This window comes from Accumulibacter sp., from assembly GCF_036625275.1.
In the GTDB taxonomy this organism is placed as follows: domain Bacteria; phylum Pseudomonadota; class Gammaproteobacteria; order Burkholderiales; family Rhodocyclaceae; genus Accumulibacter.
Window position 1 is genome coordinate 1 of the sequence record NZ_JAZKUD010000027.1, and the last position, 48,078, is coordinate 48,078.

Here is a 48,078-nt window from a genome sequence, read left to right on the forward strand (position 1 = left end):
CCCTGCGTGGTATGCAGTCGGACCATCGTGGATTGGGCCCACACCGTGGTCGCCAGGACAAGGCTGACGACGGCCAACAGGCCTGGACGCAGCAGACGCAGAAAGGTGTTCATGGACAGTCATTGAGCGAATGGATGGAAACGTGGATTATCCTGTCACCCGCCAGGAAACTCAACCTCGGTCTTACTCCTTGCGGTTGTGTATCGCGCCAAGCATGCTGCTGATCGCCGCGCAGGCCAGGGTGATCGCCAGGACCCACTCGCCGGTGGCCTTTTCAGGGCCGACGATCGAAGACCAGACGGCAGCGGCCAGGCCACCTGCCAGCAAGCCGAAAACGCCGCCGATGAATACACCACGCTTGATCGCGCCACGCCGACCGTCTTCGCCACAGCAGTACGGGCAATAGGACGAACCGGCAGGCACCAGACGCTCGCAACTGGGGCAAGGAATCCTTTCTTCGCCGACTTCGACCGGCGTTTGTTCTGCCGGACTCCTGGTGCTTTCCACAGGCGGCATCAGACCCTCCGTGCCAGTTCGGCCGCCATGCCAGTGTAATCCCATGGTGTCAGTTCGAGCAGGTCGGCCCTCGCCTTCGCCGGTATGTCCAGGGACTCGACGAAGCGCTGCATGTCCTCGCGCGAAACCCGCTTGCCGCGGGTCAGCTCCTTGAGCTTCTCGTAGGGGTTGGCAACCCCATAACGACGCATCACCGTCTGCACGGGTTCAGCCAACAGTTCCCAGTTGGCATCGAGATCGGCATGCAGACAGGCCGGATCGGCTTCAAGCTTGTTCAAGCCGCGTAACAGCGAATCGTAGGCGAGCAGCGTATAGCCGAGCGCGACCCCCATATTGCGCAGCACCGTCGAATCGGTCAGGTCGCGTTGCCAGCGCGAGACCGGCAGTTTCTCGGCGAGATGACGCAAGACGGCGTTGGCCAGACCAAGATTGCCCTCGGAGTTTTCGAAGTCGATTGGATTCACCTTGTGCGGCATCGTCGAAGAACCGATCTCGCCAGCCTTGAGTTTCTGCTTGAAGAAGCCCAGCGAGATGTAGCCCCAGACATCCCGGTTCAGGTCGATGAGGATCAGGTTGGCGCGCGCAAAGGCATCGAACAACTCCGCCAGCGCGTCGTGTGGCTCGATCTGAATCGTGTAAGGGTTGAATTCCAGTCCCAGTGATTCAACGAAGGTTCTGGCAAAGTTTTCCCAGTCAAAGTCCGGGTAAGCCGCAAGATGCGCATTGTAGTTGCCGACCGCCCCATTGATCTTGCCGAGCAGCGCTACCCTGGCGATCGCCGAACGGGCACGACCAAGGCGATAGGCCGCGTTTGCCATTTCCTTGCCGAGCGTCGTCGGCGTTGCCGGTTGGCCGTGCGTACGCGACATCATCGGCAAATCGGCCAACTCATGGGCGAGTTCCCTGAGACGGGCGATCGCCCTGTCAAGCATCGGCAGGAGTGTTTCGTCACGCGCCGACCGCAGCATCAGGGCGTGCGCAAGATTGTTGATATCCTCGGAGGTACACGCAAAGTGAATGAACTCTGCAACGCGCATGACTTCGGTGTTGTTCGCCAGACGTTTCCGGATCCAGTACTCCAGCGCCTTGACATCGTGATTGGTCACCGCCTCGATCTCTTTCACCTCTCCAGCCTGCCGCGGGCCGAAATCGGCCAACAACGAATCCAGCTCGGCGAGCGTTCCCGGTGAGAAAGCAGAAATCTCGGCAAAATGCGGCTCGGCAGCCAACGCCTTGAGCCATTCCAGTTCAACCTGCAAGCGGCGCCGAATCAGTCCATATTCGGAAAACTGCGGTCGCAGGGCATCCAGCCTGCCCGCATAGCGACCGTCCAGCGGTGAAAGAGCAGTCAGGGAAAACACAGGCATGCGGCCCTCCTCAAGGCGTACGCAGATAGCCTGCTATTCTACCTGTCAGTGAGATATGGCCGTAAACGGGATGCAGGCACGATGCTATAATCTTGTGCAAGCAATTACCATCAGGAAGCCAATGAAGCTTATCGGATCACTGACCAGTCCCTACGTCCGCAAAGCGCGCGTCGTGCTGGCCGAGAAGAAGATCGACTACGATTTCGAACTCGACTCTCCTTGGACACCGGAAAATCAGGTCGCCCACGTCAATCCGCTCGGCAAGATCCCGATACTCGTCCTCGACGACAATACGGTTCTGTTCGATTCACGGGTGATTGTCGAGTACCTGGACAACGTTGCGCCGAACAACAAGTTGATGCCGGGGCAAAATCGCGAGCGGACTGAAGTCAAACGCTGGGAAGCCTTGGCGGACGGCGTGTGCGATGCAGCCGCACTGGTTTTTCTCGAAAGGAAGCGGCCTGGCGCGCAGCAGAGCGGCGAATGGATGGCACGCCAGGAAGACAAGATCATCCGCAGCCTGGAGTTCATGTCAGGCGAACTGGCCGACAATACCTGGTGCATGGGAACCCATTTTTCGCTCGCTGACGTGGCTGCCGGATGTGCGCTCGGCTACTTGGCATTCCGCTTTCCCGACATCGACTGGCAGGAGAAGCACCCCAACCTCGCTCGTCTCTACGACAAGTTGATGCGGCGGCGTGCTTTCCTGGACACCGTCCCGCAAATCTGATCGGCGGCGGCTGATCAGCCGGATTTGCCGCCAGGGGTGACCGGTGGCGTCATCTTCTTGCTGTCGATTCCCTGCGCACCGACTTCGACCGCGTCGTTCTTGCCGTCCTCCTGCAACAGCGACTCTTCCGATCTTTTGTTCAGAACGACGATACTGATCCGGCGATTGACCGAACTGAGCGGATCGTTCTTGTCGAACAATACCGTGGACGCGAGTCCAACAACGCGCAATACCTTGTGTTCATCCATACCGCCGAGAATCATCTCGCGCCGGGACGCGTTCGCACGATTTGCCGAAAGCTCCCAGTTCGAGAAACCCTTTTCGCCACCGCCAAATTGCGCCGCGTCGGTATGGCCCGACAGACTCAGCTTGTTCGGTACGGCATTCAGCGCCTTGCCGATCTCGCGCAGAATCACCCGCGTATAGGGTTTCAGCTCGGCACTGCTGGTATCGAACATCGGACGATTCTGCTCATCGACGATCTGAATTCGCAAACCTTCACTGGTAATGTCGATCAGAAGCTGACTCTTGAACTGTTGGAGTGCCGGATTGCTCTCGATCAGTTTCTCGATACTCTGTTTGAGGTCGCTGAGCATCACCTTTTCGCGCTCTTCGAACTCCTTGCGCGCCAGTTCGGCATTGGTTTCCTTGAGGTTCACCGCCTTGCTCTTGGCCTCCACGTCGCCCCCCTTGACCTGCCCGGCGGTGCGCGACAAATCCTTGCCGCCACCCTTGAGCACACTCGAACTGTCACCCGTCCCTGAACCACCCGTCGAAGCGATCTTCAGCGGGTTCTGAAAATAATCGGCGATCCCTTTCAGATCACCACTGGCCGTCGACCCCAGCAGCCACATCAACAGGAAAAAAGCCATCATCGCCGTCACGAAATCGGCATAGGCGATCTTCCACGCCCCCCCGTGGTGACCGGCCGCGAATTTCTTGACGCGCTTGATGACTATCGGTCGGACATCGTCGCTCACTCAGTTCCTCCGGACGACTGCAACAGCATGGCTTACTTGCTCTTGCGGTTCTTGAGTTCTTCCTCGAGTTCGCTGAAAGTCGGACGAACCCCGGCCACCAGCGTCTTGCGCCCAAACTCCACGGCCACTTGCGGCGCATAACCGGACATCGACGCCAGCAGGACGACCTTGATCACCTGATAAATCTTCGCCCCGTCCTGCGCCTTCTGCTCAAGCAGGTTGGCCACCGGCGAAACGAAACCGTAGGCAATGAGAATGCCGAGGAAGGTCCCCACTAGCGCTCCGCCGATCATCTTGCCGAGCACGGCCGGTGGCTCACCCACCGACCCCATGACGTTGACCACCCCCATGACCGCCACGACGATACCAAAAGCCGGCACCGCGTCAGCGACCTTGGAGACCACATGCCCTGGGGTCTCGGCCTCGTGGTGGTGCGTCTCGATTTCAATATCCATCAGATTTTCGATCTCGATGGCATTGAGGTTGCCACCAACCATCATTCGCAAGTAATCAGTGATGAACTCCATCACATGATGGTCACTGACAAGCGACGGATATTTGCTGAATATTGGGCTGTTTTGCGGATTTTCGACATCGCTTTCGATCGACATCAGGCCTTCCTTGCGCACCTTGGCCAGCACCTCGAAGAGCATCGCCAGCAGGTCGACGTAGAGCACCTTGGTAAACTTCGACCCCTTGAAGATCCCCGGCAATGCACCCACGGTCGTCTTGATGACCTTGATGTCATTGGATGCGACAAAGCCACCGATCGTCAAACCAACGATCGCGACATATTCAAGTGGTACCCACAGGGCAGCCAGGCTGCCGTGAACCGAATAGGTTCCCAGTGCTGCCGCCAGAATGATCACATAGCCAACAATCAGAAACATCCGCCCTCCCCTCTCGCCCTTCTCGCTCTTCTCGTTATTGCACGTTCCGCGAACGTCGCTACTCCAAGCCCGTCATTGTCCCGCATTCTAGCCAGATTGCGAACCACGGACAGCAGGCAATTTCCGGGGCGTCGCTGCCTCATCTTCCGCATATGGCTGACAGTTCTTGCCGCACGAGCAATCTCGCGGGCGTCTTTGCTGCTCCCGCGCAATACCCCCGCGCACGTCTTCCTTCTCGGTACGAATCATATAAACTTGCCGAATGATCAAGCCATCGCCGAGGGGTTCCACCCATGAAATTCTGCAGTGAGTGCGGCCAAACGGTCAGCTTGATCATTCCCGAGGGCGACAACCTGCCACGCCACGTCTGCCAGCACTGCGGGACGATTCATTACCTCAACCCCAAGCTTGTCGTCGGCTGTATTGCCGAATGGCACGATCAAATCCTGCTCTGCCGGCGTTCAATTGCCCCGCGCTATGGCTTATGGACCCTGCCTGCCGGGTTCATGGAAAACGGCGAGACGACGACCCAGGCAGCCATCCGTGAAACGCTCGAGGAAGCCTGCGCCCGGGTCGATATCGGACAACTCTTTTCGCTGGTCAATGTGCCGCATATCAACCAGGTACACCTGTTCTACCGTGCCCGACTGCTCGATATCGGTTTCTCCGCTGGCCAGGAAACGCTTGAAACAACCCTTTTCTCGGAAGAGTCCATTCCCTGGCGGGACCTCGCGTTCCAGACCGTGACGCTATGCCTGAAGGCCTATTTTTCCGATCGCAGTACAGGCCGGTTCGTGTTCCACGAAGAAACACTGCAGCCCCGCCAGGCTTCGCACAGGGTTAGCGATCATCCTCCAGAGTGAATTCAATCGGTAGCAATACCCGGAAATCCTTCCCCCTGAGACTTTCTGGCAAGGTTGTGGTGGCCGAGGCCTGTTCGATCATCGACAGGGCCTGCTCATCGAGTGCAGCATGCCCACTGGATTGAACCAGCGAGAGTCGCGGGTTTGGCTGCCACGCGCTCAGGTTCACCGCGACCTCGACCCGACCTGCCCAGCCACGCTCCCGTGCCAGTAGCGGGTATCGCTTGAAACGGCGTGCAGCGATCGCCAGCGCGACCCGATACTGGCGCAGGTCGTCGGCACTGGCTCCTTCACTCGGTACATTGGACGTACCAGCGGGCGATGCTCCCCCCTCTGACACTGACGGCGACGGCGACGGTGACAAGCTCTCAGCTTTGCCAGGCGCCGGCAACGCCAGCGCTGCCGAGTCCACCGGGCGCCCCCCCGTTGCCTTGCGGACAGGTTGCACAGGAATCGACTGCGGCGCCGTTCTCAGGCGCGCTGACGAATCGCTGGAGGCAGGCAACGGCACGGCAATACCTGCCGGCAACGCCTGATTCGGTATCTTGAGCACCGCCAGAACGGGTTTGGTCGCCACGGCAAGGCGCACCGGAAAGGCTTCGACGACCATGGTCAACAGGCCCACATGTACCAAAGCGGACACCACCAAGGCAGACCACAAACGAGAATGGGCCGATTCCGGCATCGACCTGCGCTGACCCACCCAATCTAATCGGAATTTCCCTGGGTCGCTGCCGTTCCCGTTCCGACGGCAGCCACGGGCAGCCGCAGAACTGATTCTTTCCCGGCCATCCATTCGCCCACCAAGCGCCACTGCTGCCCATCGTCCTCGAGCGTAATGTGCCAGCGACCAGCAAACGGCTTCACGGTTCCGGTATAGGCCGCCCCTCCCCCGGCAGAACGTAGGACCACCTGCTGATCAAAACCCTGGCGCGTCGGGTGAGCGATGCGCAGCTTCAGCGTTTCCGGTAGGCGAACCCCGTCCTTGCCGCGTAGCAGGGCACGAATCCGATCTCCCTCGGTACCCATGAGCAACTCAGCCTCGATTCCCAGCTCGACAGCCCGATGGTCGCGTGCAGAGCGCTGATTGACCGTCAGGCCCTGCTTATAGTAGTCGTCTTCGACCAGACCATCACTGCTGACGACAGCCAGATAGGCGGTGAGAATACCTGCGACGATGACGATCAGAGGACCCAGCATCAACAGCCACGGCCACGGTTCGCGATACCACACCGGGGTGCCGACATTCAGTTTGGGGTTCATGGCAGGAAGAAACTCGTTTTCTCGCGCACGGCGATTTTTTCGTGCTGGTCGGCCCGGACTTCAAAGAAGATCGGGTTTGAACCCTTCTTGCCCGCCTCCGGTTCAACACGTGCGGACAGTGCCACCGTCATCGACGAAGCTGCCGGGATCTCCACACTGCGTTCGCCAACAATATCGATACCGTCAATACCGCTGACGCTGATCGAATAGCGATGTGGCGCTTCGTCAGTATTCGAAATGTGTAATCTGAACACGTTCTCGATGCGACCATCATCCGCCTCGCGTGACAACGTCGAACGGTCACGCAGGACATCCACCTTCAAGGGCACCCGGTGGGCGAGACTCCACGCTGCTGCCAGAATGATCGCCAGCAGGATGCTCGAGTACAGCAGCGTCCGCGGCCGCAGCAAGTGGGAAAACATCTCGCCGATGGTATAGTGCCTGGCCAAGGCATTCTCGGTCGAGTAGCGGATCAGGCCACGCGGGGAGCCCACCTTGTCCATCACCTGGTCGCAGGCATCGATGCAGGCCGCACAGGCAATACATTCGAGTTGCAGACCTTTGCGGATATCAATACCGGTTGGACAAACCTGAACACAAATGCTGCAGTCCACGCAGTCGCCGAGCGGCTTTGCTGTGGAGGCTGCGGCACCTTTCCGACGCCCCCCTCGTGGCTCGCCTCGTTCGGGGTCATAGCTGATGATCAGGGTATCCGGGTCGAACATCACCCCCTGGAAGCGCGCATACGGACACATGTATTTGCAGACCTGCTCGCGCAGGAAACCGGCCATCAGATAGAGGAAGGCCATGTAGAAAAATATCCAGAAGGCCTCCCATGGCCCCAGTTTGAACATTGCGATTTCGTTGAGCAATTCCTTGATCGGTGTGAAATAGCCGACGAAGGTGATTCCTGTCCACAGGGCCACCAGCAGCCACAGCGAATGTTTGATGAACTTGAGACGAAACTTGCGCGCAGACATCGGCTGCGCGTCGAGCTTCATTCGCGCCGGGCGTTCGCCCTCGATCTTGCGTTCGATCCACATCAGGATTTCGGTATAAACCGTCTGCGGACAGGCATAACCACAGAACAGACGACCACCCACGGCCGTCACCAGGAACAACCCGTACGCAGAAATCACCAGCAGTACGGCCAGGTAGATCACATCCTGCGGCCAGAAAACCAGGCCAAAAATGTAAAACTTGCGTTCGGTGATGTGGAAGAGCACCGCCTGCCGACCGCCCCATTCGAGCCAACACAGCCCATAGAACAAGGCCTGGGTCACGCAGACCATCACCCAACGCCAGCTGTTGAACAACCCGGTGACGCTACGGGCATAAACAGTATGATGTTTCTCATACAAACCATCGACTTGGATGGGAATTGCCTTGGCCTTGCCGCTGGCCATCTGGTTCATGATCTCAGCTCCGATCTATTTCAGAATTACATCGAACTCTGATATTACCTCTTTGGCGAGAGCATGGCGTTGATTTGAATCAGGGGAGCGCATTGCAGGTTCTGCAGCAAAGCAGCAGCGCAGCGCAAATATACGAAAGGAGCGGAGCAGCCCCAGCCGCTCCGCTCCGTTGATCCACCTTGACTACTTGCTGCCAGCGCTCAGACTCAACACGTAGGCGGCCAGGACGTGCACCTTTTCTTCGCCGAGGAAATCCTTCCAGGCCGGCATCTGGTTGGTGCGACCCTTGGTAATGGTCTCGATAATCGATCCTTCGGCACTACCGTAGAGCCAGATCTTGTCGGTCAGGTTGGGAGCACCCAGGGCATGCATGCCCTTCGCATCCGGACCATGACAGCCCGAACATCCGACGCTGTTGAAAGCCTCCTGCCCCTTGGCCACGCGCAGCGAATCCGCCGGCAAACCCGACAGGGATCGCACGTAATTGGCAAGATCCTTGATGGTTTCGGCTCCGATCTGGGCATGTGGCGGCATCATCCCGACCCGTCCGGCGCTGATCGTCTGGACGATCGCCTCCGGCTCGCCACCCCACTGCCAATCCTGGTCAGCCAGATTCGGGAAGCCTTTCGAGCCGCGTGCGTCGGCGCCATGACACTGCATGCAGTAGGTCAGATACAGACGCTTGCCGGTCTCGTTGCCTTCCTTATCGGCCGCCAGGGTCCGCAGGTCCATTTTCATGTATTTGTCGTAGAGCGGTTTGGTCTGTTCGTCGGCCTTGGCCACTTCCTTGGCCAGTTGTCCACTCGATGACCAGCCTAGCATGCCCTGGTAACTGCCAAGCGTCGGATAGAGCGCGCAATAGACGAGCGAAAAGATCACGGTAATGTAGAACAGCCACATCCACCACTTTGGCAGCGGGTTGTTGTATTCCTCCAGGGTCTCGTCCCAGACATGCCCAGTGGTATCGCCCTTGCCACCGGTGGGCACACTTTGCATCCACAACAGCACACCGCAGGCAATGATACTGACCAGCACGAAGAGAATAACGTACCAGTTCCAAAACTGATTCACAAAATCGTTCATGATGCTTTCCTTTGTCCGTTACGGTCCAGGCCCAATTCGGCCAGATCCGCCTCTTCATCGGCGAACGGCAGCATTGCCGCTTCTTCAAAGCGCTTCTTGTTGCCCTTCACGCCGTAGGCCCACCAGACTATCCCGAGGAAGGTCAGTAGGGAAACGACGGTCACGATGGCTCGCAGATTGTTGATGTCCATGCGCGTATTACTTGACGTTCTTCATTTCGATGCCCATCCCTTGCAAATAAGCGATGAGTACGTCCAGTTCGCTCTTGCCTTCAAGCTGCTTTCTGGCTCCGGCAATCTCGTCATCGGTATAGGGAACCCCAAGCTTTCGCAGGGCGCGCATCTTGGCCTCAATGCTGTTCGCATCAGCAGGCGCCTTCTCGAGAAAAGCGAAGGCAGGCATGTTGGACTCGGGAACCAGGTCACGCGGATTGATCAGGTGCGCACGGTGCCATTCATCCGAATAGCGGCCTCCGACCCGATGCAGGTCCGGGCCGGTACGCTTCGAACCCCACTGGAACGGATGATCGTAAACGAACTCACCAGCGACCGAATAATGCCCATAACGCTCGGTCTCTGCGCGGAACGGGCGAATCATCTGCGAATGACAAAGGAAGCAACCTTCGCGAATGTAAACATCGCGACCGGTCAGACGCACCGGATCGTAAGGCTTGAGCCCGGTCACTGGCTCGGTGGTGGACTTCTGGAAGTAAAGCGGCACGATTTCGGCCAGACCGCCAATGCTGACCACCAGCAGGGTGAGCACCACCATCAAGGTCACATTGCGTTCGATTGCATCATGCGTAAGTTTCATTTTTTTCTCCGGTCAGGCGTGATGAGCGGCTGGCACCAGGACGACGCGTGCATCATCGACCGAGCGGCCACCGGCGATCGTCTTGACCATGTTGTATGCCATGATCAGCATGCCGAACAGGAAGAGAAAACCGCCGAGAAAACGGATCGCCCAGAACGGATACGAAGCCTTGACCGATTCAACGAAGCTGTAGGTCAGCGTCCCGTCGAGATTGACCGCCCGCCACATCAGCCCCTGCATCACCCCGGCAATCCACATCGAGGCGATATAGAGAACGACGCCAATCGTCGATACCCAGAAGTGCACGGTAATCAGCTTGATGCTGAACATTTCGGACTTGCCGTACAGACGTGGCAACAAATAGTAGATCGAACCGATCGAGATCATCGCCACCCAGCCCAGCGCACCCGAGTGCACGTGACCAATCGTCCAGTCGGTGTAGTGCGACAGCGCATTGACCGTCTTGATGGCCATCATCGGACCCTCAAAGGTTGACATACCGTAGAACGACAGCGAGGTGATCAGAAACTTGAGGATCGGGTCGTCACGCAGTTTGTGCCAGACACCCGAGAGGGTCATCACGCCGTTGATCATGCCACCCCACGAAGGCGCCAGCAGAATCAGCGAGAAAAGCATGCCCACCGATTGGGCCCAGTCGGGCAGTGCCGTGTAGTGCAGATGGTGCGGGCCGGCCCACATGTAGGTGAAGATCAGCGCCCAGAAATGCACCACCGACAGGCGATACGAATAAACCGGGCGACCGGCCTGCTTCGGGACGAAGTAGTACATCATTCCCAGGAAGCCGGCCGTAAGGAAAAAACCGACCGCGTTGTGGCCGTACCACCACTGCACCATCGCGTCCTGCACACCGGCGTAGGCCGAATAGGATTTGGTCAGCGAGACCGGAATGGCGGCGCTGTTGACCACGTGCAGCAGCGCGACGGCGAGAATGAAGCCACCGTAGAACCAGTTTGCCACATAGATATGGGTGACCTTGCGCTTGGCGATGGTACCGAAGAACACGATCGCGTAAGCGACCCAGACCACCGTGATCAGAATGTCGATCGGCCATTCGAGTTCGGCGTATTCCTTGCCCGAGGTGAAACCCAGTGGTAGCGTGACCGCGGCCAGAACGATGATCAATTGCCAGCCCCAGAAGGTGAAGGCCGCCAGACCGTCCGAAAAGATCCTCGTATGACAGGTGCGCTGGACCACGTAGTAGGAGGTCGCGAACAAGGCGCTGCCACCAAAGGCGAAGATGACCGCATTGGTATGCAACGGGCGCAGGCGGCCGAAATGCAGATATGGCCCGAAGTTGAGATCAGGCCAGACCAGTTGGGCGGCAATGATCACCCCCACCAGCATTCCGACAATCCCCCAGATGACGGTCATCACGGCAAACTGCCGCACCACCTTGTAGTTGTATGTTGTCTGAGTTTCCGACATGGACTCACCTCGTTTTTGACTAGAAACCGGCTTTCACCGCCCTGAATGCCCTTATGCCGAGCATTGACTATGTAGATGCTATTCTAACCTTTCGGGCTCCAATTTGACACAGATCAAGCGCCACGGCCTTCGCCAGCGAATCATGCCGCACAAAAAAAGGGTGCGTTGCAACGCACCCCAACCCCAACAAAGAAACATCCCTAGCCCCCGCGCTGAATGCATCAGCAATCCCGCCATCGACGGGCAAATTATCCCAAGCCGCAGGGGAATTCTCTTGACTTGCGTCAAGAGTCGCGCAGATTGGCCGTCGGGTCTGGCCTGGAACTTTCCCGAGGAGGCGCGTCCGTGCCCCCCTCGGCAACCTTCTCTGACGCTTGCGACGATGGCGCTGACGAGTGATCGTCATCCATCAGAATGCGGTAGGCCGGTCCTTCGAGGTCGTCGAATTGACCGTTGCGCAGCGACCACCAAAAGGCGATGGCGATCAAAAAGACCAGCACCACGGAAATCGGAATCAGCAGGTACAGCGTCTCCATCATCGATCAGCCCTTGCAGCCTTTCTGCAGCCGCAACGAATTGGCGACCACCAGCAATGAACTCCCGGACATGCCGATGCCGGCCATCCACGGCGTAATGAAGCCGCTCATCGCCAGCGGCAGGGCAACCAGGTTATAGGCAAAGGACCATAACAGATTCTGCCGAATCACGTGCAAAGTACGCCGCGCAACGACCACGCCACGCCAGAGATGAGCCAGGTTTTCGGAAAGCAGCACCAGATCGGCCTGCGTGCGCGCCAATTGCGAACCGCCCCCCATGGCCACCGAAACCTGCGCCTGCGCCAACACCGGGGCATCATTGACGCCGTCGCCGACCATCGCCACCACCGCCCTGTTGGCCTGCAAGCGGCGCACATAGTCGTGCTTGGCCTGCGGTGACGCGTTCGCCAGAACCTCGTCGATACCCAGTGCCTGCGCAACACGGTGAGCAGCCGGTGCAGCGTCACCTGTCAACAGCGCCACCTGCCGCCCGCCGGCACGCAGTGCCGCGACCATCGCCGCCGCTTCCGGCCGTATTTTGTCGCCGAGGCGAAACAATGCAATCCAGTCCGACTCGTCGCCGAGCGCGATCACCGTATCGCCGCTCGCAGACAGGGACTGTGCGGCCTCCGGCAGAGGTTTGCCGTGTAGCGCCTGAACATAGTCCGGGCGGCCGAGACGCACCGCCCGTCCGGCATGTTGGGCGTTGATACCGGACCCCGGCTCGTTGCCCGGCTCGTCGACCGCCGGCAACAACTTGCCCCCGGTGGCCTGCCGCAAGGCTGCGGCGATCGGATGTTCCGACGCCTGCTCGAGAGCCGCCGCCAGCGCCAGACTGTCTTGCGGATCGAGTCTGCCAAGGGGCAGTATTTCAAGCACACACATCTCGCCAGTGGTCAAGGTCCCGGTCTTGTCGAAAACGAAATGACTGGCCTGCGCCAGGGATTCGACGGCATGGCTGTGCGTCACCAGCAGACCGATTCTGGCCATTGCTCCACTGGCCACCGTCAGTGCCACCGGGGTGGCCAGCGATAAGGCACAGGGACAGGTGACGACCAGCACCGAAACGGTGATCCACAGCATCTGCCGAGGGTCGATGAACCACCAGGCGAGAGCCACCACCGCAGCGAGCAACAGCAGCGTGACGATGAAGTGGCTGGCAATGCGATCCGCCAGTTCAACGATACGCGGCTTCTCGGTGGCCGCATGCTCCATCAGACGGACAATCGCCGACAGTCGGGTCGCATCGCCGACCTGCGTCACCTCGACCAGCAGCGGGCTCTCGATATTGACCGCCCCAGCCGTGACCGACACACCTGGGCGCTTCTGCACCGGCGCGCTCTCGCCCGTCAACAGCGCCTCGTTGGTACTACTCTCGCCTTCAATGACCTGCCCGTCCGCCGGAATCGTCTCGCCAGGTCTGACCAGAACGACATCGCCACGCCGCAGGTCGGCGGCCATCACCTGTTCGAAGTCGCGACTCGCCGGGTACGCCGATACTCGCGCCGCGACCGCCGGCATCAGCCTGGCCAGCGCCTCGGTGACGCTGACCGCGCGCTGGCGGGCCGTCATTTCCAGGAATCGGCCGCTCAACAGAAAGAATACGAACATCGTCACCGAGTCGAAATAGACCTCGCCACTGGCAGTCAGCGTCGCCCAGACGCTGGCTGCGAAGGCAGCGCCAATCCCCAGAGCCACCGGCACATCCATTCCCGCACGGCGCAGTCGGAGATCGCGCCAGGCATTGCGAAAGAAGGGCGCAGCCGAATAGCAGACCACCGGCACGGTCAGGACCAGACTGGCCCAGCGCAACAATTGTTCGACCGCCGGCGTCATCTCGCCAGTACCCGCGAAATATACCGGCACGGCGTACATCATCACCTGCATCATGCCGAAACCGGCGACGAACACCCGCCACAGCGCGCTGCGCCGTTCCTGGCGCGCCAGTTCCTCGCTTCTCGCGGTGTCGTAGGGATAAGCGCGATAGCCGATCGCCGAGATTGCCGCGAGGATGTCCGACAGCTTGATCCGCCGCCCGTCCCAGCGCACCCGCGCACGCCGCGTCGCGTAATTGATATCGACTGCAGTCACTCCGGCGAGACGGCAAAGCTGCTGCTCGTTGAGCCAGATGCACGCCGAACAGGTGATCCCCTCGAGAATTAGCGAGGCCTCCCGCTCGCTACCGTCAGGATCTTCGCCGAGGACCCGCACGAAACCCTTCTGGAAATCGGCGTGATCGTAGAATTGCAGGTCCTCGACGATCGCCGGCAGAGCTTCGTGTGGCGCATTCGGCAAGGCATCGCGGTGACGGTAGTAGTCGGCCAGCCCGTTGTCCACAATGGCCTGTGCCACCGCCCGGCATCCACCGCAGCACATGGCGCGCGGCTGCCCGTCGATGCTGACCGCCAGATCGACCGAAATGGGTATGGGCTGACCGCAATGGTAGCAATGGCTGATCTTCATCGCCGACCTAAGCAAGGAAAAGAAGACGAAACTGGTTATAATCGCATGTTTTGTCCGTCCCCACTCGCCCCCGATGCTCGTCTATCGCGGTTTTTCACAGACAGCGCCCAGTGCCACCGTCCTGACCGTTGGCAACTTCGACGGCGTGCACCTTGGCCATCGCGCACTGCTCGCTCGTCTGACGACGGCTGCGAGCAGCGCCGGCCTGCCGGCGGCAGTGCTTACCTTCGAACCGCATCCACGCGAATTCTTTGCCCCCGAATTGGCACCACCCAGGTTGTCCACACTGCGGGAAAAGCTCGAATTGCTCGCCGACGATGGCGTCAACCTGGCGCACGTCTGCCACTTCAATGCTCGTTTCGCCGCCTTGAGCGCCGAAGAATTCATCGAACGGGTGCTGGTTGACGCGCTGCGCGTCCGGCATCTGATCGTCGGCGACGATTTTCGCTTCGGTGCCCGGCGCGCCGGCGACTTTGCAACGCTGCGCGACGCCGGTGCCAGGCTCGGCTTTCAGGTCGAGGCCATGGAAAGCATCATGCTCGATGGCGAGCGCGCTTCGAGTTCGGCCGTTCGCGACGCCCTGCAATCCGGGCGACTCGAGCACGCGGCGCGTCTGCTCGGCCGTCCCTACTCGATCGACGGACGCGTCATGCGTGGCGATCAAATCGGGCGACAACTCGGTTTTCACACGGCGAACATTCGTATCAAACACGCACGGCCACCGCTGCAGGGAGTCTTTGCGGTCGAGGTCAAAGGCCTGCCAGGTGGCCCGCACCGAGGCGCCGCCAACCTCGGCTACCGGCCAAGTGCCCAGCAAGTGGTACGGCCGCTGCTCGAAGTGCATCTGCTCGATTTCTGCGCCGACATCTATGGCGCCCATCTGAACGTCCGCTTCCTGCACAAGTTGCGGGATGAAATGAAATTTCCTGACTATGGCGCTCTCAAGGCGCAGATCGCCAGCGATGTTGCCGCCGTGAAACAGTACTTTCAGTTGTGAGAACCGCCATGGCCGACTACAAGAAAACCCTCAATCTCACCGACACTCCCTTCCCGATGCGTGGCGACCTTGCACGCCGCGAACCGCAGTGGGTTGCCGACTGGCAACAGACCCGGCTCTACGAGCGCATCCGCGAAGCCTCGCAGGGGCGCCCGCGCTTCGTCCTGCACGATGGCCCCCCCTACGCCAACGGCGACATTCACATTGGCCATGCGGTCAACAAGATCCTCAAGGACATGATCGTCCGTGCCAGGACGCTGGCCGGCTTCGACGCGCCCTATGTCCCGGGCTGGGACTGCCACGGCCTGCCGATCGAACACCAGATCGAGAAACTGCACGGCAAGCATGTTCCGGCCGACCGCGTACGCGAGCTGTGCAGGGCCTTTGCCAGCGAACAGATCGAGCGTCAGAAAAAGGATTTCATCCGCCTGGGCATTCTTGGGGAATGGGACAAACCCTATCTGACGATGGACTTCAGGACCGAGGCCGACGAAATTCGCGCGCTCGGCCGGATTCTCGAAAAGGGCTACCTTTACCAGGGCCTCAAGCCGGTCAACTGGTGTCTCGATTGCGGTTCCGCACTGGCCGAAGCCGAGGTCGAATACGAAGACAAGACTTCGGCAGCGATCGATGTCGCCTTTGAAGTACATCCGAATCATTCCGACAAGGTAGCCAGGGCTTTCGGTCTGACGCACCTGCGCGGGCCGGCCTTCGCGGTAATCTGGACGACGACGCCGTGGACGCTGCCGGCCAACGAGGCCGTCTGCGCACACCCGGAATTCGACTACCAGTTGATCGACACCCCGAAAGGTGCGCTGATCCTTGTGCGTGAACTCGCCGAAATTTGCTTGCAGCGCTATGCGCTGACCGGCACGGTGATCGGCGCGGCAAAGGGCGTCGCACTCGAGCAGGTGCTGCTCAAACACCCGTTCCAGCCGCGCGACGTGGCGATCATCTGCGGCCGGCATGTCACCGTCGAGGCCGGTACCGGCCTGGTACACACCGCACCGGCGCACGGCACCGACGACTACCTGATCGGCAAGGTCTACGGTCTGCCGGTCAACAATCCGGTCGGCGATGACGGCCGCTTCGTTGCCGGCACGCCAGCGCTGACTGTCGGCGAACTGGCCGGCAGGACGGTCTGGGAAGCCAACCCGCTGGTCCTGCAGGAACTGGCCAGCAACGGCCGTCTGCTCAAGTCCGAAAAAATCCAGCACAGCTACCCACACTGCTGGCGCCACAAGACACCGATCATTTTCCGTGCCACCACGCAGTGGTTCGTCGGCATGGAGCACCGCCCCAACTCGCCCGGCGCCACGTCGGCACCGCCTGGCGACGAACAACCGACGCTGCGCTGGTGCGCCGAGCGCGCGGTCGACGAAACGCAGTTCTTCCCGTCCTGGGGTCGTGCGCGCCTCGAAGCGATGATGCGCACGCGCCCCGACTGGTGCGTTTCCCGGCAGCGCAACTGGGGGGTTCCCCTGCCCTTCTTCCTCCATCGCGAGACGGCGGCGCTGCATCCGCGCACCGGCGAACTCATCGAAGCCGTCGCGCAACGCGTTGAAAAAGCCGGCATCGAAGCCTGGTTTGCGCTCGACGCCAGCGAACTGCTCGGCGCCGAAACCAGCGAGTACCGCAAGATGAGCGATACCCTCGACGTCTGGTTCGACTCCGGGTCGACGCACTCGAGCGTCCTGCGCGGCTCGCATCGCAGCCAACTGGCCTATCCGGCCGACCTCTATCTGGAAGGCTCGGATCAGCATCGCGGCTGGTTCCAGAGCTCGCTGCTGATCGGCTGTGCGATGGACGGCCGCGCGCCCTACAAGGCCTTGCTGACGCACGGTTTCGTCGTGGACGGCAAGGGCCTGAAGATGTCGAAATCAAAAGGCAATGTCATTGCACCACAGAAGATTGCCGATACCCTCGGCGCCGAGATCCTTCGCCTGTGGGTCGCAGCTACCGACTACTCGGGCGAACTGTCGATCTCCGACGAAATTCTCAAGCGCGTCGTCGAAGCCTACCGCCGCATTCGCAACACCCTGCGCTTTCTGCTCGCCAACACCTCGGACTTCGACGCCAGCCGCGACGGACTGCCGATTGAGGAATGGCTGGAGATCGACCGCTACGCGCTGGCCATGACCAGGCAAATGCAGGCACAATGCGAGGCCGACTACGAACGCTTCGAGTTCCACCGCGTCGTGCAGTCGCTACAGACCTTCTGTTCCGAAAACCTCGGCGGCTTCTACCTCGACATCCTCAAGGACCGCCTATACACCACGGCCGCGACTTCCCCGGCGCGTCGCTCGGCGCAGAGCGCACTATGGCACATCCTGCAAAGCCTGACCAAAGCGATGGCGCCGATCCTCTGCTTCACTGCCGAAGAGATCTGGCAACTACAGACCGGCGACCGCGAACAGTCGGTGATGCTGCACACCTGGCAGGCGCTGCCGGCACCGGCGTCTGAAGGCGAACTGCTCGAGAAATGGGACAAAATCCGCAGTTATCGCGCCGAAGTCATGCGTGCCCTCGAAGAACTGCGCATCGCGGGCAGCATCGGTTCACCGTTGCAGGCCGAGGTGAGTCTCTACTGCGATGGCGAGAAGTACGAGATTCTCTCTTCGCTGGGGGACGACCTGCGCTTTGTCCTGATCTGCTCGCAGACCCAGGTCATCCGCGACGCCAACGACCGGCTACTCTGTGCGCCACTGGCCCATGCCAAATGCGAGCGCTGCTGGCACCTGCGCCCGGATGTCGGAGTTCACCCCGATCACCCCGGCCTCTGCGGTCGCTGCATCGAAAACCTGTATGGTGAGGGCGAAACTCGTGCCTTCGCGTAACATCGACCGCTGGCTGTGGCTGGCCGGCATCATCGTCGGCGTCGACCAGATCAGCAAGTGGCTGGTTCTCGCCTGGCTGCAACCTGGCGACTCGATCTACGTCGCACCTTTCTTCAACTGGGTACTGACCTTTAACCCCGGCGCCGCCTTCAGCTTCCTTTCCGACGCTGGCGGTTGGCAGCGCTGGTTTTTCACGGTCCTGGCGCTGTCCATCTCGGTCTGGATCGTCAGCATCCTGCCGCGCCACAGCGCTGAGTTCAGACTCTCGCTGGCCCTCACCCTGATCCTCGGTGGCGCACTGGGTAACGTCATCGACCGCCTGCGCTTCGGTGCCGTGATCGACTTCATTCAATGGCACGCTGCGGGTTTCTACTGGCCAGCCTTCAACATCGCCGACTCGGCCATCTGTATCGGCGCGCTGCTGATGGCCTGGGACCAGTTTGCCCGTAAACCGGGCACGCCCGACCCCATGCAGACCCGCTACCGGGAACCGTCTTGATCGACACGCCGAACGCCGACCTGCCGCCTGCCACTGTCGCCACAGTGAGGTCCGACAGCTTCCTGACGCTGCACTACCGCCTCTCTGCCGATGACGGCAGCGATTACGTCAGCACTTTCGACCTCTCGCCGGCGACCCTCCAGATGGGCAGTGGCCAGCTTGCCGACTCGCTCGAAAACTGCCTGCTCGGTCTGGCCGCCGGCAAGCGCCACGTTTTTTATCTTGCCGGTCTGGACGCCTTTGGACCCCACAACCCGCGCCTCGTCGAACGCATCGCCCGTAGTGCGTTGCCACCGGAAATCGAACTTCGGGTCAACTCACTGATCGAGTTCAGCTCCCCGGACGGAGCGACCAGCTTTGCCGGTTTTCTGCGCGAGCTGACCGACAGCGGTGCGCTCTTCGATTTCAACCATCCACTCGCCGGCAAACCGATCCGTTTCGAAGTCGAAATCGTCGCCATCATGTGAGGCCCCCCGCATGCAGGTCATTCTCGCCAATCCACGTGGTTTCTGCGCTGGTGTCGAGCGCGCCATCGCCATCGTCGAACGTGCCATCGAAACCCTCGGCGCACCGATCTACGTCCGCCATGAAGTGGTGCATAACCAGTTCGTCTGTGACGATCTGCGTGCCAAGGGCGCCATCTTCATCGACGAACTGGCTCAGGCACCCGCCGGCAGTACCGTCGTATTCAGTGCCCACGGCGTCTCAAGGGCAGTCCGTGAGGAGGCCGCAGCACTCGGCCTCAAGGTCTTCGATGCCACCTGCCCACTGGTCACCAAAGTACACGTCGAAGTTGCCAGGATGCGCAAGGAGGGCCGCGAGATCGTGATGATCGGCCACAAGGGGCATCCTGAAGTCGAAGGAACCATGGGACAGAGCCCTGATGGCATGTATCTCGTCGAGACCGTCGCCGACGCACGCCAGTTGCAGGTCAGCGCGCCGGCCCGCCTGGCGTACGTCACGCAGACCACCTTGTCGGTCGACGACGCCGCCCAGGTAGTCGCGGCCTTGAAAGCACGCTTTCCCGAGATCATCGGCCCGAAAAAGGACGACATCTGCTACGCGACGCAGAATCGGCAGGATTCGGTCAAGCAATTGGCCAGGACCACCGAAGTCATACTCGTCGTCGGCAGCCGGTCGAGTTCCAACTCCAACCGCCTGCGTGAAGTCGCCGAACTGATCGGCAGCCGCGCCTATCTCATCGACCAGGCCGAGCAGATCGACCCGGCCTGGCTCGCCGGCGCCAGCCGGATTGGCGTCACCGCCGGCGCCTCCGCCCCGGAGGTACTGGTCCAGGAGGTCGTCGATCGCCTGTCGGGTGGCGACCCGGCCAAGGTAGGCCAACTCGACGGTGCCGAAGAGAACGTGACCTTCGCCCTGCCGCGCGAACTGCAGTAGTCGTCACCCTGGGCGAACCACCACCCTGGATTTGCTCATTCGCCTGGCGGCTGCCGACTTGCTTGCCATTGCATACAGACGATCTCGAAAAGTGCCTGGCTTGACCACTGCCGGCCCTTCGCTCTCACCCGAGCGAATGTACCCTGCACCACTCATCTCCCACAAGCTGCCGTATATCGTGCCGAGCTTGCTCGCAGCCGACCCTCGACTATGATGAGCGGTGTCTGAGTACCGCCCGACTCGCTTGAGGCCATGCCCAACACTTCACCTCCCAGGCAAAATGATGATCAATCATCCAAGAGAACCCAACAGTTCCGGCTTTACGCTGATTGAATTAATGATGGTTGTGGCGATCATCAGCATTTTGCTGGCGATTGCCGTGCCGGCCTACAACGAGTATATCCGTCGCGCCCATCGTGCCGCCGCCCAGCAATTCTTGCTCGATGTTGCGCAGCGTCAGGAGCAGTATCTGCTTGACAATCGGCAGTACGCAACCGTGCTCGGTGTCGGCGCTGGCGGACTGGGCATGACCACTCCGGCAGACGTTGCCACGGACTACGCCGCCCCGGATTTTACGGGCGTGAATAACGCGGCCACGCCTCCTTCCTTCCTGCTGTTCATGGCCCCGAATGCCGGCGCCAGAATGGCAGGTGACGGGAATCTGGTGATCAACAACAGAACCCTGAAGTGGCGAGACACCGATGGCGATAATGTTTACACGGCAGGCACGGACAAGCCATGGTAGCGGCCAGCAAACCAAGGCGGAATCACGGCTTCAGCCTGATTGAACTGATCGTCGTCATTGTCATCCTCGGGATTCTGATGAGCATGGCCACGCTTCCCTTTCAGGAAATGATCGCCAATCAACGCCTCAGGACAGTGACTTCGGACCTCACGGCTGACCTGGCCCTGGCGCGCATCGAAGCAATCAAGCGCGGCACCCGCGTCGGCATCACGCGTACGACGACCCAGTGGATTGGTGGCTGGCAGGTCTTTGACGATGTCGACCGCGACGGGGTATGGGATGCCGGTGAAGGGGTTCTCATCTCCCGACCGGCCCTCGACAATACCGTCAGAGTCTGCAGCGTTGGTACGAACGTGGACAATTCGATCGACGTTCTGAGCTTTGGAGGAGACGGTCGGGTGCGCACCTATAATGCCGGGACCGAAAAAACGGGGATTCGGGGGATCACCGTCAGTTCCACGCTCACTTCCCCGAGCGTGCCGGCACGCCTGCTGGAGTTCAGCCCGACGGGTCGTATCACGACCGTCAGCGGCGTTGCCGGTTGCCCCTGAGGACGCGCCATGAAATTCTTTCACCAGGCCATGCGCGGATTCACCCTTCTTGAGGTGCTGATTTCCCTGCTCATCCTCATGATTGCTTTGCTCGGCATTGCCGCCCTCATGCTCAAGGGGCAGCGCGCCGGGTTCGAGGCCTACCAACGCCAGCAGGCGCTGGCCATGGCTCAGGAAATGGCCGAGAAAATCCGCGCCAATCAGGGCGGAGCCCCGTTTTACGTGACGGGGGTCACCGAAGGGACGGGCATGCCTGGACGAGGAGGCTTGTTCGCCACGTACAAGGCGCTCGCCAGCGACGCCAAGTGTTTGAGCGGTCCCAATTGCACCAGCCAGCAGATTGCGCAGAATCACCTCGCCACCTGGGATGGGGTGCTTGCTGGTGAATCGGAAATCAAGGATGCTGCGACCAACCGTGTCGGTGGCATCATCGGCGCCAGGGGATGCATCGAAAGACCCGACGCCACACAAGCGGTATTCCTGGTCAGCGTGGCGTGGCAGGGTGAGAGCGATACCGTCGCCCCGGATGCAGTAACAGCCTCGGCATGCGGCGCAGGACTTTACGGAACCGCTGCACGCCGCCGCCTGGTCACCCTCACGGTGGTCACCTGCCAGTTGAACGCCGCCGCACCCTGGGGATGTTCATGATCATCATGCGCAAGTTCATTCGGCCCGCAGCACGCGCCCGACAACGCGGTATGACCTTGGTCGAAGTCATGGTCGCCATGACGATCGGCATCATCCTGCTGCTCGCCCTGGGCGGTTTGTTCGCCAATTCCACCCGCGTGTTCAAGGTCAATGATGAATTCTCCCGCATGCAGGAGAACGGCGCCTATGCACTCAACACCCTTGGCGCCGACCTTCGTATGGCGGGCTTCTATGGCCACATGGCCACCAACGACCTGGCCATTCCGGTGGCCATTGCCATTACCAACGATTGTGGCACCAACTGGGCCATCAATTTCGCGCAAACGCTCGGTACGGACACGCTTGCCGGCATGTCCTGCATCAATGCCGCCAATTTCCTCAGTGGCAGCTTCCTTCTCGTGCTGCGCGGGGCCACTGGCACCGCGGTCCTGCCTGCCGCGCTGAGCGCCGGGACTCTGTATGTACAGTCAGATCCGAGCGGCGGGATCCTGTTCCGGGGCGACCAGTATGCCGGTTTGGGGACACCGCCCAAACGACTTTTTCTGGGTGGAACCGAGGCACCAATCTATCCCTATCAGGCCAGGGCCTACTATCTTCGCCCCTGCAGTCGCCCTACCGGTACGGGCGGAGCCTGTCTTGCCACCGATGACCACAACCAACCGATTCCCACCTTGGTACGGCAGGAACTTGCCGGCACGACCATGACCGAGGTCGCTATCGCGGAAGGCATCGAAGCGGTACGGATTCTCTACGGTCTTGGCACCGGCGGTACGGGTGCGCCGGTGACCTATACCGAGACCCCGACGGCCGCACAGTTTGCGGAGCGGGTGGTGACAGCGAGAATCTCCCTGCTGGTTCGCTCGCCCAAGCCGAGCAACGACTATGACGATCGCAGCCGCTCCTACGATCTGGATGGCGACGGGACCGCCGAATTGAACTGCCAGGAGGACGGTCTGCCCTGCAACTATCACCGACATGTCTTCACGCAATCCTTTCAGGTGCGCAACATCGCTCAACGACTTGCATTTTTACCCTCATCATGACCATCCCCATGAAAACAACCGCTCAATCGCAAGCCGGCGTGGTACTGATGTTCAGCCTGATCATGATGGTGATCATGACGCTGCTGGTCATCTCCATGCTGCGCACCGGCGTCATCGAACTGAGAATCGGGGGCGCCAGCCAGATTTCCGCCCAGAACCTGGCCAATGCAGAAGCCGCCATCTGGGATTTCATGAACAGGAACCGGGGAAATTTCTCCCATCGCGCCCTCATCCTGGACATCCTGGACGTCAATCTGAGCGATGACTACGATTTCACTTCCCGACAGTTCAGCCACCTGACGAATGTCACCCTGACCGCCACCGAAGTGGCGTGCACCGACTTTGCCGGGGTGGGCAGCGGCAACATGCTGGGTCCAAGCGCCCTGCAGGCCGTCTATTTCGACGTTCGGGCGGATGCCAGAGACCCGGTTTTTGCCGGCAGAACCATTGTCAATCAGGGGATTCGCGGCATCTTGCCGCCCGGTGGTTGCTCCTGATCATTCAACAGATGACGATAAGCGAGGCCCGATCATGCTAGCCCCCAACCCGACCCAGAATACCCTCAGGCCCTGGCAACGACGTGTTGCGTGGACCCTGATTGCGGCATTGTCCAACCCGTTGAGCGTGCTGCCACTGTCCCTGTACTCCGGCGCCGCCTCGGCACGAGATACCGACATCTATCTGTCGACGACTTACGCCGGCAGTACCGCGGAACCCGCGGTACTGCTGCTTCTCGACACATCCGACTCGATGAACACCCCGGAAGGATGGCGCGAGTATCCCGGCGCCTACGATTCGCATGTGGAGTATCTCTGGAACGACTCCAACATGATTGATACCCAAATATCGGATACCGTATTGGATCCCGGCAACGCGAACGCCAAATACGGATACTGGGCAGGGGATACGGCCGAGCGTCTGAGACAGAAGGATGCTGCCTCGGCTTACTCCAAAGCCACCGAAACAGGCGATCCTGGGGTGCGCAACGTCTATCGCAACTACAAAAACGCCAGATGGATCTACTGGCTGCCAGCCGACACCCCGGAGACGGACAAGCGGCTGTGGTCGAATTCCTTCAATCGTTGGCTGGGCGGTGTGGCGCAGAGCGGTTTTCCCGCAAACGTTCGTGCGGGGATCGACTATGGGCCGATCGCCGATGCACGTAGCTACAACCAATGTAACGACTCGCTGGAGAAGCTTCTCCCCTCCACGGTCTTTGCGCCAACCCCCTATCCGCGCAATACGGGGAAATACGCCAATCAGCCATGGCAACGCTGGGAACCCTATCTGGACCTGATTAACGGGCGTGTGATGAATGGCGACAGCACCTACCCCAATACCCTCGGTGGCACCCGGACGGCTACCGTGGAGATCGTGGCCGGCAGCGTGGTGGGCACGATCGGTAGCCGTATCCGCGCATACACTGAGTTTCTGGGCACTGCGGGGGGTGGACCCACCTACCCGGTACGCGACAGTTACCCGCGATCGGCTCCGTTTGGCGGTGTCGCCGATATCGGCGAGCAGGGGCAACCCATTCGCACCCAAGGCACCTCCTCGCGTTCAGGCTGGACTGATCTCAAGGCCGACATGGGGGGATTCAATTTCCAGAATTTCGCAGGCGAGTCGCCAACCAATTCGATCTTGTTCGAGTTGCTGAAACTTTATGATATCAGCGCCGATACGACGACGGCCCTGCACAAGGCCTGGAAAGGCAATCGCGACGCCTCGCCGTCACCGGCCTTCGGCCAGATGACCGGCACCCCTGCCTATTACGATCAGCCGGGAACCCTGCTCAGGCTAAGTGCGACTGGCGCAATTACCACCACGCTGTGCACGCGCGCCTGTGTGCTTGATGCCGATCCAGGAACGGATGGTAACCAGGGCGCTTACTCGGCGCATGATTCGGGCACCCCCCCGCTGGATGGCACCAACACCAACAAGTATTGGATCAAGAGTGGCGCCACCTGCCAAAGTACCGGCACCAGCGGTAGCGACTGCAGCACGGAGCCTGCCGCTTGCGGCCCCCCACAGAACCTGAACAATACCTACACGTCCGCCAACCCCGATGACTGCAAGTGGTCCGGTCGAAGCTCGATCCTGGTTGAAGGCACCGGCACCTATCATTATGGCGGCACCTGTAGCGGCACTTGCTATGGTCAGGGCTACCTCAAGGGTGCCAGCGACTGCGCATATGGCGAAAACAGCCCCAACTACTGCAACATGACCTTGGGTAGTATCACCATCGGCTCGACGGTCTATCCGAATGCCGCACTCAACAGCGGAAATGGCACCAGCGTCGGATGCACCAACAAATCTGATACCACCACCACCTGCGCAGTCCGCGAAGGCTCTCCCGGATGTCTCTACCTCTTTAATCCCGCCGGTGCCTGCCCCAATCAGACCATATCTTCCACTACCCCAGGCGATTCGGCCGATTACATCGTCTATCCGTTTGCTGCCGGTACAAACCATCTTGTGCACGACTGCAAGGCCGATAACGGCACGGCGGGCAATCCCGGCAACGGCTTCATGACTGCGGCCACCGACCGAACCTTTGGCCAGGACTGGAACGCCACCAACTCCGCCACCGGAACCACAGCGGCCTATACGCCAAGCGACCCGTCAGCCAGCTATCCCAATGCGGTCGACATGTACTCGGTCAATTACCTCAACTGGAAATTCGGAGCGAAAGGGGCAACAGGAGCTCCGATCGGGCGCAAGACACGTTTGCAGATCGCCCAGGATGCCTTGACTGATCTGGTCGCCAAAACGAACGGTATCCGCTTTGGACTGATGGTTTACAACAAACTGCCCAATGACATCAGCATTCGCAACACTCAAGGCAGCCAGGGAGGCAATGTCGTCTATTCGATCCGTCGCATGGGGTCCAGCGAAACCGATTCCGATTACGTCAATCGCGCGAGCATCTCGCGTGCAATCAACAGCGTAGTGGCCACCGGCACGACCCCGCTGACGGAAGTGATGTACGAAGCCTACCTGTACTTTCGCGGAGAGACCCCCCTGTTCGGAACCAACACCACCTCCGCCGTCGGCGGTGGCACAGTATCGGCCGGCAGCGACCCCGCAGCCATTGTCGCAGGAAAATACGATTCACCGATGATGAGCAACCCGAATCGCACGACCCCTGCGGTTTGCCAGAAGAACTATGTGGTTCTGATTTCGGATGGCGGCCCCGAGAACGACAATCAGGCGGATACCCTGGTTCAGGCACTTACCCAGGGACCTCCTTTCCGGGCGGACACCATCAGGACGCTGCAAGGCACCCCCTCGACGCAGTTCGAAAATGCCGGCCTACCGTATGGCCCGACGGACATCGCTTACCCCAGCAATTATGTCTGGCTGGATGAGCTGACTTATTTCATGGCCAACGGCGACATGTCTCCCGGCGGTGCCACAGCCACTGACTCGCTTACAGGCGTTCAGTCGGTGTCCACCTACACGGTGGGTTTTGCCGGTGGCTCCTCGCCGGTCCTTGAAAAAGCCGCCACAAGCGGCGGCGGCATGTTCTACGAGGCAAAAGACAGTGGCGCACTGTCGGCGGCACTGGCCAAAGCGATCGATACGATCCGCGACTGGAATCCGACGCTTGCTGCGCCGACCGTGCCGATCTCGGCCACCAACCGTTCCGAGAGTTCGGACGACATTTTTCTTGCCTTCTTCCGCCCCAGCCTGCAACAGTCCTGGGAGGGTACGGTCAAGAAATTCAAGCTCAGCAGCAATGCCACTGCCTGCGGGCGGGACGTCGACAACGTGCAAATCCCGCTGTGCCTGACCGGCCAGACGACCTTCGACGGCCTGAAAAACATCGAGGAATTCGACAGAATCTTGAAAATCGCCAGGGTGCGGGACAAGGCCGTGAGTTACTGGAGTGACCCGGCCGCTCCGGATGGCAGCAAACCCAATCAGGGAGGAACCGGACATGTCTTGAAGACGGCGTCCGGATCCACGCCGGCTTCGCGTAAGCTTTACACGCATCTCTCCAGCAGCAGCGAGCCACTCCTGACCCATACCGGCAACGCCATGTCGGAAGTCAATTCGACGATCACCAAGGACCTGCTGGGCGACGCCTCGATGACGGATGCCATGCGGGCAACGATCCTCAACCATGCCCGTGGGGGTGACCCTGCCAGCGCAGGATGCAAGGACTCCGATTCCACGACCGCTTGCACGACATGGCGAACCTGGCCACATGGAGACGTGCTGCATTCCAGTCCGGCCATCCTCACTTACGACGGCACGACCGATCCTCCGGTCTCCGATATGTTCTACATGTCGAATGATGGCCTGTTGCATGCCGTGGATACGGCGACGGGCAAGGAGCAATGGGCCTTCATGCCGGAAGAGTTCATCCCGAAACTCAAGTCGATATATGAAAACCCGGTCGGTGAGCATCTCATCACAGGCGACGGCAGCCCGAGGATTTACCTTGAGGATGTGAACGACGACGGCAAGATCACTTCGAGCGATAAAGCTTATCTGGTTTTCGGCATGCGCCGTGGTGGCCGTGCAGTTTACGCCCTCGACATTTCCGACCGTACGGCACCCAAGTTCATGTGGAAGATCGACCATAGTACGTCCGGGTTTAATGAACTGGGTGAAACCTGGTCCGCACCGGCCTTCACCAGAATGCGCGCAAGCACCGACCCAGTGGTGGTTTTTGGCGCCGGTTATGATCCGGTCGCCAATGACCAGATCTCGGTGACGATCACTCGATCGGGAACAACGGCAACAGCGACCACCCCCGTGGATCATGGTTTCAGCACGGGTGATTCGGTGCAGATCTCGGGCGCGACGCCAGATGGCTATAACGGCGCCAAAACCATCACGGTCACAGGTGCCCGAAGCTTTACCTATACGGTCAGTGATTCATTACACACGCCCCCGACGGGTACGCTCAAGGTTGAGAGTATTACGAGCACGAGCACGCCCATGGGCCGCGGGGTATTTTTTGTGAACGGCGAAACCGGCGACCTGATCAGGAGCTTCACGCCGGCGGCCAGTGCCGGAGCCAACACCCAGGTGTCCGGGATGCTGTTCAGCATTCCTTCGGATGCCGCGCCTCTCAACACCGACCTCGATTCAAACGGTTATACCGATCGTTTGTATCTGGGTGACCTGGGTGGAAACGTCTGGCGTTTGGATGTCGACAGTGACACGCCGTCAAGCTGGACCGCCACCAAGTTTGCTGATCTGACCAATGGGGCAACACCGCGGCGAAGAATTTTCTTCCCTCCCGCTGTAGTGAAACAGAAATATCAGGGGCAGCGCTTTGACGCAGTATATGTCGGGACTGGGGACAAGGAAAATCCCTTGCGCACCGATAACGATGATCTGATGTTCATGATCAAGGATTTCGATACGGGTTTGGCGACGACCGGGAGGTCGCTCATCCAATACTCCTCTGACCCAAGCACGAGTGACTTCTATGACCTGACTGACAATCTGATTCAGTTTGGCACCACAGAACAGCAGACGGCGGCACAAACTGCACTGGTCGGCAAACTGGGCTGGGTGATGAGACTTGAAACTGGCGGAGTGGATGGCGAAAAGGTGGTCAATGCCCCATCGGTGTTCTTCAACGTACTGCGTTTCGGAACCTATAGCCCGCTTGCTTCGGCGTCTGTCTGCCTGCCGCCCGGAAAAGGGACGACGTACGCCATGAACGCGCTCGATGGCAGCGTGGTGATGGATACCGACCACAGCGGTAGTATCACCAGCAGCGATTCGCGCGTTTCCTCCAATTTCGCGATACGGGGCTTTCCCTCGGATACCATCACCATCTTCCATGACAAGAAGATTTTTAGTGAATCCTGCAGTGACGGCAATTGCAAGGCCGATCTGCTCGGCACGCTCGGGGTGGGTCAGCGCACCTACTGGTTCCAGGAACCCGAGAGATGACCGGTAAGCTGCGCCAATCCCGGAGGCGCCTCTGCCGATGACACGGCAACTGGCAGGCTGGCTGCTGCTGTCAGCCTTGCTGCATGCCGAAATGCTATCCATCCTGGGGCCCGCAAGGGCCCCGACCCTGTCCACGGCACCCGCTCGTCTGGAGATCCGAATCGAGAATTCCCGGAAGACGGGAATCAGTGATCCCACGCTACCCGTTGAAACAGCCGCCCCGCCATTGGCCCGGTTCACCATCGCTGAGGCCAATGGTCAGTGGCTATCCGACCCACCCAGTGCGTTTCCGGAGACTCAGCTTCCATTTCCAGTGCCACTCACTGAAACAGAGGCAAACGACCCGCTCTCCACTCCGCAGGAAATCGCTCAAACCAACCTTCCGGATTCCTCCAGCTCACCCAACACTTCCCCAACGCTTCAGCTCCCAATCCAGGAATATTTCTTCAAATCATCCGAACTGGACGAACAACCGTATCCCCTGATCTCCGTGCTACCCGCCTATCCACCACACGCTCAGGTTCATAACCTGGAAGGTTGGGTTCGCTTATTGTTACTGATCGATGCGGGTGGTCGGTTGCGTCATCTGGAAGTGCTGGAGGCCAGCCCCCCCGGCATTTTCGAAGAATCGGCCCGGGCGGCCTTCCGCATCACGCCGTTTTCTCCGGGGCGACGTGGAGGAGAGGCCGTCAACTGTCGGATGATCATCAAGATCGACTTCACGCTCACGGGAATCGAAAGAGCGAGACTCGAATAGTCTTCGTCCATGCATGAATCATGTCCGCGGGCCGTGAACCAGGGTATTGGTCGCTGCAGCCTTTGCTAGCGGCAAGGTCAGGGTGAACCGGGCGCCCCCTTCCTCCCTGTTGGCCGCTTCGAGTCGACCGCCATGACGTTCGACAATGCCGTAGCTGATCGACAGGCCAAGCCCGGTTCCCTGCCCGATCGGCTTGGTCGTGAAGAAGGGGTCAAACAGACGCGACAGATTCTCAGGTGTAATTCCTGGCCCGTTGTCGGCGAAGTGTACCCTGATCATGCCGTCGCATTGCTCGGCGCTGATCTCAAGGCTGGGTGATTCGCTGCTGCTGCAGGCATCACGGGCGTTCTGCACGAGATTCATCAGCACCTGCTGCATCTGGCCGGAAGAACCCATGACCGTCAAGTCCTGCGGCAAATCGATCGTGACCCGAAAATTGCGCGGATCCGCGCGTGCCACCCAGCGTACCGCACGCGCAACGACTTCAGCGAGGTTGAAGGGCTCGGCAGCGCTGCGATCGATGGCCGTAAAGCGCTTCAGACCATCGACGATGTCGCGCGTACGCTCGGCCCCTTCGCTCATGCCGTCGAGCAGCGGCGGCAGATCGGCCATGATGCGGTCAATGCGCAGTTCCTGGCGCAGGTCTTCGAGTTCCGGCGAGCGCGTACAGAGGTCTGAGTGCATTGCTTGCAGGTAGGTTTGCAGACGCGCAGTGTAACGCCGGAGCGCCAGGACATTGCCGAGAACAAAGCTGATCGGATTGTTCAGCTCATGCGCGACACCAGCCACCAGACGTCCGAGTGACGCCATTTTCTCGGCCTGCAGAAGCTGTTGCTGGGTCCGCTTGAGATCGTCATGGGCCTGCCGCAGTGCGTGGTAGGCACGCCGCAACTCGCCCACTGGGCGACCGGTGAGCACCATGCCCACCAGCTTGCCGGTTCCCGAAAGGCGCGGCGTGCAATTCAGTGAGACCGGTAGCGGACTGCCATCGCGACCGCAGATCAGTAGCTCACAATCCTGGACGGTTGCCGGACGTACCGGCGAGAAAAAATCGCGGGCACGTTGCTGCGACGCGGTATCGGCGAAGAGATCGCAAAGGGGTTGCCCGCGCAAGACGGTCTCGTCCTGCCCGATAAAGCGGCACAGCGAATCGTTAACCTCCTGAATTGCGCCGTGCCGGTTACAAACGATCAGGATGTCCGACATCGACGCCAGAACGCTCTCGATGAACTGCTGCGAGTCCTCGAGCGCGGCATTCTTCTGCTCGAGGACCACCTCGTATTGCAGGAGATCGTTGTAAACCTCGTCCATCTTGCGGATCACCTCGACCCAGACCGTCTCGTCCACGCCCTCAATGGCGGAAGGCAACTCGGGCAGGGAGTCGGGGGGAAGCAAGGGACGCCGCAACGGTCGCTTGGCAGGTAACTCAGGGTTGGACATGGCGCGATCGTAGAGCCAATCGACGCATGCTGCAACGATCAACGAGGGCGACCACTGCCCCGAGCATGCGGCGACCGGGAACGAATAGAACGCATCGGGAAAGTCGGATCGAACCTGGCTTTACTTGCGCCATATCCGACAGATCTCCGCCGATGAGGCCGGAAAGAAAGTATCCATTTCGTCAGACAGATTGCAAAGACAAGTTTGATTGCAGTCCCATCGGAAGAGCCTACATCGATGTTTTTTATATTTATTCTTTCCTGGCACGTTTTTTGAGTGCATCACCTCCGGTTAATGTGAAAGTTGTGTATGCGACTCACGAATCTTCCTCGCCCTCGCGCCGCCGTAGCCGGCCCGCAATGCAGCGCGGACCGTGGGAGGAGTCGGGGCGTGAGATGGGGAATTCGCGGAGCATGCTCCGCACCCATCGAACAGTTCCGGCGTGCAAGCCGGAATGCGCCCTGCAAGGAAGGAAAACGGTCATGACTTTCATGATCGGGGGTATCTGGAAAAGTCATGACCGTTAGAGCAGCTGTAAACCTCCCGGCCAACAGTCGGACGACCAAATAGGGGGCAGTGAGATGGCAAATACCAGTCTGCTGAAGCTGGAAGGTAATTCACGTATTGCTGCGGCAAGTAAACGACTTGACCTGTCGCGACGGGAGTTTTTGCAGTTCTGCGCCACCATCGCTGCCAGCCTGGGCTTGCCGCAAGGTGCTGACGCAGCCATTGCCGAGGCGGTCGCCGACAAGAAGCGGCCGTCGGTGATCTGGCTACAATTCCAGGAATGTACCGGCTGCACGGAGTCCATGCTGCGCTCCGAGCACCCGACGCTGGAAAAGCTGATTCTCGATGTCATTTCCCTCGATTATCACGAAACGCTATTCGCTGCAGCCGGCCACCAGGCGGAACAGGCCCGCAAGACGGCCATGGCCGAGAACAAGGGCAGTTACCTGCTGGTGATCGAAGGAGCCATCCCGACGCGCGATGGCGGCATCTACTGCAAGGTCGGCGGCCAGACGGCGGTCGAACTGACCCAGGCATGCGCCGCCGATGCGGCCGCCGTGATCGCCATTGGTTCCTGTGCAAGCTGGGGCGGCATGCCATCGACCGACCCCAACCCGACAGGTTCTTCAGGCGTTGCCACGGTCCTCGGCAAACCGGTCGTGACGATTCCCGGTTGTCCACCCAACCCTTATAACTTCCTGTCCACGGTAGTGCACTTTCTGGCATTCGGCAGCTTGCCGCCGGTCGATGATCTGGGCCGACCCAAATTTGCGTATTCGCGCCTGATTCATGAAAATTGCGAGCGACGCGCCCACTTTGATGCTGGCCGTTTTGCCATCGAATTCGGTGATGAAGGCCACCGCAAGGGCTATTGCCTCTACAAGCTGGGTTGCAAGGGGCCGGAAACCTACGCCAACTGCCCGACCATCCTGTTCGGCGACGCCGGTGCCGGCACCTGGCCGGTCGGCTGTGGTTGCCCGTGCATTGGCTGTACCGAGCAGGGTGTCGGCTTCAGCAAGCCGATTCACATGCTGGCGAAAGTCAAGAACGTCGAACCTCCACAGCAGTACCCACGCATCGTCGAAGAGAAAGGAATGGGCGCAACGCTGGGTTCGGCCGCGGTGCTGGCCGCGGTAGCGGGTGCGGCGGCTGGCGGAGCGGCCATGGTGGCGCGCAATCTTGGGCTTTCCCATCAGGCCGAGAAGGCTGCCAAGGCCCAGGCCGCGAGTGAAAAAATGGAGGTATGAGATGCCTGCCGACATTCCCGATACCCGAACCGAGGTGAACTGCCGCCGAAAATTCCTTGAGAGCTGCATGGGTGCTGCCGGTACCGCACTGGTTGCGAGTGCCATCAGTGTCCGGGTTGAGGCACGCGATACCTACCAGCGCCCACCCGAAGCGCTCGGTCTGCTCTACGATGCAACCCTGTGCATCGGTTGCAAGGCCTGCGTCGCCGCCTGCAAGCAAGCCAACGACAATCCGGCCGAATTCTCGACGACCGACAAGCTGTGGGATACCCCGCTCGATACCAGCGGCTATACCTTCAACATCATCAAGATGTATCGCAGTGGAACGATGGCGACCAAGGACGATGAAACGAACGGTTACGCCTTCATGAAGACCTCGTGCATGCATTGCGCTGACCCATCCTGCGTTTCCGCCTGCCCAGTCACGGCGATGACCAAGGATCCGAAGACGGGTATCGTCGCCTACGACGCCGAAGCCTGTGTCGGCTGCCGGTATTGTGTCGTCGCCTGTCCGTTCGGCATTCCCAAATACCAATACGACTCGCCAACCGGCAAGATCGGCAAGTGCGAACTCTGCCGGCATCGCTACAAGGAGGGTCATTACTCGGCGTGCGCCGAAGTCTGCCCAACCGGCGCCACGCTCTATGGGCGGACCAGCGACCTTTTGTCCGAAGCCAAGCGACGTCTGGCGCTCAAACCGGGCAGCGTGACCACCTATCCACGCGGCAACCTGAGCGGCGGACCAGACCAGAGCTATGAAGGCTACGTCGGCAACTACAAACAGCATATCTATGGTGAAACCGAATACGGCGGCACCCAGGTGCTCAAGCTCTCGGCCGTCGATTTCGAGAAGGTCGGGATGCCCTATCTGTCACCCAATTCGTCGGCGTCGACCTCGGAAACGATTCAGCACACGCTCTACGGCGGACTGCTGGCACCGTTCGCCGTACTCGGCGTGATGACCTATGTCGCCAAGCGCAACGTTCATCATGAGGACGATGCGCCGGCGGACAAACCCGGGAAGGAGTGATCATGAGCACTCTGCAACACGCCAGACCGGCACCGGTCGGTGGCAGCATGTTCAATGCCACGACGCTGGTCTGCTGCATGCTGATTGCCGTTACCGCAACCATCATCCTCGTCCGCCTGTTTTTCGGACTGAGTTCGACGACCAACGTCAACGATGGCTACTCCTGGGGTATATGGGTGGTGGTCGACGTTTTCATCGGTTCGGCACTCGCCTGCGGCGGTTTCTCGATGGCGCTGCTGGTCTATATCTTCAACAAAGGCAAATACCATCCCCTGGTACGTCCAGCCTTGCTCGGCAGCCTCTTTGGTTACACCTTGGCCGGCGCGGCCATTACCTTTGATCTGGGCCGCTGGTGGAATTTCTGGCATATCTTCTGGCCGGGATACTTCAACGTCAACTCGGTGATGTTCGAGGTCGCGGCCTGCATCACCTTGTACATCATCGTCATGTGGATCGAGTTCTCGCCGGTTTTTCTCGAGCGCCTCGGCCTGCGCGATGCCCGCCGGAAACTCGAGAAGGTACTGTTCATCTTCATTGCCCTCGGCGTCGTCCTGCCGATGATGCACCAGGCTTCGCTAGGAACGATGCTGGTAGTCATGGGCGGTCAGGTCAACCCGCTCTGGCAGACACCGATTCAGCCGCTGATCTACCTGCTTTCGGCGATCATGCTCGGTTACGGAGTGATCCTCTTCGAATCCTGCGTAGCCGCTTCAGCGTACCGGCGCGAAATCGAGGTCTCCCTTCTCAACCCGATGGCGAGGGTCATGCTCGGCATCATGGCCCTGTTTCTGGTCGTGCGTTTTACTGATCTCGTCGTGCGCGGAGTCATCGGCCAGGCGTTTGCACCGACCTGCGTCGCGCTGACTTTCTGGGTCGAAAACGCGTGTTTGCTGGGCACATTCCTTCTCATCGGCACCACCGAAGCGCGCCGCAATCCGGCCCGCTTGTTCCTCGCCGGCATCGCGGTCATGCTCAGCGGTATCATGTTGCGACTCAACGGCTTCCTGATCGCTTTCGACACAGGACCGGGCTGGAACTATTTCCCGTCCGTACCGGAACTGCTGGTCACCATCGGGATCTTCGCCGCCGAAGTGTTCGGGTATATTTACATCACCCGCCGATTCCCGGTCCTGCCGCGTGAAGAAACGTACGCCCAGCCGGCACACCGCTAACGGTCATGACTTTTCCAGGCACCCTCGATCATGAAAGTCATGACCGTTTCCCTCTCCCCCGACCCCTCCCCCGCGAGTGGGGAGGGGAGATTCATGAGTCGCTGACGCGACTTTCACATTAACGCTCTTTTCAGGAGACAACAAGATGTCGCAAAGAGTCACCATTGATCCGGTCACTCGCATAGAGGGTCACCTGCGCGTTGATGTCGAAGTCGACGGCGGCAAGGTCAAGAAAGCGTGGGCATCGGGCCAGATGTGGCGCGGTGTGGAAAACATCCTGATCGGTCGCGACCCACGTGATGCCTGGGCGATCACCCAACGCATCTGTGGCGTGTGCACGACGGTACATGCGCTGGCTTCGGTCCGCGCAGTGGAAAATGCACTCCAGCTCGAACTGCCGGTCAACGCCCAATACATTCGCAACATGATCATTCTGGCGCATGCCGTGCACGATCACATCGTGCACTTCTACCACCTCTCGGCGCTCGACTGGGTGGACGTGACCAGTGCCCTCAAGGCTGACCCGGGCCAGGCAGCCAGCCTCGCTGAAAGCCTCTCGAACTGGTCCGGCAACAGCAAGGCCGAATTCACCAAGGTCAAGGAACGCCTGAGCGGCTTTGTCGGCACCGGACAACTCGGTATCTTCACCAACGGTTACTGGGGTCATCCGGCAATGAGGCTGTCACCGGAGGTCAATCTGATCGCGGTGGCACACTATCTGCAGGCGCTGGAAGTGCAGCGGCATGCCAACAAGGTGGTCAGCATTCTCGGCGGCAAGACCCCTCATATCCAGAACGTCGCCGTCGGTGGCGTCGCCAACGCACTGTCCATTGACTCGCAATCGGTGCTGACCGTCGAACGTCTGCTGGCAGTGAAGGACTGGATCGATCAGCTCAGTGACTTCGTGAAGAACGTCTACCTGATCGACGTCGCGGTGGTTGGTGGTTTCTATCCCGAGTGGACAACGATCGGACGCGGCATTGTCGATTACATCTCGGTGCCGGACATTCCGCTCGATGGCAGAAACACCCAGTTTGCCCTGCCTGGCGGCCATATCGCTGGTGGCGACCTGAGCAGCTTCAAGGAAATCAAGACGCATGACGACGCATACTTCAAGGAAGGGGTCGAAGAATCGGTCAAGCATTCCTGGTACGAAGGTGGCAAGGGTCCCCTGCATCCCTACAAGGGCGAAACTCGGCCGCAGTACACCGATTTCCAGGAAAACGGCAAATACTCGTGGCTGAAGTCACCGACTTTTTATGGCAAACCGATGCAGGTTGGTCCGCTGCCATCCGTGCTGGCCATGGTTGCCGCCAAACATCAGCCAGCCATCGACTACGCAACTCATACACTTGAACTGGTGTCGACGGTCGCCAAGACCAAGGTGGGTCTCGATGCGCTGCACTCGACGATTGGTCGACACGCGGCGCGTGCCGTAGGCTGTGCGGTACAGGTCGATGAACTGGCGCGTCAATGGGATCTACTGCTTGCCAACATGGCCAAGGGTGATCTGAAAACCTTTAACAAACCGGTATTTCCGAAGGGTGAAATCTCCGGTGTCGGCGTACACGAGGCACCGCGCGGCGTTCTCTCGCACTGGTTAGTGATCAACGACGGAAAAATCAGGAACTATCAGTGCGTTGTTCCCACCACCTGGAATGCCGCACCACGCAACGAGAAGGATGAACCTGGCGCCTATGAGGCCAGCCTCGCCGGAACACCGGTCGCGATTGCCGAGCAGCCGCTCGAAGTGTTACGCACGGTCCACTCCTTCGACCCCTGCATCGCCTGTGCGGTGCATGTCGTCGACGAGAAGAATCATCCGGTGGTCAAGGTCAAAGTGGCGTAGGCTCGCCAGCCTGGTCTCGCACTCCATTCGCCGAGAGGCCAGGATGCTGTCCTGGCCATTCTTCCCTTTCTCTCTGAAGTGGACCACCGATGCGCATCGTCGTGCTGGGTGTTGGCAATATTCTGTTGAGCGATGAAGGGCTGGGAGTGCGTGCAATCGAGCGCCTGCAGCGCGCCTATTCCTTCCCACCGGAAGTCGAATTGATCGACGGCGGCACCTGCGGCATGGAACTGCTCGAGGATATCGAGTATCTTGATGCGCTGATCATGGTGGACGCCATCCGTGCCGACAAGGTACCGGGAACGCCGATCCTGCTCACCGGCGGCGCCATACCGGTATTCTTCAAGACCAAGTTGTCACCACACCAGGTCGGGCTATGCGATGTGCTGGCAACACTCGAGTTCCTGGGCCGGGCACCCAAAGACACCACCATCATGGGCCTGCAACCGTACTCTTTGGCGCTGGGCATGGAACTCAGCAGCGAAATCGAGGCCAGCATGCCTGCACTGATGCAGATGCTTGTCGCGCAACTGGCGACGCTTGGAATCAGCGTCCAGCCACGTGCCCCCGAGGCCGCCTGATGTGCCTGTCGATTCCGATGCAAATCGTCTCCCTGGAAGGACCCGACCTGGCGATTGTCGAGCGCCGGCAAGGACCATCGCTGCTGCGGGAGCAGGTCAATCTGATGTTGATTGGTCCTCAGCCGCCAGGGACATGGATTCTGGTCGCCCTCGGCCTGGCCAGGGAAGTTCTTGACGATCAGGAGCGGGCGCTGATTGAAGATGCCCTGGCGGCGCTCGCCTCCTCACGGGCAGGAAGCTACGACCCATCGCAGCATTTTACCGACCTGGGCAGCCGATTCCACGCTCCGAGCGGCCGGCCATGAGCCCGCGTTCCCGCAATGCAGCCTTTCAGGTACCGCAACCGCCCTCTGCGATACCCCTCAGCGAGAACCCGGCAATGTGCCTGGAGTCGATGTTTCTGGAGATCTGGACAACCAGCATGCGTGATCTGCCTTTTGTCAATGCCGCCTTGTCGGTTGAGGCGGTCGGCTTCCGCCGCTGGAATTCTAGCAGAGCGTCCGTGCTCGATCCGCAGCCTCGGGCAGCCAGTACCAGCGAGGTGGGCTGTGCATTGGGTGACTGGGTAGGTGCAGTGATTACCCCTTGGTTCATCAATCTTTTTGTCCTGCCCGGCGGCGGCAACCTGTGGTCCGACCGACGTTCCGGCGAGCACTGCCAGATTAATTTTCCAATTGGTCCGCTGGAATTCATCGCAGATTACAGCCCATCAGCCGTCATCCCCTCCTACCAGTATTGCCCGTTATTCGCTCCTCCCAGCCAGATCGCCTCACAAGCCGCCGCGCGCGCCGCCGCCCTTGCTGCACTCGATGCCATGTTCAGAACGCCCGGCGAAGAAGCGGGTCCTGGTTTGAAGTCTGTCAGCACGACGACAGAGCCCGCAGATCCCCTTCGGCGCGCCTTCTTCCGTCGCGTCGTCCGACGCTGACCGCACACCTCGTCGCGACGAGTTTCTCCGAGTGGAAACTCTCGGCTACTGACGCCACAGCCTGCTGCGCAAGACCCCCCTTCGGGCCTGTGAACCTGTTTCCTCATGATGACTCGGGGGTTTACAATGGCCACTCCCCGGACTCAGTACCCCCTTCAACCCTTTTCTGCGTGTTCGGTTCGATGATGCATTTCCTAGCCGATGATAATGAAGTGATCCACCTGCAGGTGTCCGGCAAAGGCTCGCCGATCATCATGTTGCACGGCTGGACAGCCAGCCACCGCGAATGGTCGCCATTTCTTGACCAACTGACACCACATCATCGCGTCTTCCGCTGGGACGCCCGAGGACACGGTGGACATCGACTGACGCAAGAAACCGTTCCAACAGTACAGCGAATGGCGCAAGACCTGCGTAATCTGATCGAACACTATCATCTGGACGATTTGGTAGCCGTCGGCCACTCCATGGGCGCCCTCACCCTGTGGCAGTACATCAAGGAGCATGGCTGCGAAAAGCTGCGCAAGGTCTGCTTCCTGGACCAGTCACCAAAACTTCTCACCGATTCTGAATGGTTCAATGGCATCTATGGCGATTTCGACCACGACCGTTCAGCCACTTTCCTGAGCCAGCTCCAGACCGACTTCGCGGAATCCGTTCTCCTGTTGGGTGCAATGGGCCTCAACGCGAACGCCAGGGAGAAGTATCGCACGGGCTCGCGGGGCCTCGATAAGGCACGGCAATGGCTGAACGAACAGGATCCGGCCCCGCTGATTGCCTGCTGGGAAAGCCTGACCGAGGCCGATTACCGAGAAACCCTCGAGAGAATCAACATTCCTGCCCTGCTGGTCTATGGTGGTGCCAGCAATTACTACCGCAGCGAGACGGCACACTACGTTCAGAACAAAATCGCCAACGCGGTACTACACATCTACGAAGGCACCGATCACTCGCCACACCAATGGGATCGCGAGCGCTTCGTTCGTGATTTGCTCGACTTCATTGATGCGTCATCCCATGATAAATAACCGCTTGGCAAAAGGGCTGATGACCGTACCGATCGTTGCCAGCACGGTGGTGCCCCAGGCGGCGATCTGTGGTCCCCATGGTTGCAGCCAGCGGGTACCGGCATGGAGTTCGCAGTCCTTTTTGACCACGCCGTCTTGAGGCGGGATGACTTCCGGGGGCGGCGAAAACACCGCCGATCGTCCCCGTGCCACGATCACCGGCGTGAGTGCGCCATGGTTGGTACGAGGTCTTGCCGTTGCTTAGCGTCGGCGTCGAGCACCCCGGACAGTGGATCGACTCGGAGCCGTGATATTCGGTCCCGTCCAGCACGAACAATACGGGATTAAATTTGGAACTGCTGACCGTGCTGTGGGCTACTTGCGGAGGGAACGTTGATTCTCCTATCCTGGACGTTCCAGGCGGGCAGGTCTGGTCATCGTTACCCCCGTCCGGGCGAGTCGTCCGCCTGCCAGGAAGGCGAAGATGATAGTAAGGTAGGTGGGAAAGGAGTACACGAGATGGCACTGGCTCTGCGTGATGACCAAAGGCATACCTATGGGGAATACCTTGCCTGGCCGGAGGAAGCGCGTTACGAGTTGATCGATGGCATTGCCTATGCCATGGGCCCCGCACCCTTGCGGCAGCATCAGCGAGTTGTTCTGGAAATCGCCAGACAGATCGCCGCCGCAGTCGACGGCGGGCCTTGCGAGGTAAACGTCGCACCGTTCGATGTCCGGCTACCTCGTGGTAATGAAGGGGACGACCTCATCGACACGGTCGTTCAGCCGGACATTGTCGTGGTGTGCGATCGCTCGAAGCTGGACGACCGAGGCTGCCGGGGGGCCCCGGACTGGCTGGTTGAAGTGCTGTCGCCCAGCAGCGCGGGACACGACCAAGTACGCAAGTTGTTTCTTTACGAGCGTCATGGGGTGCTCGAGTACTGGTTGGTTCATCCCGCTGATCAGGTGGTCACTGTATACCGACTGGAAAACGGGTCTTACGGGCGACCACTTGTGCAGGAACTTCTTGGTACGCTCTCCTCCAGCGCTTGTCATCACGTGGAGATCGACTGGGACATCATCGTCCGCGGCCTGCGCTAGCTCTGCGCGGGCGCACGGCTTGCGAGGAAGGTTGCCGATCCCGAGGCGTCCGCCTCGAAGGCGCCTTTGATGACGAGGCAGTGGAAGTGCGCCTACGGATGGAGCAGTGCACCAAAGCGGAATAGATGAAGGCCACCGCGCCGATCCGGGAACCCGGAACCCACAGCCGGGCAGGCGGCGCGGCGCAAGGCTGGTTCCACGACGCTGAGGATCGCGAACGACGGTCCTCGCTCTTCCTCCCGGAGATGACGGTCACGCCAATCCAACCGGCTCCAAACCCGGCTTGCCGCTGGCGATCCAGCCGGTTTCCAGGTCCTGCCGGCCCGGAACCGTCGGCAGCATTCGGCGCCACGCCAGGTCACGGGCGTCGACAATCTGTCGTCAGCGCTTGCTGTAGGGAGTGACCAGTTCACCCTGCATCCGGTATCCGGAGGCACCCCAGGGCGAATCGGAACGGGCGATGGCCAGTGCCCCGCTGACCCATACCGCATCCATGCTCTGCAAGCCTTTCAGCGGTTTGGCAAGGATCACATGGATGATCTGGTTGGCGGGCGGTGGCGGCACGTGAATGCAGGCGCCGAAATAGGGGACGAGAAGGAACTCTGAGACCTCGTCGCCCTTCTTTTCCAGCGGCACCATGAAACCGGCGATGCGGATGCGCTGACCGCGCAGGGATTGTTCGACGGGGGCGTTGTCCCAGCTTTCCCGAAGCCGTTGCAGCGCCTCCATGGCGCGCGGGTCGGAGTCCTTGAGCGTGCGCAGGTCGAGCCCCTTGAACGCCTGCTGGGGGTCCCAGTCCTTGGGGACCAGTGCATCCCATGGCGTCTCCTTGTAAACGGCTTCGGGCGAGGTGACCGACTTCGACGGCGACAGGCGATCGCCGACGCGATAATCGCTGCGAGCATCGGCAGCGCAGGCGCTGCCGACAAGGCTCAAGGGCCAGACGGCGAACAGCGCGAGAGCGGCCACGGCCGCGATCGGGCGAGAGAAAAACGCAAGGATTCGCATACGAGGAGTCCTTTACAGGCGGGGAGTCAGGCCATCGGCCAGGGAGATTCGGTAAGCGCGGTAGCCCGGCAGCAGACTGGCGACCAGGCCGACGGCGATGACGGCGCCGAGGAGGGCCAGTTCGTCGGACGAAATCCAGCGGGCGCGGATCGCCAGCCCGTAATGCGCCTGCACGAGCGGACCCAGCAGCGCCGTCAGCAAGGCCAGCAGGGCCACGCCGAGCAGCGCGCCGAGGACGGTGACGAACAGCCCTTCCGCAGTCAGTAGCACAAAGATTTCGCTCGGGCGCGCACCCACCGAACGGAGGATGGCAAGTTCGCGCCGTCGTTCACTGAGGCCGGCGAGAACGACCGCCACCAGCCCGGCCAGGCCGACCGCCACGACCATCGCCGAGACGGCAAGCAAGGTTCGCTCGGCGATGCCGACCACCTGCCAGAGCTGATCGAGCGCGACGCCCGGCAGTACTGCCAGCAGGGGCTCGGCGGAACGGGTGTTGAGGTCGCGCTGGACCTTGAACACCGCCGCGCGGCTTTTCAGTCCCACCAGAACGGCGGTGATTTCCTTCGGCGTCAGATCGAACTTGCGCACGTACTCGGCAGGAATCGACAAGCCCGGCAAGGGCGCGCCGCCCTGCCAGTCGAGGTGGATGGCCTGTATCGCTTCGAGGCTGACATGGACGCTGCGGTCCACCGGCGTCCCGGTCGCAGCGAGGATGCCGACCACCGTGAACGGCTTGTCGGTGTGTTCGGCCAGGCTGACGTCGCCCATGCCGTGACTGAGGACGAGCTGATCGCCGGGACGGTAGCCCAGACGTGCAGCGACCTCGGCGCCGAGCACGGCATCGAAGATCTCGGCAAACGGCTTGCCTGCCGAAAACGCCAGGGCCTGCGCATCCCCGTACCGAAAATGTTCAAAGTAGGCCGACGAGGTGCCGATGACCGGGAAACCGTGATGCGAGTCGCCCAGCGACAGCGGGATCGACCAGGCGACGGCCGGATTCTCGGCGATCGCGCGGTAGCTTTGCCAGTGGATGTTGTGGGTGGCTTCGCCGATGCGAAAGACGGCGTAGAGCATCAACTGGACCGGGCTGCTGCGCGCACCGACGACCAGGTCGGTACCCGCAACCGATTGTGCAAAGCTGTTGCGCGCCTCATGGCGAACGCGCTCGACGCCGAGCAGCAGGGTGACGCTGAGGGCCACGGCAAGCAGCGTCATGCCTAGCGTCAGTCGACGGTTCCAGGCGCTGCGCACAGCCAGCAGAAGGAGCGGAGTCAGCGGAGTCACGCGGCTTTCCCTTCGCCGCAGGCCGGGCTGATCGACGCCAACGAGAGCTCGCGGTCGAAGCCTGCGGCAAGCCGCCGGTCATGACTGACGAAGAGCAGCGTACTGCCCGCCGCCAGGCACTCGCCAGCGAGGAGCGCGAGAAAGGCTTCCTGCCGCTCGGCGTCGAGGGCCGAGGTCGGTTCGTCGGCAATGACGATTTCCGGGCGTCCGATCAGCGCGCGCGCCGCCGCTACGCGCTGCTGCTGACCGACACTCAGGGACGTGACGCCCTGTCGGTACAGAGCCACCTCGAGATCGAGATGAGCCAGCAAGCGTGCGGCCTCGTCGTGCAGCGAGCCACCGGCCGCCATCGCACGCTCGCGGCGACGCGCCGAGAAACGGCACGACAGGAGCACGTTATCGACCACTGAAAGATAGGGAATGAGGTTGAACTGCTGAAAGACGAAACCGACATGGTCGGCGCGAAAGCGGTCGCGCGCCGAGGGTTTGAGGCGTGTCAACTCGCTGCCGAGCAGCCTGATCCGCCCAAGTTCGGGTACCAGCACGCCGCCCAACAGCCCGAGCAGCGTGCTCTTGCCGCTGCCGCTTGGTCCATAAAGGAAAATGCGCTCGCCTGCACGGACCTCGAAGGCCGGAATGTCGAGGCAGAACCCGTTTCCTTGCGACCAGCGAAAGCGCAGGTTCTCGATCTCGATGACGGTTTCCAACGGCATTCCGGACTACCAGGCGATGTTTCGTTGCTGTGGCGAGAGTCGGGCAGCCGATTGTCCGCGAGGCCCCGCCACCTGAACATCAAGTCGCTTCAACCTCGGGAAGGCCTGAAACAGCCCCACTTCGAGCGCACGCAGGGCTTCGGGATGCTCGCAGCGAAAAACGAACTCGCCATCGAGGTCGGCATGACCGTCGCCGGCGGATGGCTTCATCGGCTCCAGTACCGGCGATTCCAGTTTCACCGACAGCGGTGTGCAGGCGGCGGCCGGCGAGGCTATGAACAGGCCGGCCGGTTGATTGAGGCGTTCAGCCATTGCGCGCACGGCGGCTTGCTGCTTTTCGGTGCGGGGCGTGTGTTCGAAACCGACGAGGTTGTTGAGCGGGCTTTCGAGGTTCAGCGTCAGGTTCTTGCCGTCGACGGCCACCTGCAGGCTGGCGACACCATGCACGTGGGCGGCAGGTTCGCCGGCAGCGGTGGAAAGCGGCAACAGACAGACGGTGGCGATGAAGATGCAGGGTAAGCGGTTCATGGTACAGATTCCTTGATCAGTTGTGTGGAGACTGCGTATCCCCCCAGCGCGAGGGCTGCCATCACCCAGACGATGGTCGGACCGCTCGGCAGATCGAGCACCGTCGATACCAGCAGCCCCCCGGCGTAAGCGATGATGCCGAGCAGCCAGGCGGCAGCAAGCCGGCCCTGTAGCATGCGCCGGGTCGCCAGCGGTGGAACGATCAGCGTCGCGAATACAAGATAGAGACCGACGAGTTGCACGGATACCGTCACGGCAATGGCGAACAACCCATAAAATCCGGCACGTCCCAGGCGTTCACGCCAGCCGAACCAAAGCACGAGGATCGCCGCGTAGACCACAGCATGCCACGCCAGCCGGCCCGGCTGCACCCAGAGAATCTGTCCGATCAGCAGGTCGCGTAGATGCTCACTGCCGTGAACATTGCTTGCCAGCAGCAACACACCGCCGGTGGCCGCAAGAACGAAGACGACGCCGATGGTCGCCTCCTGCACCTCCGGCCAAAGGCGCTCGGTCCAGGTCAGAAGCAGGGCGCCGGCGAGTGCCGCCGCCAGCGCCGCTACCTGCACGGCAGTGCCTGTCGGCTCGAATCCGAGCTGATCGGCGATCAGCACGCCGCAACCGGCGATCTGCGCGATCGCCAGATCAATGAAGACAATGCCACGCGCGAGAACCTGCATGCCGAGCGGCACATGCGTTGCCGTCACCAGCACGCCGGCGACGAAGGCCGGCAGCAGGATCGACAGGTCAAATACGACCGGATTCATTGGCTACCTTTTTGCAGCCGCTGTATGGTGTCATCGAAGAGCCCGAAGAGATCCCTGGCCGAATCGTCTCCGCCAACGGTGAAGGGCAGGACCACGGGAGGGATCTTCGCACGTTCGGCGATCCACTGCGACGCCCGGTCGCTCTGGTACGCCGCGCGAACGACCATCCTGGCCGGCTGCCGTTGCAGCAGGGCGAGGACTGCCGAGAGGTGCTGGGTGGTCGGATCGATTCCCGGCTTGGGTTCGAGTGCGGCCACCTGCTGCAATCCCAGCCATGCATTGAGGTAGGCAAACGCGTTGTGGTGGACGACGATGGCGGTAGCACGCAGCGACGCGGCCTGCTTTTCCCATTGGGCGACCGCCTTGCTCCAGCGTTCCGAGAATGCCTTGTGGCGCGCCTGGTAATACGCGGCATTGGCCGGGTCGAGATCCGCCAGACGGGCGGCGAGCGGTGCAGCCACGCGCGCGATGTTGCGCGGGTCGAGCTGGATGTGCGGATTGCCGGCCGGATGCACGTCGCCGTCGGCACGGTCGAGCCGCAGCGGCTTCTCGAGCATGCTGACGAAGGCCGTCGCTTCCAGATAGCCGGGCTGGCCAGGTTGCACGCGGGGATTGCCAGCCTGCCGCAGGACCAGCGGCAACCAGCCCACTTCCAGCTCGGCGCCGGTGGCAATCACCAGGTCGGCGTTGCGCGCCCGTGCGATCAGGCTGGGTTTCGCCTCGACGTGATGCGGATCCTGCAAGGCGTTCGTCGCAGCGTAGACCTTGACCTGATCGCCGCCGAGTTCCTCGGCGAGGGCTGCCCATTCAGGAACGCTGGCAAAAACGTTGAGCGCCGCCAGCGCCGGCAGGGCGAGAAGCGTCAGCCCAAGGCCCAGGAAGGACCTGACATACCTTTTCATGGCCTCTCCTCGCTCAGTAACTGTGCGCACCGTGCGCGCCCAGCGTCAGAATGTACTGGACGAACAGGATGTTGTCGGTGAAGTCGGGTTGCAACCTGCTCTGCTGATACTGGATGCGAAAGCGGCTGAACTCGGACGGCGTGTAGTCGAACATCAGCGAGTAGCGCCTGGGATTGAACGACGAAGCGCTCAGGTAGTCGGCGTTGCCGCCGTAGTCGACACGTCCGGGATCGAGGGAGTCGTAACGGGCTCCCACTCGCCACTCGGGCATGAACTGGTAAACTCCCTGCACATAGAAACCACTCTGGCGTGAAGTATTCTTTGCCGTGTTGGTCAGACCAAGCGCACCGTCGCTGTCGTAGCGCAGGTCGCCGCGTTCCTTGCACCAGAAGTACTCGCCCTGCAGCTTGAGGTTGGTTTCCCTGGCGTTGCCCTTGGGCGCGTACTTCCAGACGAAATCGGCGATCGCGACCTGGCTGCGGCCGCTGAATTCCAGTTGGGCCGGATTGCCGTTACGGTCGATTTCCGTATGGGTCCGTTCGTTCGGCCGCAGCGTGAGCCACGACAGACCGGCGCGCCAACTGTTGCTGACGTTGATGTCGCCACCGACATGCGCGTGCAGCGCGCCACCGCCGATGCCGTTGCGGCCATTGCTGCGTTCGCTGCCGGGGAAACTCGATCCGTCGCCGATTTCGGCGCCGAACTGCAGATAGGTGTCGGTCGGCGCAAGCCATCTCACCTGCAGGCCGTCGTTCCTGAACTGGCCTCCGAAAAAGGCCTGATAGACCAGCGGCGCATCGTAGAAATCCCAGGCATGCTGATGCTGGTCGTTGAGGTAGCCGACGCTCGACAGGAAACGACCAAATTTCGGCGTCACGCCGCCGGGCAGCGCCGTGAACACGCCGTATGCTTCCTCGACCTCGACATTGTTGTCCGGTGTCAGGGCAAGGATCAGATTGCCGAAGAACTTGTGGTCGACGTTGGCGGAGAATCCCAGTTCCGATTCGGCGATGCTAAAACCGCGTTTGCCGGGGCCGATATCGCCACTCGGGACGAAACCGGCGATCGCGTACTTGTCCGGATCCTTCGACTGGTTGATGTAAGCGCCCTGCAGTACGGCAGAAATGGCGGGATTGAAGGCGCTGTTGCCGGCGCTGACGGCCGCCGGCGTTACCGCCGGAGCTGCCGCCACGGGGAGCGCCGCCGGCGAAGCGGCAGGCACCGCGGCCGAAGCCTTGGCGCTCCTCGCCTCGGCCTCCTGCAAGCGGCGATCGAGGGCCTCGATGCGGGCTTCGTAGCTTTGTTTCAGTTGCTGGATCTGCGCCTGGACCTCGGCAAGTTCGGCATCGCTGGCGGCAGCGATTGCGGGCACGCTGAGCAGTGCCAGCGCGAATGCGCTGGACATCTGAATGAATCTGGACATGCTTCTGCATCCTCTAAACGGGGTTGATTTTTGCCGACCGGAAGGGCGGCGAAAGCAAATGGTTCAGAGGTGTGCGGGCGGGGCGCGGCTGGAATAGCAGGCGGGAACGCAAGCCCGGCGGATGGCCACGCTGACGTCGACGAGAGCGAAGTCACCCAGCGCCTGGTCAAACGGCGGCGGCTTACCCGGTACGGCACTGGCCGCTGCTGCGAGCAACAGACACTCGATGCAGAGCCGATCGCTGTCCGGATCCTGCAGATCCTTCCCCTGCATGGCTTGCCGCCATTCGGCGAGATGTCCCAGGTCGTGCACCTGCACCTCGTGCTGCATGCCAAGCAGCAGGAAAGCCATGACCACCCCCAGAACATTGCGAAGCATCGCGGCTGCCCGCTGCCCGGACAGGGGGGAGAATGGTGGGAAATGCCGGGCCGACGGTTTCATACGCACCCGGCCAACGGCTTGGCGGCATGGTCGAAACGCGGCAGGTCAGCGATTTGCTGCCGGTGGCGAGCGTGCAAACACCAAGTGGCCATCGGCGCACCAGTGCCACAGGTAGCGCCATTGATTGCCGAGAAGACGTCAGCAGGAGAAGGTCTCACGACAGAATGGAAACACAAAACCCTTACCAACGCAACATTGTTGCGTTTACTTTGTAGAGAACAAGTAATCTGTCCGGGTTTGTAGCAGATGATCTGTCCGATTTATCGTAAGCGTTCAGCGCACCCACCTCTGGGTGCGCACAATCACTCTGGTTTTTTGAGAGGCAACAACTCGTCGATGCGGCTATACGGCCAAGAGGGGAGTTTCTCCAGGGTGTTGGTAAGCCAAGCCA

General features: G+C 60.6%; 45 protein-coding genes. 22 read left to right on the top strand and 23 right to left on the bottom strand.

Going from position 1 to position 48,078, the window contains the following annotated elements; translation table 11 throughout:
- Positions 1–183 precede the first annotated feature (183 nt).
- Both V5B39_RS10690 and purB read right to left on the bottom strand, forming a co-directional pair.
- Positions 184–516, bottom strand: coding sequence for a hypothetical protein (locus V5B39_RS10690; RefSeq protein WP_332342876.1), 333 nt, complete (start codon positions 514–516; stop codon positions 184–186).
- Positions 516–1,883 (bottom strand): adenylosuccinate lyase, encoded by a 1,368-nt coding sequence (purB, locus tag V5B39_RS10695; RefSeq protein WP_332342877.1) that lies wholly within the window; start codon positions 1,881–1,883, stop codon positions 516–518. The genes V5B39_RS10690 and purB overlap by 1 nt, the downstream gene beginning before the upstream one ends.
- Positions 1,884–2,004: 121 nt before the next feature.
- Here purB and V5B39_RS10700 point away from each other — a divergent pair, with 121 nt between their 5' ends.
- Entirely contained in the window at positions 2,005–2,613 is a 609-nt protein-coding gene (locus tag V5B39_RS10700) for a glutathione S-transferase (protein ID WP_332342878.1), read from the top strand.
- Positions 2,614–2,627: 14 nt separating this feature from the next.
- Here the strand turns inward: V5B39_RS10700 and motB are convergent, their stop codons facing one another.
- Both motB and motA read right to left on the bottom strand, forming a co-directional pair.
- Positions 2,628–3,593, bottom strand: coding sequence for a flagellar motor protein MotB (motB, locus tag V5B39_RS10705; protein WP_332342879.1), 966 nt, complete (start codon positions 3,591–3,593; stop codon positions 2,628–2,630).
- A gap of 32 nt (positions 3,594–3,625) precedes the next feature.
- Entirely contained in the window at positions 3,626–4,483 is an 858-nt protein-coding gene (motA, locus tag V5B39_RS10710; protein WP_332342880.1) for a flagellar motor stator protein MotA, read from the bottom strand.
- A gap of 293 nt (positions 4,484–4,776) precedes the next feature.
- Here motA and V5B39_RS10715 point away from each other — a divergent pair, with 293 nt between their 5' ends.
- On the top strand, positions 4,777–5,346 hold the full coding sequence (locus V5B39_RS10715; protein WP_332342881.1) for an NUDIX hydrolase: 570 nt from the start codon (positions 4,777–4,779) through the stop codon (positions 5,344–5,346).
- Here the strand turns inward: V5B39_RS10715 and V5B39_RS10720 are convergent.
- From V5B39_RS10720 to V5B39_RS10760, 9 genes are all read right to left on the bottom strand, one after another.
- The gene (locus V5B39_RS10720; RefSeq protein ID WP_332342882.1) at positions 5,324–5,989 is read right to left on the bottom strand and encodes a TonB family protein; all 666 of its coding nucleotides are present in this window, start codon (positions 5,987–5,989) and stop codon (positions 5,324–5,326) included. The two genes, V5B39_RS10715 and V5B39_RS10720, sit on opposite strands and share 23 nt — an antisense overlap.
- Before the next feature lie 65 nt (positions 5,990–6,054).
- Positions 6,055–6,609 (bottom strand): FixH family protein, encoded by a 555-nt coding sequence (locus V5B39_RS10725; protein WP_332342883.1) that lies wholly within the window; start codon positions 6,607–6,609, stop codon positions 6,055–6,057.
- Entirely contained in the window at positions 6,606–8,024 is a 1,419-nt protein-coding gene (ccoG, locus tag V5B39_RS10730) for a cytochrome c oxidase accessory protein CcoG (protein WP_332342884.1), read from the bottom strand. The genes V5B39_RS10725 and ccoG overlap by 4 nt, the downstream gene beginning before the upstream one ends.
- Positions 8,025–8,207: 183 nt before the next feature.
- Positions 8,208–9,107 (bottom strand): cytochrome-c oxidase, cbb3-type subunit III, encoded by a 900-nt coding sequence (gene ccoP / locus V5B39_RS10735; protein WP_332342885.1) that lies wholly within the window; start codon positions 9,105–9,107, stop codon positions 8,208–8,210.
- Positions 9,104–9,298: a cbb3-type cytochrome oxidase subunit 3 gene (locus tag V5B39_RS10740; protein WP_332342886.1), complete on the bottom strand. Its 195-nt coding sequence runs from the start codon at positions 9,296–9,298 to the stop codon at positions 9,104–9,106. The genes ccoP and V5B39_RS10740 overlap by 4 nt, the downstream gene beginning before the upstream one ends.
- A 7-nt stretch (positions 9,299–9,305) precedes the next feature.
- Entirely contained in the window at positions 9,306–9,920 is a 615-nt protein-coding gene (gene ccoO, locus V5B39_RS10745; protein WP_332342887.1) for a cytochrome-c oxidase, cbb3-type subunit II, read from the bottom strand.
- A 12-nt stretch (positions 9,921–9,932) separates the two neighbouring features.
- A complete protein-coding gene (ccoN, locus tag V5B39_RS10750) occupies positions 9,933–11,366 on the bottom strand; it encodes a cytochrome-c oxidase, cbb3-type subunit I (protein WP_332342888.1) in 1,434 nt (477 codons plus the stop codon).
- Positions 11,367–11,650: 284 nt separating this feature from the next.
- Complete coding sequence (ccoS, locus tag V5B39_RS10755) at positions 11,651–11,902, bottom strand: cbb3-type cytochrome oxidase assembly protein CcoS (RefSeq protein ID WP_332342919.1); 252 nt, start codon at positions 11,900–11,902, stop codon at positions 11,651–11,653.
- Between the two features lie 6 nt (positions 11,903–11,908).
- Positions 11,909–14,365, bottom strand: coding sequence for a heavy metal translocating P-type ATPase (locus V5B39_RS10760; protein ID WP_332342889.1), 2,457 nt, complete (start codon positions 14,363–14,365; stop codon positions 11,909–11,911).
- Between the two features lie 73 nt (positions 14,366–14,438).
- Between V5B39_RS10760 and V5B39_RS10765 the strand changes: the two genes are divergently transcribed.
- The 11 genes from V5B39_RS10765 to V5B39_RS10815 all read left to right on the top strand — a co-directional run bounded on the left by V5B39_RS10765 (position 14,439) and on the right by V5B39_RS10815 (position 29,759).
- Complete coding sequence (locus V5B39_RS10765) at positions 14,439–15,362, top strand: bifunctional riboflavin kinase/FAD synthetase (RefSeq protein ID WP_332342890.1); 924 nt, start codon at positions 14,439–14,441, stop codon at positions 15,360–15,362.
- An 8-nt stretch (positions 15,363–15,370) separates the two neighbouring features.
- Entirely contained in the window at positions 15,371–18,199 is a 2,829-nt protein-coding gene (gene ileS, locus V5B39_RS10770) for an isoleucine--tRNA ligase (RefSeq protein WP_332342891.1), read from the top strand.
- Entirely contained in the window at positions 18,186–18,698 is a 513-nt protein-coding gene (lspA, locus tag V5B39_RS10775; RefSeq protein WP_332342892.1) for a signal peptidase II, read from the top strand. Before ileS ends, lspA begins: the two co-directional genes overlap by 14 nt.
- Entirely contained in the window at positions 18,695–19,165 is a 471-nt protein-coding gene (locus tag V5B39_RS10780) for an FKBP-type peptidyl-prolyl cis-trans isomerase (RefSeq protein ID WP_332342893.1), read from the top strand. The genes lspA and V5B39_RS10780 overlap by 4 nt, the downstream gene beginning before the upstream one ends.
- Before the next feature lie 10 nt (positions 19,166–19,175).
- A complete protein-coding gene (ispH, locus tag V5B39_RS10785; protein ID WP_332342894.1) occupies positions 19,176–20,096 on the top strand; it encodes a 4-hydroxy-3-methylbut-2-enyl diphosphate reductase in 921 nt (306 codons plus the stop codon).
- 280 nt (positions 20,097–20,376) lie between these two features.
- Positions 20,377–20,841, top strand: coding sequence for a type IV pilin protein (locus V5B39_RS10790; RefSeq protein ID WP_332342895.1), 465 nt, complete (start codon positions 20,377–20,379; stop codon positions 20,839–20,841).
- Positions 20,835–21,392 carry a GspH/FimT family pseudopilin gene (locus tag V5B39_RS10795; RefSeq protein WP_332342896.1) on the top strand — a complete coding sequence of 186 codons (558 nt, stop codon included), beginning with the start codon at positions 20,835–20,837 and terminating at the stop codon, positions 21,390–21,392. The genes V5B39_RS10790 and V5B39_RS10795 overlap by 7 nt, the downstream gene beginning before the upstream one ends.
- A 9-nt stretch (positions 21,393–21,401) precedes the next feature.
- On the top strand, positions 21,402–22,040 hold the full coding sequence (gene pilV / locus V5B39_RS10800) for a type IV pilus modification protein PilV (protein WP_332342897.1): 639 nt from the start codon (positions 21,402–21,404) through the stop codon (positions 22,038–22,040).
- A complete protein-coding gene (locus V5B39_RS10805) occupies positions 22,037–23,083 on the top strand; it encodes a PilW family protein (protein ID WP_332342898.1) in 1,047 nt (348 codons plus the stop codon). Before pilV ends, V5B39_RS10805 begins: the two co-directional genes overlap by 4 nt.
- Positions 23,084–23,425: 342 nt before the next feature.
- Positions 23,426–29,002 (top strand): pilus assembly protein, encoded by a 5,577-nt coding sequence (locus V5B39_RS10810; protein WP_332342899.1) that lies wholly within the window; start codon positions 23,426–23,428, stop codon positions 29,000–29,002.
- A 37-nt stretch (positions 29,003–29,039) separates the two neighbouring features.
- On the top strand, positions 29,040–29,759 hold the full coding sequence (locus V5B39_RS10815; RefSeq protein WP_332342900.1) for an energy transducer TonB: 720 nt from the start codon (positions 29,040–29,042) through the stop codon (positions 29,757–29,759).
- A gap of 18 nt (positions 29,760–29,777) precedes the next feature.
- Here the strand turns inward: V5B39_RS10815 and V5B39_RS10820 are convergent, their stop codons facing one another.
- Positions 29,778–31,199: a PAS domain-containing sensor histidine kinase gene (locus V5B39_RS10820; RefSeq protein WP_332342901.1), complete on the bottom strand. Its 1,422-nt coding sequence runs from the start codon at positions 31,197–31,199 to the stop codon at positions 29,778–29,780.
- 581 nt (positions 31,200–31,780) lie between these two features.
- Between V5B39_RS10820 and V5B39_RS10825 the strand changes: the two genes are divergently transcribed.
- The 8 genes from V5B39_RS10825 to V5B39_RS10860 all read left to right on the top strand — a co-directional run bounded on the left by V5B39_RS10825 (position 31,781) and on the right by V5B39_RS10860 (position 39,541).
- Positions 31,781–32,953: a hydrogenase small subunit gene (locus V5B39_RS10825; RefSeq protein WP_332342902.1), complete on the top strand. Its 1,173-nt coding sequence runs from the start codon at positions 31,781–31,783 to the stop codon at positions 32,951–32,953.
- 1 nt (position 32,954) lies between these two features.
- Positions 32,955–33,983 (top strand): hydrogenase 2 operon protein HybA, encoded by a 1,029-nt coding sequence (gene hybA, locus V5B39_RS10830; protein ID WP_332342903.1) that lies wholly within the window; start codon positions 32,955–32,957, stop codon positions 33,981–33,983.
- Positions 33,984–33,985: 2 nt separating this feature from the next.
- Positions 33,986–35,155, top strand: coding sequence for a Ni/Fe-hydrogenase cytochrome b subunit (gene hybB, locus V5B39_RS10835; protein ID WP_332342904.1), 1,170 nt, complete (start codon positions 33,986–33,988; stop codon positions 35,153–35,155).
- A 145-nt stretch (positions 35,156–35,300) separates the two neighbouring features.
- A complete protein-coding gene (locus tag V5B39_RS10840) occupies positions 35,301–37,004 on the top strand; it encodes a nickel-dependent hydrogenase large subunit (protein WP_332342905.1) in 1,704 nt (567 codons plus the stop codon).
- 89 nt (positions 37,005–37,093) lie between these two features.
- Positions 37,094–37,585 (top strand): HyaD/HybD family hydrogenase maturation endopeptidase, encoded by a 492-nt coding sequence (locus tag V5B39_RS10845; protein WP_332342906.1) that lies wholly within the window; start codon positions 37,094–37,096, stop codon positions 37,583–37,585.
- Positions 37,585–37,890: a HypC/HybG/HupF family hydrogenase formation chaperone gene (locus V5B39_RS10850; RefSeq protein ID WP_332342907.1), complete on the top strand. Its 306-nt coding sequence runs from the start codon at positions 37,585–37,587 to the stop codon at positions 37,888–37,890. Before V5B39_RS10845 ends, V5B39_RS10850 begins: the two co-directional genes overlap by 1 nt.
- Positions 37,891–37,964: 74 nt before the next feature.
- Positions 37,965–38,513 carry a [NiFe]-hydrogenase assembly chaperone HybE gene (hybE, locus tag V5B39_RS10855; protein WP_332342908.1) on the top strand — a complete coding sequence of 183 codons (549 nt, stop codon included), beginning with the start codon at positions 37,965–37,967 and terminating at the stop codon, positions 38,511–38,513.
- A gap of 212 nt (positions 38,514–38,725) precedes the next feature.
- Positions 38,726–39,541 carry an alpha/beta fold hydrolase gene (locus V5B39_RS10860; protein WP_332342909.1) on the top strand — a complete coding sequence of 272 codons (816 nt, stop codon included), beginning with the start codon at positions 38,726–38,728 and terminating at the stop codon, positions 39,539–39,541.
- Here the strand turns inward: V5B39_RS10860 and V5B39_RS10865 are convergent.
- Positions 39,524–39,712, bottom strand: coding sequence for a hypothetical protein (locus V5B39_RS10865; protein WP_332342910.1), 189 nt, complete (start codon positions 39,710–39,712; stop codon positions 39,524–39,526). The genes V5B39_RS10860 and V5B39_RS10865 overlap by 18 nt on opposite strands.
- Before the next feature lie 327 nt (positions 39,713–40,039).
- On the opposite strand from V5B39_RS10865, the gene V5B39_RS10870 reads away from it, so the two are divergent.
- Positions 40,040–40,621, top strand: coding sequence for a Uma2 family endonuclease (locus V5B39_RS10870; RefSeq protein ID WP_332342911.1), 582 nt, complete (start codon positions 40,040–40,042; stop codon positions 40,619–40,621).
- 381 nt (positions 40,622–41,002) lie between these two features.
- On the opposite strand, the gene V5B39_RS10875 is transcribed toward V5B39_RS10870, so the two are convergent.
- The 8 genes from V5B39_RS10875 to V5B39_RS10910 form a co-directional block, all read right to left on the bottom strand.
- Positions 41,003–41,629: a DUF3299 domain-containing protein gene (locus tag V5B39_RS10875; RefSeq protein WP_332342912.1), complete on the bottom strand. Its 627-nt coding sequence runs from the start codon at positions 41,627–41,629 to the stop codon at positions 41,003–41,005.
- A gap of 12 nt (positions 41,630–41,641) precedes the next feature.
- The gene (locus tag V5B39_RS10880) at positions 41,642–42,904 is read right to left on the bottom strand and encodes an ABC transporter permease (protein WP_332342920.1); all 1,263 of its coding nucleotides are present in this window, start codon (positions 42,902–42,904) and stop codon (positions 41,642–41,644) included.
- A gap of 5 nt (positions 42,905–42,909) precedes the next feature.
- The gene (locus V5B39_RS10885; protein WP_332342913.1) at positions 42,910–43,626 is read right to left on the bottom strand and encodes an ATP-binding cassette domain-containing protein; all 717 of its coding nucleotides are present in this window, start codon (positions 43,624–43,626) and stop codon (positions 42,910–42,912) included.
- Between the two features lie 6 nt (positions 43,627–43,632).
- Positions 43,633–44,154 (bottom strand): DUF2796 domain-containing protein, encoded by a 522-nt coding sequence (locus tag V5B39_RS10890; protein ID WP_332342914.1) that lies wholly within the window; start codon positions 44,152–44,154, stop codon positions 43,633–43,635.
- Positions 44,151–44,921 carry a metal ABC transporter permease gene (locus tag V5B39_RS10895; RefSeq protein WP_332342915.1) on the bottom strand — a complete coding sequence of 257 codons (771 nt, stop codon included), beginning with the start codon at positions 44,919–44,921 and terminating at the stop codon, positions 44,151–44,153. The genes V5B39_RS10890 and V5B39_RS10895 overlap by 4 nt, the downstream gene beginning before the upstream one ends.
- Positions 44,918–45,823, bottom strand: coding sequence for a metal ABC transporter substrate-binding protein (locus V5B39_RS10900; protein ID WP_332342916.1), 906 nt, complete (start codon positions 45,821–45,823; stop codon positions 44,918–44,920). Before V5B39_RS10900 ends, V5B39_RS10895 begins: the two co-directional genes overlap by 4 nt.
- A gap of 13 nt (positions 45,824–45,836) precedes the next feature.
- Positions 45,837–47,246: a hypothetical protein gene (locus tag V5B39_RS10905; RefSeq protein WP_332342917.1), complete on the bottom strand. Its 1,410-nt coding sequence runs from the start codon at positions 47,244–47,246 to the stop codon at positions 45,837–45,839.
- A 63-nt stretch (positions 47,247–47,309) separates the two neighbouring features.
- Positions 47,310–47,624, bottom strand: a complete 315-nt coding sequence (locus V5B39_RS10910; RefSeq protein ID WP_332342918.1) for a hypothetical protein — start codon at positions 47,622–47,624, stop codon at positions 47,310–47,312.
- Positions 47,625–48,078 lie beyond the last annotated feature (454 nt).

Coding starts and splice junctions, on each gene's coding strand:
- V5B39_RS10690 (WP_332342876.1), bottom strand. CDS start 516: ATGCCGCCTGTGGAAAGCACCAGGAGTCCGGCAGAACAAACGCCGGTC.
- purB (WP_332342877.1), bottom strand. CDS start 1,883: ATGCCTGTGTTTTCCCTGACTGCTCTTTCACCGCTGGACGGTCGCTAT.
- V5B39_RS10700 (WP_332342878.1), top strand. CDS start 2,005: ATGAAGCTTATCGGATCACTGACCAGTCCCTACGTCCGCAAAGCGCGC.
- motA (WP_332342880.1), bottom strand. CDS start 4,483: ATGTTTCTGATTGTTGGCTATGTGATCATTCTGGCGGCAGCACTGGGA.
- V5B39_RS10715 (WP_332342881.1), top strand. CDS start 4,777: ATGAAATTCTGCAGTGAGTGCGGCCAAACGGTCAGCTTGATCATTCCC.
- V5B39_RS10725 (WP_332342883.1), bottom strand. CDS start 6,609: ATGAACCCCAAACTGAATGTCGGCACCCCGGTGTGGTATCGCGAACCG.
- ccoG (WP_332342884.1), bottom strand. CDS start 8,024: ATGAACCAGATGGCCAGCGGCAAGGCCAAGGCAATTCCCATCCAAGTC.
- ccoP (WP_332342885.1), bottom strand. CDS start 9,107: ATGAACGATTTTGTGAATCAGTTTTGGAACTGGTACGTTATTCTCTTC.
- V5B39_RS10740 (WP_332342886.1), bottom strand. CDS start 9,298: ATGGACATCAACAATCTGCGAGCCATCGTGACCGTCGTTTCCCTACTG.
- ccoO (WP_332342887.1), bottom strand. CDS start 9,920: ATGAAACTTACGCATGATGCAATCGAACGCAATGTGACCTTGATGGTG.
- ccoN (WP_332342888.1), bottom strand. CDS start 11,366: ATGTCGGAAACTCAGACAACATACAACTACAAGGTGGTGCGGCAGTTT.
- ccoS (WP_332342919.1), bottom strand. CDS start 11,902: ATGGAGACGCTGTACCTGCTGATTCCGATTTCCGTGGTGCTGGTCTTT.
- V5B39_RS10760 (WP_332342889.1), bottom strand. CDS start 14,365: ATGAAGATCAGCCATTGCTACCATTGCGGTCAGCCCATACCCATTTCG.
- V5B39_RS10765 (WP_332342890.1), top strand. CDS start 14,439: ATGCTCGTCTATCGCGGTTTTTCACAGACAGCGCCCAGTGCCACCGTC.
- ileS (WP_332342891.1), top strand. CDS start 15,371: ATGGCCGACTACAAGAAAACCCTCAATCTCACCGACACTCCCTTCCCG.
- ispH (WP_332342894.1), top strand. CDS start 19,176: ATGCAGGTCATTCTCGCCAATCCACGTGGTTTCTGCGCTGGTGTCGAG.
- V5B39_RS10790 (WP_332342895.1), top strand. CDS start 20,377: ATGATGATCAATCATCCAAGAGAACCCAACAGTTCCGGCTTTACGCTG.
- V5B39_RS10795 (WP_332342896.1), top strand. CDS start 20,835: ATGGTAGCGGCCAGCAAACCAAGGCGGAATCACGGCTTCAGCCTGATT.
- pilV (WP_332342897.1), top strand. CDS start 21,402: ATGAAATTCTTTCACCAGGCCATGCGCGGATTCACCCTTCTTGAGGTG.
- V5B39_RS10805 (WP_332342898.1), top strand. CDS start 22,037: ATGATCATCATGCGCAAGTTCATTCGGCCCGCAGCACGCGCCCGACAA.
- V5B39_RS10815 (WP_332342900.1), top strand. CDS start 29,040: ATGACACGGCAACTGGCAGGCTGGCTGCTGCTGTCAGCCTTGCTGCAT.
- V5B39_RS10820 (WP_332342901.1), bottom strand. CDS start 31,199: ATGTCCAACCCTGAGTTACCTGCCAAGCGACCGTTGCGGCGTCCCTTG.
- V5B39_RS10825 (WP_332342902.1), top strand. CDS start 31,781: ATGGCAAATACCAGTCTGCTGAAGCTGGAAGGTAATTCACGTATTGCT.
- hybA (WP_332342903.1), top strand. CDS start 32,955: ATGCCTGCCGACATTCCCGATACCCGAACCGAGGTGAACTGCCGCCGA.
- hybB (WP_332342904.1), top strand. CDS start 33,986: ATGAGCACTCTGCAACACGCCAGACCGGCACCGGTCGGTGGCAGCATG.
- V5B39_RS10840 (WP_332342905.1), top strand. CDS start 35,301: ATGTCGCAAAGAGTCACCATTGATCCGGTCACTCGCATAGAGGGTCAC.
- V5B39_RS10845 (WP_332342906.1), top strand. CDS start 37,094: ATGCGCATCGTCGTGCTGGGTGTTGGCAATATTCTGTTGAGCGATGAA.
- V5B39_RS10850 (WP_332342907.1), top strand. CDS start 37,585: ATGTGCCTGTCGATTCCGATGCAAATCGTCTCCCTGGAAGGACCCGAC.
- hybE (WP_332342908.1), top strand. CDS start 37,965: ATGTGCCTGGAGTCGATGTTTCTGGAGATCTGGACAACCAGCATGCGT.
- V5B39_RS10870 (WP_332342911.1), top strand. CDS start 40,040: ATGGCACTGGCTCTGCGTGATGACCAAAGGCATACCTATGGGGAATAC.
- V5B39_RS10875 (WP_332342912.1), bottom strand. CDS start 41,629: ATGCGAATCCTTGCGTTTTTCTCTCGCCCGATCGCGGCCGTGGCCGCT.
- V5B39_RS10885 (WP_332342913.1), bottom strand. CDS start 43,626: ATGCCGTTGGAAACCGTCATCGAGATCGAGAACCTGCGCTTTCGCTGG.
- V5B39_RS10890 (WP_332342914.1), bottom strand. CDS start 44,154: ATGAACCGCTTACCCTGCATCTTCATCGCCACCGTCTGTCTGTTGCCG.
- V5B39_RS10895 (WP_332342915.1), bottom strand. CDS start 44,921: ATGAATCCGGTCGTATTTGACCTGTCGATCCTGCTGCCGGCCTTCGTC.
- V5B39_RS10900 (WP_332342916.1), bottom strand. CDS start 45,823: ATGAAAAGGTATGTCAGGTCCTTCCTGGGCCTTGGGCTGACGCTTCTC.
- V5B39_RS10905 (WP_332342917.1), bottom strand. CDS start 47,246: ATGTCCAGATTCATTCAGATGTCCAGCGCATTCGCGCTGGCACTGCTC.
- V5B39_RS10910 (WP_332342918.1), bottom strand. CDS start 47,624: ATGCTTCGCAATGTTCTGGGGGTGGTCATGGCTTTCCTGCTGCTTGGC.